This window comes from Leucobacter manosquensis (assembly GCF_018304845.1).
In the GTDB taxonomy this organism is placed as follows: Bacteria; Actinomycetota; Actinomycetes; order Actinomycetales; family Microbacteriaceae; genus Leucobacter; species Leucobacter alluvii.
The window spans coordinates 1-57,057 of record NZ_JAFEVO010000001.1 but is presented as its reverse complement, the minus strand read 5'-3'; the positions used below and the strand labels follow the sequence as shown (position 1 = coordinate 57,057).

Sequence of the window (57,057 nt, the reverse complement as noted above, 5' to 3'; positions counted from 1 at the left end):
CCCCATCATCGCGCAGAGTGCCCGTGTGGCGAACGGCTCGGCGAAGTGTGCGACGAAATCGACCTGCTCTCCGCGCTCGTCTCGCGCGATCATCTCGGAGATGAGTTCCTCGGCGATCGAGGCGAACGCCGGTTCGAGTCGTCGCGCCACCCCTGGCGAGAACGCAGGGTTGAGCAACCGGCGTATCCGGTCGTGCTCGGTGCCCTCGAGTACGAGGAGGTTCTTCTCCCACCACTCGTAGAAGACACCGGAGTGGACGCCGTGGTGATCGGGCCACTGAGCGCTGCCCTGATTCAGGCTCGGGTGCTTCAGCAGCTCCGTGACCTCCTGATACCGCAGCACTCCGAAACCGTAGTTCGTCCGGGCGTACCAGCTGCGCTCTCGAGCCGCGCGAACCGCTTCCGAGTTCATCGCGAAATCGGGAGCGGCGATGTCGAGGTAGGGCGCCTGCTCGGTTTCCAGCTGTGCGGTCATTCGTACTCCTTCGTCGAATTCGCTTCGCTGACGTGCGACGCAGCGAGTGCTAATAAGTTACTTATAAATGTTTTAATGCGCAAGCGACCGCGTGAAACTCTTGGCCCGTACTGCATCGTTCGACGTAAAACATTCTCTCGTCATCTTTTTTCAGATACACTTGCCGAACAGTTCTGACGAGCGCCGCAGCTCGCCATCCCGAAAGCGTGGAAAGGAGCCGCAATGACGCCGCAGCCGAACCCCCAGGTCGCGATCATCGGCAGTGGGCCAGCCGGGTGCTACCTGGCGCAGGCGCTGCACCGCGCCCTTCCCACCGCCGAGTTGACCATCTTCGACCGCACCGCAGCGCCGTACGGGCTCATCCGCTACGGCGTAGCCCCCGATCATCAGCACACGAAGGCGATCACGCGACAGTTCGATCGCCTGTTCCAGTCACCCGACGTGCACTTCGTCGGCGGCGTCGACGTCGACGTCGACGTCACGCTCGCCGAACTGCGCGAGCTGTACGACGTCGTGGTGCTCGCGACCGGCCTTCAGCGAGACCGTGCGCTCGATGCACCCGGGGCACAGCTCCAAGGCGTCGTCGCGGCCGGAGCGATCATCCGGTCGCTCAATGCGCACCCGAAGGTCGATCCCGAGGGCTTTCCCCGCCTCGGCAGCGATGTCGTCGTGATCGGGGCGGGCAACGTCGCACTCGACGTGGTGCGCTTCCTGGTCAAAGATCGCTCCGGATTCGTCGGCAGCGATGTGGACGACGCAGCGCTCGAGCAGTACCTCGCCGCGCCCGCGCAACGGATCACGGTGCTGAGCCGCGCCGCGGCAGCCGATTCCAAGGGCGACCCGCAGATGCTGCGCGAACTCGCGGCACTCCCGCGCGCCACGTACACCGTGACCGATTCGGCGACGACGACGAGTGCCGCGCCGCAGTCGCCGGATGATCGGACGCGCGCGGCGCGCCTCGCCTCCGTCGCTGCCCTCGACGAGCGCCGACGGGGCGCATTCCCCGGCCCCGCGGTCTCGTTCTGCTTCGGAGCTCGGCCGTCCCGCATCCTGGGCGACGAGCACGTGAGCGCGGTCGAGTACACGCTCGCGGGGCAGAACGTGACGGTGCCGGCCAGTGCGGTCATCACGGCCATCGGATTCGATCCTCACGCGGCACCCGGCGCAGCGAGCGATACGACCGCGGCCGGAATCATCGCTTCACTGCCACCGGACCTCGACTCCGGTCGGATCGCTCCAGCGCTCTACCGCACCGGCTGGGCGCAGCGCGGATCACGCGGTGCCATTCCGGAGAATCGTTCTTCGGCGAAGCTCGTCGCCGAGGAGATCGTGGCCGATCTCGCGGACGGCGCGCGGATCACTCGCAATCGCGCAAGCGGCGGATACCAGGCACTCGATGCCGGGCTTCGCGAGCGGGCCGTCGATTTCTCCCAGTGGCTCGCACTCGATGCCCACGAACGCCGAACCGCGCCCGAGGGCCGCGTGCGACGCAAAGTCGTATCGCACGAACAGATGATCGACATCGCGCGGCGCACCGCCCCCGCGAACCAACCCTGATTGAAAGGCACCCAGTGAAGTTCTCCATCCTCTACGGCACCGAATCCGGAAACTCCGAACTCATCGCGGAAGACCTCGGCGACCATCTGCGCACCGACCACGACGATGTCGTCGTGCAGGACCTGCAGCACATCGACCCGGCGGAGATCACGCCTGATCGCTTCTACCTGGTCGTGTGCTCGACGCACGGCTCCGGCGATCTGCCGAACTCGGCGGTTCCGTTCGCCCGGGCGTTCGACGAGAATCCGCCGGCACTCGCGGGCGTGCGATACGCGATGTTCGGCCTCGGCGATCTCTTCTACGAGGAGACGTACTCGCAGGGCAGCGAGCACCTGGATCGGCGCTTCACGGCCCAGGGCGCTGAACGCGTCGGACCGTACGGTCGCCATGACGCTTCTTCATGGGAGGTTCCGAGCGAAGCGGCACTCGAGTGGCTGCCGCAGGTGCTCGAGGCCGCTTCGGTGTCAGCCTAGATCCTCGCCCCGTCCGGGGTCGCGAGTCCGCTCGAGTCGCAGCCCCGGGGATCACCGTTCGCGCGGCCGCGCGCGCGAGCAACCAGTTCGCCGAAGATCGCGGCGCGGTCTTCCACATCCGCCTGCGGTTCCTCCGGGTGCCACTGCACCCCGATCGCCCAAGACGCCGTGCGGTGCTCCGTGCCCTCGACCAGGCCGTCCACGGCGCGCGCGCTCACCCGCAGCTGCGATGCGACACGGTCGACGGCCTGATGATGTCCATTGCGCACCGATATCTCCGTGCGCCCGAGAATCCCGGCGATCCTCGAATCAGGATCGAGGCGCACGGGCTCATCGACGAACAGCGGCGAGCCCTCAGCCCCGTGATGCGGCGAGAAATCCACGATGTCGGGGATGAGCGTTCCACCGAACGCGACGTTGAACAGCTGAGAGCCGCGACAGATCGCGAGCACCGGGAGATCCTGACGCACCGACTCCTGAATCAGATTCACGCAGTACTGATCGGCGCGCCTGTCGACTCCGTACTCGTTCGCGGGCGGCGGGCCAGGATAGTCGTAGCAGCGAACGTCCACGTCTCCGCCGCCGAGGAACACGACCCCGTCCGCACCGTCGAGCGCAGCGCCGACATCGATCAGCTCTTCCGCGGCCGAGTCCACCAGCGTTGGAACGCCGCCGGCCGCGCGCACGGCATCGAACGCGATTCTGGTGAACGACTCCTGCAGGTCATGAGCTGCGCGGTCCATGCCGGGGAACGTGAGCGACACCACCATTCTGATGTCGGGACGCAGAGCAGCGCCGTCGGGACCGGGATCCGGGTGGAGCTCGGAGAACGATCCCGGATCGACTCGCAAGTCGCGCATTCGGATTCCTTCGTTTCGCCACGGAACCGGGCGTCCGCTCTCGCGGGCGCCCGGATCCGTGTGTGCCGATGATGGTATTCGCGCGGACTCAGACGGCGGTGCTGATGCGAATGGGTCCGCTCGCGTCGCCCGCGGGCGCGTCGCCGCGCAGGTACGCGCGCGAGGCCAGCATGTAGATCCAGCCGACCCCGATGACGCCGACCGTGGTCAGGATGAGGAGGTAGTCCTCGGCCCAGCCGCCGCCCGTCGGTCGCGGCCACAGGATGTTCACGACGGCCGCGACGCCCCAGACGAGCGCGATGAGGTTGACCGGGTACGCCCAAGCGCCGAGTCGGAATCTTCCGGCCGGCTTCCACCCGAGCACTCGAGCTCGCAGCGCCGCGAACACCACCATCTGGAAGCCGATGTAGATGCCGACGGTGCCGAATCCGACCATTGCGGTCAGCGCATCTTCGAGCAGGAGGGAGAGCACGATCACGATGGCCGGGAAGAGCGCCGCGGCGATCAGGGCATTGCTCGGCACGTGGCGGCGTTCGTTGAACGTCGCCAGGAAGCGAGAGGCGGGAAGGAATCGGTCGCGTGCCATCGAGTAGATCAGGCGGCTGGCGGCCGCCTGCAGGCTCGTGATGCACGAGATGAAAGCGATCGCGATGACGAGCATGACGAGCGGGAAGATCGGGCCGAAGGCCTCGGTCAGCAGTGCGCCGATGGGATCAGCGACGGCACCCGACGCCACGGCGGCGAAGTCCGGCACCGCGAGCACGAGCGAGAAGGCGAGCAGGTTCGCCGCGAATCCCCCGATGTAGAGGGTGAGGCGCATCGCCTTCGGCACGCGGACGCCCGGGTTCTTCACCTCTTCGGCGACGTCGCCATTGGCTTCGAAGCCGTAGTAGGCAAACATGCCGATGAGTGCGGCCGCCGCGAATGCACCGAAGTACCCGCCCGGGGCTGTGTCGCCGATGCCTTGGTTGTCGAAGAGCACGCTCCAGTCGTGCTGACGCCCGAACAGCAGCAGGTACCCGCCGATGACCACGGCGCCGAGCATCTCGGCGACGAGGCCGACGGTCGCCGCCAGACTGAGCACTTTCGTGCCTGAGAAGTTCAGGAACGTCGCCACGACGAGGGTGCCGAGGGCGACCAGCACGGTGCCGCCGGCATCGAGCGTGGCGCCGAACACCGAGGCGACGAACGGAGCCGCGCCGTACGCGACCGCGGCGATGGTGCCGATCAAGGCGACGACGTAGATCCAGCCGTTCATCCACGCCCACTTCCGCCCCCAGAGTCGCCGGGACCAGGGGTAGACGCCTCCGGCCACCGGATAGTTGGAGACGACTTCGCCGAAGATGAGGGCGACGAAGAACTGTCCGACGAGAGCGATGACGAGCGCCCAGACCATCGGCGGCCCGGCTTGGCTCAACGAGATCGCGAACATCGAGTAGACGCCGGCGATCGGCGACAGGTAAGTGAACCCGAGGGAGACGTTTCCCCAGAAGCTCATCTCCCGTTTGAAGGTCGTGTCGTAGGTGTAGCCGAGCGACGCGAGGTGCGCGGCGTCCGCATCTTCTTCGACAACGGAATGGTGCTTTGACATGGTCGCTGGTACTCCTTCGTACGTCGACAGCAATCGCGCATCTCATCCCGAGACGCGTGACAAGAACCTACTCCTACATGTTTTATTCATCAAGTATGAACTTGCAAGTTTCTCAAGCATTCGCGAATATTCCACATATTCATTCATTGATAAATGAATTACTCGGGCGCGCTCGACTCGTGCGCGCGCCCCAGCAGCGGCGGCGGCGTGGCGGCTCACCGGCACTTCCGGAGCCCTCGTGGGAAGATGAGGGTCCGACCGTATGAACGGCGTGCGCACTGCGCCGCTCTGGACTCCGAGGAGCCCGCATGCCCACCCCTGACGCCGAGCACGAGCGCGATTCGTCGCTCGTCCCCCTCAAACGACCCCTGAGCCTTCGGGAGACGGTGCTGGAGCAATTGCGCACCGCGATCATCACCGGCCGCCTCGCAGAGGGCGAAGTGGTTTCGGCCCCAGCGCTCGGCGTCACCCTCGGCGTCTCGGCGACGCCGGTCCGCGAGGCGATGATGGACCTGGCCCGCGAGGGGCTGGTCGAAACCCTGAAAAACAAGGGATTCCGCGTCACCACGATGAGTGAGAGCGACCTCGACGACCTCGCGCAGATCCGACTCCTGCTCGAGCCGCCCGCCATGCGACTCATCGCCGGCCGCGTTCCCGAGGCGGATCTCCCCAAGCTCCGGAGTCTCGCCGACGCCTGCTTGGAGGCGACGGATCGCGGCGACCTCGAAGAATACCTTCGCTTCGACCGAGAGTTCCACGCGCTCGTGCTGAGCTATACCGGCAATGCCCAACTCGTGGAACTCGCCACTTCCCTGCGGCGCAGAACCCGCCTGTACGGCATCGGCACGCTCTCGCGCGAGGGGCGGCTGGCCGACTCCGCCAGAGAGCATCACGAACTCATCGACCTCCTCGCCACCGGCGATGGCGCCGGCGCCGAGCGCGTGCTCGCCCGGCACGTCGCTCACGCACGCACGCTGTGGGCGACGGGACGCGATCAGCCCTGATCCCGTTATTGGTCAGGTGCCCATTAGACTGGGGCGACGTCTTTTTTTCGCACACGAGGGAGTATCGATGACCACCTGGCGCATGCCGATCGAGGGACACGAGCAGGAGCGACTCTGGTTGGCCTGGCCGACCAGCGGGTACACCCTCGGAGACACCGAGGCCGAAGCCGAAGAGGCTCGCACGACCTGGGCGGCCGTCGCGAACGCCGCGAGCGAGCATGAGGCGGTGACGGTCGTCGTGAACCCGGGCGATGAGGCCGTTGCGGCCCGCTACCTCTCCTCCCAGGTCGAGCGCATCGTCGCACCCCTGAACGACGCTTGGATGCGCGACATCGGGCCGAGCTTCGTCATCGGAGACGATGGTCGGCTCGGCGCCGTGAACTTCGTCTTCAACGGCTGGGGCGGCCAGGAGTGGGCGCAGTGGGATCACGACCAGCACATCGGCCGCATCGTCGCGGAAGCAGCCGGCGCGGAACTCATCGACTCCGAGATGACGAACGAGGGCGGCGGCATTCAGGTCGACGGAACCGGCCGCGTGGTCATCACGAAAACCGTGCAGCTCGATCCCGGTCGCAACCCGGGTTGGACGCAGGAGCAGGTCGAAGCCGAACTGGAGCGCACGATCGGCGCGACCAGCGCGCTGTGGCTCCCCCGAGGTCTGACCCGGGATCACGACACCTTCGGCACGCGCGGCCACTCGGACATTCTCGCCGCATTCACGAGCCCCGATCTCCTGCTCATGCACCGACAGGATGCCGAGTCGCACCCCGACCACATCATCGCGCGCACGAACCGCGACGTGGCCGACCGCTATCGCGACGACACCTCGGCTGGCTTCGACATCATCGATCTCCCCGCACCGGAGACGCTGCAAGACGACGAAGGCTACGTCGACTACAGCTACATCAACCACGTCGTCATCAACGGCGCGGTGCTCGCCTGCGCATTCGATGATCCGGCCGATGATCGCGCCCTGGCGATTCTGCGCGAAGCCTACCCGGGACGCGAGGTGATCGGGCTCGACGCGCGCCCGCTCTTCGCTCGCGGCGGCGGCATCCACTGCATCACGCAGCAGCAGCCGAAGACGAAGACGAAGTAGTTCCGAAGGCGGTGCGGGATGGGGCGTCTAACGCATTCCCCCTCCCGCACGCCTCACGGCGCAGCCGTGCGCGAGTGCCCTCCCCCCGATTCGAGCAGCACCGCCTCCTCGCGAAGCGCATCGCGCACTGCGGTGAGCGCAGGGTGCCCGTGCGCCGAGGCGCGGGCCGCCGTGAACACCGTTCGTTCGGGGTCGTCGGCCAGGTCGACCAGACGCATGGCTCGTGAGGCCCCGGCATGCAGCAGGCCGGGAAGCAACGCCACCGCGTTTCCGGTCTCGATGAGACGCACGTGGGCCTGCATATCCGCCGTCTCGTATCGCACGTCGGGCTCGAAGCCCGCGCTGCGACAGGCCTGCAGCGCCCAGTGCCGCGATGCGGCTCCCTCGGGCTCGAGCACCCACGGCAGTGCGGCGGCATCGGCCAACCGCTCGACGTCGTCGAACGCGGCGACGCCGACGCCCGGCAGCGGCAGCCCCAGGCGAATGCGGTCCGTCACCAGCGGTTGCCGGTCGAGTCCGGGGAAACGCGGAGCGGCGTGCCCCGGGTACTGCTCGGCGATCACGAGATCGAAGCCGCGGGTCCAGGTCTCCTCGAGACCGGCCTCGGGTTCGTGCTGCACCATCTCGACCCGCAAACTGGGGTGCGTGTCGCGCAGCCGCCTGAGCACCTGGGGCATGAGCGCGAGCAGTGCGGTCTGGAACACCGCGACACGCACGGTGCCGCCGACCTCCGCGTGCGCGCGGTGCAGCGCGGCCTCCGCGCGCTCGAGCCCGGCGAGCAGTTCGTGCGTCTCGCCGACCAGCGCGTGAGCGGCCGGCGTGAGCTCGAGCGTCCGACCCGTCCTGCGCAGCAGCGGCACGCCGGCTTCACGCTCGAGCAGCGCCAGCTGCTGCGATATCGCAGAGGGGCTGTAGTTCAACGCCTCGGCCACCGCGGCGACGGTGCCCCGGGAGTCGAGCTCCCACAGCAGGCGCAGCCGTTTCATCTCGAGCACGGGCGCTCCTCGGAATCGGAAGTTGTGCTTCACACTATTCCACAGAAACCGTTGCTGTACTGCACGCTTCCCGCGCGGGAGACTGAACGGGACGAGCCCAGAGCGCCGCATCGACGCGACGCCGCGTCCCATTCCCCGTCCAGAGAGGCCGACCATGAGCACCGCCGACGACATTCGCCCCCAGGAACTCGCGGATGAGGCGATCTCGCTCGTGCGACGCTGGCTGGCGGAGGCCGCGGAGATCCCGACCGACGCAGCGGCAGCGCGCCTCGCAGGCGTGCTCCGCGACCCGAACGGGCTCGACTTCACGGTCGGATTCGTCGACGGCGTCGTGCGCCCGGAAGATCTCGCCGTCGCCGCGAAGAAACTGCGCGAGCTCGTGCCCATGACCCCCTCCTTCCTGCCCGCGCCGATGCGAGGAGCGATCGGCGCCGGCGGCGCACTCGCCGCCCCGCTCCCCGGCGTCGTGGTGCCGATCGCACGGCGCGTGCTGCGACAACTCGTGAGCCACCTGATCATCGATGCCAGCGACGCGAAGCTGGGGCCCGCGATCAGCAAGATCACCCGCGACGGCGTGCGACTGAACATGAATCTGCTCGGCGAGGCCATCCTCGGCCAGGGCGAGGCCGAACGTCGCCTGGCCGGCACGCATCGACTGCTCGCCCGCGACGACATCGACTACGTCTCGATCAAGGTCTCCGCGACCGTCTCGCCGCACAACCACTGGGCGTTCGACGAAGCGGTCGATCACATCGTGCAGCAGCTGCTCCCGCTCTTCGAACGCGCGGTTCTCGCTTCCCCGCAGAAGTTCATCAATCTCGACATGGAGGAGTACAAGGACCTCGATCTCACCCTTGCGGTCTTCACCCGCCTGCTCGACCGGCCCGAATTCGCGCACCTGGAGGCCGGCATCGTGCTGCAGGCGTACCTGCCCGATGCGCTGGGCGCGATGATGCGGCTGCAGCACTGGTCGGCCCAGCGCGTAGCGCGCGGCGGTGCTCCGATCAAGGTGCGCGTGGTCAAGGGTGCGAACCTCCCGATGGAACTCGTCGACGCCGCGATCCACGGCTGGCCGTCGGCGACCTGGCCGACGAAGCAGGCCTCGGATACGGGGTACAAGGCGGTGCTCGACTACGCACTCCACCCGGACCGCGTGCGCAACGTGCGCATCGGCGTCGCCGGCCACAACCTCTTCGACGTCGCACTCGCCTGGCTTCTCGCGCAACGTCGTGGCGCGACGGAGGGCATCGAGTTCGAGATGCTGCTGGGCATGGCGACGGGACAAGCCGAAGCCGTGCGACGTGAAGTGGGGCATCTGCTGCTCTACGTGCCGGTCGTGCACCCCGAGGAGTTCGACGTTGCCATCGCCTATCTCATCCGTCGTCTCGAGGAGGGAGCGAGCACCGAGAACTTCATGTCCGCCGTCTTCGAGCTGCACGACCGTGCCGAGTTGTTCGAGCGCGAACGAGAGCGCTTCTCGGCCTCGCTCGCAGATCTCGAGGCGATCACCGCAGACGGAGATCCGGAGCATTACCGGGTGCCGTCGCCGAATCGCACTCAAGATCGCGGAGCCGCGTCTGACGCACCCGTGCCCGAGCGCCTCGCCGATCCAGCGACCACCGCACGCATCGAGCAGCGAGTGGCTGCGGGCGCCGAGGGATTTCGCAATACACCAGACACCGACCCAGATCTCCCCGGCAATCGCGCCTGGGGTCGGTCGATCGCCGCACGTATGATCGACTCCGACCTGGGCTCGGCGACGGTCGCGGCTGCGCGCATCACCGACGCCGGCGCGCTCGACGCCGCGGTCGAACGCGGGCGCGCGGCGTCATCGGGGTGGCAAGCGCTCGGCGCCGACGAGCGGGCGCGGATCCTGCACCGCGCCGGCGAGGCGCTCGAGGCGCGACGCGGCGAACTGCTCGAAGTCATGGGCGCCGAGTGCGGCAAGACGCTCGACCAGGGCGATCCCGAGGTGTCGGAGGCCATCGACTTCGCGCACTACTACGCGGCGCTCGGTCAAGACCTCGAATACGTCGACGGCGCGCGATTCGTGCCGCAACGACTCGTCGCGGTGATTCCGCCGTGGAATTTTCCGGTGGCCATTCCCGCAGGAGGAGTGCTCGCCGCGCTCGCGTCGGGTGCGAGCGTCATCATCAAGCCTGCGGCGCAGTCCGCGCGCTCTGGCGCGGTGATGGTCGAAGCGCTCTGGGAGGCCGGAGTACCGCGCGATGTGCTGCAACTCCTGCAGTTCGGCGACCGCGAACTCGCATCCAGCTTCGTCTCCGACCCGCGCGTCGATCGGCTGATCCTGACCGGCGCGTACGAGACCGCCGAGACCTTCCGCGCCCTCCGCGAGGACCTCCCGATCCTGGCCGAGACGAGCGGCAAGAACGCCATCATCGTCACGCCGAACGCGGACCTCGATCTCGCCGCCCGCGACGTCGCCCAGTCGGCGTTCGGGCACGCCGGCCAGAAATGCTCGGCCGCCTCACTCGTCGTACTGGTCGGCTCCGTCGCGCGATCCCAGCGATTCCGCGGGCAGCTGCTCGATGCGGTGCGATCGCTGAAGGTCGGCACCCCCGATCGGCTCACCAGCCAGATGGGGCCGCTGATCGGCGCGCCGACGGGCAAACTGCTGCGCGGACTCACGGAACTCGGACCCGGCCAGCGCTGGGCCATCGAACCGAAGCCGATCCTCTCGGATCACCCGCTCGCCGTGGATCGACACGGCGACGCCAAGCTCTGGTCGCCCGGAGTGCGCGACGGGGTGCAGCGCGGCAGCGAATACCATCTCACCGAGTACTTCGGCCCGATCCTCGGCATCATGACCGCTGAGACGCTGGAGGAAGCGATCGACATCGTCAACGACATCGAGTACGGGCTGACGAGCGGACTCCACTCGCTCGACCGCGACGAGCTCGAACACTGGCTCGCCCGCATCGAGGCGGGCAACCTGTATGTCAATCGCGGCATCACCGGGGCCATCGTGCGGCGGCAGCCCTTCGGGGGCTGGAAGAAGTCGGCGATCGGTGCTGGCACGAAGGCCGGCGGCCCGAGCTACCTCTACGGCCTCGGCGACTGGGTCGATGCTGCGAGCACGGCACCGCTTCGCGCTCCGCTCCCGGCCGCGGCTCGCCTGGTCACCGCTGCCGAGCAGGCGGGAATCTGCGGCGCTGACCTCGCCTGGCTGCGAGCCGCACTCGGTTCGGACGCCGTGGCGTGGGAGCAGGAATTCGGCGCTCGCCGCGACGCGTCGGGCATCGGCGTCGAGCGCAATGTGCTGAGATATCTGCCGACCTCCGTCGTGATCCGCGCGGCCGCCGATGCGCAGCCCGCGCGGGTGCTGCGCGCGGTCGCCGCGGGAATCGGAGCCGGGGCGAAGCCGCAGCTCAGCACACCGGTCGCCCTCCCCGCCCCGATCGTCGCAGCGCTCGAAGCAGTGGGAGTGCGCATCGCCTTCGAGGACACCGCCGCTTGGAAGGCCCGCGTGGCCGCGCTCGCGGCGCGCCGGGGCCCGCATTCCGGCGCGCGGGTGCGCATCGTCGCCGAGGAGTCGCGAGCGGACGTCGTCCGCGAGGTCGCAGCCGCGGCTCAGGGCAAGCCCGACATCGCGGTCTACGGGGGGCCCGTCGTGGGCGCCGGGCGAGTCGAGATGCTGCCGCACCTCCGCGAACAGGCCGTGTCGATCACCGCGCACCGTTTCGGTACGCCCAGCCGGTTGAGCGAGGGGGTCATCTGATGCCGAACGGAATCGCGACGGCCGACTATCACACGGCCGGGGAGCCGTTTCGCATCGTTCACGCCGATGCACCGGTGCCGGACGGAGTGACGGTCGCCGACCGTCGCATCGCCGCGATGGCAGACGATGCGGGGGCCGACAGCGTGCGCGGGCTCCTCTGCCGGGAGCCCCGCGGCCATGCCGACATGTACGGAGGATTCGTCGTCCCGCCAGACCCGGCCGATCAGGATGCAGCGCACTTCGGCGTTCTCTTCTGGCATCAGGACGGCTTCTCGACCGCGTGCGGTCATGGATCCATCGCGCTGGGGGTCTGGGCGACCGATACCGGACTCGTGGAGAGCGATCCGGATGGCGTGACCGACGTGCGGATCGACGTTCCCTCGGGGCGTGTCGTGACCTCGGTCGAGCGTTCGGAGGGGCGTCTCGTCCGTGCGACGTTCCGCAACGTCGCGTCGCACGTCATCGCACGCGACGTCGAGATCTCGACCTCGCGAGGGCGCGTTCGAGTCGACCTCAGCTTCAGCGGGGCGATCTACGCGTCCGTGCGTGCGTCCGACGTCGGCCTGTCGGTCTCACCCGAGCACTACTCCTCCCTGATCGATTTCGGGCGAGAGGTCAAATGGGTGCTGAACGATGCCCCGGAGGCCCAGCACGCAGCCGATCATCGGCTGTCGGGCGTCTACGGAACGATCCTGTGGGACGACCTCGGCCACGGCGATGCCGGGCCGCGACAGCGAAACGTCACGGTGTTCGCCGACGGCGAGGTGGATCGTTCGCCGTGCGGTTCCGGGACGGGCGCGCGGGTCGCCTTACTCGCGGCGTCAGGCGAACTCGCCGCGGACGAAGTACTCGAGCACCGCTCCATCATCGACACCGCGTTCGAGGCGCGATGGGAACCGGCGATGGATCACCCCGAGGCCGTCATCCCGCTCGTATCGGGCACGGCGCATCGCACCGGTGAGCACCGCTTCTTCCTCGACTTCGACGACGACCTCGGTCGAGGCTTCGTGCTGCGCTGATCGCAGCTACGCGACTCTGCGACCCGCCTGCACCACCGCCGCCCGGGCGTCCGCCTCCCACAATGCCGCCGGTTCATGCAACGGATCGGCGGCGAGAAGGACCGCGTCGCCGTACGCTCCCGCCCGGAGGCGCCCGAGTGCCGGGTCCCCGATCAGCTCTGCGTTCACCTGAGTCATCGACCGAAGTGCGGCGGCAGCACCGCTTGCCGATACTTGGAGCCGCACGCCCTGCAGCTGGTCGTCCTCGAGGTCACCCATCAGATCGCTCCCGAACCCGACTCGAACTCCTGCGGCGAGCGCGAGTCGCACGGCTTCCTGCCCCTTCGAGAGTACCTCGGAGTTCTTTTCGAGCGAGGTCGCGTTGAGGCCGATCTCTGCACCGCGGCGGTCCATAGCATCATAGGCGGCGAGCGTCGGCACGAGGAACGCGCCGCACGTGGCCATGAGCTCCGCAGTCTGGAGGTCGATGAGATTTCCATGCTCGATCGATCGCACGCCGTTCTCGATCGAGTGCCGCACCGCCTCTGGAGAGTAAGCGTGAGCCGCGACATAGCTCCCGCGGCGGGTTGCCTCTTCGACGACCGCGCGGATCTCCTCCGCGGAGTACTGCGGCACGCGGATCGGATCCGACAGCGAGAACACGCCGCCCGAAGTCATGATCTTGATCGCGTGCGCACCCGTTCGGAGGCGCTCGCGGACTGCAACCCGGAGTGCGTCGACCCCGTCGACCACCTCGCACATGTGCCCGTGGGAAAAACAGACGTCGATGTGCGCAGCTCGGGGGTCGCCGTGGCCACCTGTCTGGCTGAGCGCGGCACCCGTGAAGTGATACCGGGGAGACGGGATGAGCCCGCGATCGATCGCTCTGGCGAGTCCGATGTCGCCCCCGGCGACGTCGCGGACGGTTGTGAACCCGCGTCGCAGAGCGCTCTCCAGCCGACGGGCGCCGTTGATCGCCGCGAAACTCAACGGTCCCCGCTCGTTCTCAAATCCGTCCATGCTCGTGGCGTACGCGTGGAAGTGCGCATCGATGAGCCCCGGCACAGCCCAGGTGCCCGAGCCGTCAAGCGTTTCGCGCGGCCCATCGGCTGCGCGTTCTTCGCTCACGAACCCGTCGACGATATCGATGTCCCGTTCATCGAAGCCGCGACCATTCCACACGCGTGCACCGATGATTGTCAGATTTCCCTGGCGCATGCGCGCCCCTTCCACTCGCTTGTTCGACTGCCTGGTGCTCGCTATCGGAGCAGTATCCGGGCCGCCGAGGCTCGGCGGCCCGGATACTGCTACGCGGAAACGGCCGCCCGGAGCGACGCCGTTTCAACGGCGTCGACCCTGAACTGCTCGGTGACCGCTACCCCGTAATCGCGCGTTGCGGATTCGTGGGACACGAATCCATTGCGTACGTCGTTAGCGACGGCCTCCGGGTCGCGTTCGAATGGGTTGCCGTACCCTCCTCCCCCGCCGGTCTCGTTGACGAGCACGTCATCGGCGTCGAGGTGGTTGTAACTGCCGCCCTGCACGACTTCGCGATCGGTGCCTGGGTTCAGCACTACCTGGTTCGGTTTGCCGGTGGCTCCCCCATCGATCGACCAGGGCTCGGTCTTGGTCTTGTACACCAGGCAGATACCGGTGGCGGGCGCCGTAAACCGATACGAGCGACTCACGCCCACACCTCCGCGGAAGCGGCCGGCACCCCCGGTATCGGCGCGGTAGCCGTAGTGCTCGATGATCATCGAAGACTTCGCCTCGAGCACTTCCACAGGGTTGTTTCGGCAACCCGGCTCCGACAGGTGCATGATGCCGTCCTCACCGTCGTGCGTCGCCGTTCCGCCAAAACCGACCGCCTCGTTCGTCGCCTCCTGCCATGGTTCGCCGGTTCGCGGATTCACACCGAGCCCCATCATCGAGCAGACGTCGCCGCCCGAGCACGCCGGCACCAGTTCCGGCATGCCCTGTGCGAGCGCCTTGAGAATCACTTCTCCGGCGAGCAGGCCCGTCCACAGGGTGAACGTCGGCATCGGCGGCACCGCGTGCATCACCGAGCCGGGCACCGTCACGACGCGCAACGGGGCGAAGTTGCCCGCGACGACGGGAGACTCGGGCGTAGTGAGCGACTTGAAGATCAAGCTCGACAGCGCCTCCGTCTGTCCTGGTGGGAGGTTGATCGGGCCCCGCACGTTCTCAGCGCTCCCCGTCCAATCGACGACCATCTCATCGTCCGTCACGGTAACGGTGCACTGCAGCTTGACGAGTTCGTCTTTCGTGATCCCGTCGTCGTCGACATAGTCGACCGCGCTCCACGTTCCTTTCGGCAGCTTCGCGAGGGCGAGGCGCGCCAGACGCTCCCCGTGCGCGTTGATGGTCTCCATGGCCTGAGTCAGCACCGCCACCCCGTACTTGCTCGCGAGCTCTTGCGTGCGCCGCACTCCAGTGACCACTGCGGAGACCTGCGCCTGGATATCGCCGATCGTGTGCTTGGGCATCCGGCTGTTGAAGCGAATCACGTTGAACACGTCGTCATTGCGCACCCCTCGGCGGTACAACTTCGAGGCCGGGAGCACCAGGCCCTCCTGCGAGCGGTCCGTGGAGTCGAGCACGTACCCCGGATCCTTCTGATTGAGATCGGTCACATGGACCCGGCACGAGGCGTACCCGATGAGCTTCCCCTCAGCGTGTATCGGCGCGAAGACGAGCGGATCGAGCGTGTGCGCGCTCGACCAGTACGGGTAGTTGATGATGAAGACGTCGCCCGGCTCCATCGCCTCTTCCCCGAGGAACTCGATCGAATGCTTGATGCCCGCGTCGTTGCCGCGCGTGAACACAGCGATTCCCGGCGCATCGGCAACGACGTCGCCGCGCACGTCGTGCAGCCCGATGCCGTAGTCGTGAATCTCGTACACGACGGTGTTGTACGCCGTGCGGCAGAGATTGCGGGCGATCTCCTCCGCAGCCGCGAGCAGTCCGTGCCTGATGATCTCGGTCGTGATCGCATCGGCCATGTCAGACCTCCTTCAGTTCGTTCTGGATCGAGATGACGAGTTCGCCGTACGCGCCGACCTCGAGTCGGTCTCCGGCATGGAGCACGGTCGTCGCGGTGTGCTCGGTGATGACCGCCGGGCCGTCGATGACGTCGCCCGCGAAGAGCTCCTCGCGAGCCACGAGCGCGTAGTCGCGGGTGCGGTCCCCCTCGAGCACGACCTCACGTACCCGCGTTCGCGGCCCGTCGCCGCTGCGCCGATCAATCTTCGGGATCTCAGGCTTGTCGACGACGCCGACAGCACCGAGACGCAGGGTCGTGGTCTCCACCGGGTCGTCCATCGTGTGCCCGTACTGCCGCAGATGCAGCCGATCGAACTCACCGCGAATCTCGACTCGAGGATCGGCGCTCCCGACGGGATAGTCGACGGTCACCGCGTGCTCCTGCCCGGAGTAGCGGACGGCGACGACGCGGTTGAAACGCATGCGATCCTCGGCGAATCCTTCTGCGGCGAGGGTGGCGCGCGCCTCCGCCTCCATTCCGGCGAACAGCGCATCGGCTGCTTCGGCGTCGAGCTCGTCGAGCGCCTGAATGCTCGTCCTCGAATAGTCATGCTGCACGTCGGCCATGAGCATACCGAGGGCCGAGAACGCTCCCTGACCGGGAGGCACGATCACCTCCGGTATTCCGAGCTCACGCGCCACGTCGACCGCGACGAGACCGCCCCCGCCGCCGAACGACAGCAACGCGAAATCCTGCGGGTCGTGACCGAGTTCGATGGTGATCGCTCGCACGGCGCCCATGATCTTGGTGTTCGAGATCTGCACCATGCCGCGCGCGAGCTGGGTCGGAGTCAGTTCGAGTTCGGCCGCGATCGGTGCCAGGGCCTCCAGCGCCCGCTCGCGATCGAGCGCGAGCTCGCCCCCGAGCGGGGTGTCGACGCCCAGGTAGCCGATCGCCAGGGCAGCATCGGTGAAGGTCGGTTCGGTACCTCCCCGACCGTACGCGGCCGGCCCCGGCATCGCACCGGCGCTCTTCGGCCCGACCTGCAGTGCGCCCGCCTCGTCGAGGTATCCGAGCGACCCCCCGCCCGCGCCGATGGTATGGATGTACAGGGACGGCGTGTTGATCGGCAGCCCTTCGAACTCGGCACCGTGGTAGAGCACGGGAGCGCCGTTCTGCACGAGCGAAGCATCGAGACTGGTCCCACCCATATCGATCGTGATGAGATTGGGCCGCCCGATGAGCTTCGAGAAGGCGGCCGCGCCGACGACGCCGCCGGCAGGACCCGAGAGAATGAGGTTGACCGGCTGCTCTCGCGCTGCCGACGCCGTCATAGCGCCTCCTCCGGAACGAGACATCAGGAACCGGCCGTCGAAACCCCGTTCATCGAGCTCTGATTCGAGAGCCCGGAGGTAACTGCGCATGATCGGCTTGATGTACGCATCGAGCACCGCGGTGCTCGTGCGCTCGTACTCGCGGTACTCCCGAGAGAGATCGTGCGACAGGGTGACCTCGACATCGGGGGCCTCCTCGGCCAGAATCTCGCGCATGCGAAGCTCGTGGTCCGGGTTGGCGTACGCGTGCAGGAACGCGACGGCCACGGCTTCGTATCGGCGCGCACCGATTTCACGCGCAACTCGCCTGGCGTCCTCTTCGTCAAGCGGTATCGCGATGGACCCGTCGAACATGCTGCGCTCCACCACCTCGAACGTGTCGTAACGCTCCAGCAATGGAGCCGGCTTTCGGTAGGCGATGTCGTACATGACTCGCCGATCGGTGCGCCCGAGCAGATAGACGTCCCGGAACCCAGCGGTGGCGACCGTGGCGATGCGGGCTCCCGTCCGGGTGAGCAGCGAGTTCAGTCCCAGCGTGCTGCCGTGGTTGAACGTCGACACCTCGCGGGTATCGGCGCCGGCCTTGTCGAATGCGGAGAGCACTCCGGAGGTGGGTTCACTCGGAGTCGTGGGAACCTTCTCGAACCTCAGCTCCCCGGTGCCGGGGTCGAGTTTCACGACATCGGTGAAGGTGCCGCCGACATCGACTGCGATGCGGATATGTGCTGTCATCTTGAGTCCTTCCAGGGTGGTGTGCGGGGTGACCCGGTGACATTCGGGCGCAACGATGCGTCCTGATGCTGCGAGATCCGGATATCAGGAGGCGCGCTGCACGCCGAATGCGGGGGGGGGGGGGATCGGTTCGGCTAGCGTTTTCCTCTGCCTGATGCGGCGAGGCCGACTGCCGCGAGGATGATGAATCCGGTGACCATGTCCTTGAGCTGCGGGTTCAAGTTGAGCAGGTCGAACCCGTTGCCGATCATCGCGATGAGGAACACGCCTGCGACCGACCTCCAGACCGCGCCGACGCCGCCGTAAATGCTCGTACCGCCGAGAATCACGGCAGCGATGGCGCTCAATTCAAGACCGGCGCCCGCGAGGGGTTGACCCGAGGCGATGCGGGAGACCCCGATCGCGGCCGCGGTTCCCGCCGCGAGGCCGCTGATCACGAAGACGATGATGCGGGTGCGGTCGACATGGATGCCGGAGAGTTCCGCGGCCTCAGCATTCCCGCCGACCGCGTAGACCCGCCGACCGAAGACCGTGCGCGACAGGAGGAACCACAGCGCCGCAACGACCGCGATCATCACTAATACGGCGACGAAAATACCGCCGACACGGTCGCGACCGAGTGCCGTGAAGCCCGGGGTCGTCACCGTGATGAGGCTTCCACCGGTGATCAGCACCGCAAGCGTCGTGAAGATCATCGATGACGCAAGCGTCGCCAAAAACGAGTGCACCCGGAGCCGGGTGATGACCACCCCGTTGAATGCTCCGAGCACCAACCCGACGAGCGGCGCCGCGAGCAACGCGATCCACACGTTCCCGATCGAGACCGCGAGCCAGGCGGCGAGCACCCCCGCGACGCTGTAGATCGCGCCGGTCGAGAGGTCGAAATTCCCTGAGATGATGACGAACGTGCCGGCGGCTGCGATGATGACGAGCGGCGCATTCTGGTTCAAGATGTTGACGATGTTGCCGAACGTGAAGAACGACGGCGAGAGGATCGCGAGCGCGATCAGCACTGCGGCCAGCAGCAGCAGCACCGCGTATTCGATCGCGAGTTCCTTCAGCGAGAACTGCTTTCGGGCGCGGGTGCGCGTCGCTGTGGTGTTGGCGGCTTCGCTCACGCTGCCGTCTCCTCTCGGGGGGTCACATTGAACAGTCGGTGGAGCACATCCTCGACAGTCGTGTGCTCCGGGATGATCTCGTCGAACGTGCGCCCTCCCGACACCAGGTAGGCGCGATGGGCGAGTTCCATGATCTCCTCGTGCTCGGAGGAGATCAGCAGCACCGCGATGCCCTCGGCGGCGAGTCGGGCTACGAGATCGTAAATGGTGCGTTTCGCACCGACGTCGACGCCTCGCGTTGGCTCATCCAGGATGACGACGCGGGGCTGCGCCGCGAGCGCCTTGCCGAGCAGGGCCTTCTGCTGGTTGCCGCCCGAGAACCACGAAACGGGGAGCTCGATGTCGGGTGGCCGCATCTGCAATGATTCGGCGAGGTCCTTCGCGACGTGCTTCTCGGAGCCCCGCGTGACGATCCCGTACCGCGTGCGCGCGCTCAGGCTCGACAGCGCGATGTTCTCGCGCACGGAGCGCTGCAGCACCAGGCCGTCTTTGTGTCGGTCCTCCGAGACGAGCACGAGCCCCGCTTCGATCGATTCCCGGGGTGACCGCCCCGTCCAATCCCGGCCTCCGAGCTCCACGCTGCCGCCCGCCGTCTTGTCGACGCCGAACACGGCGCGCAGGCATTCGGTTCGACCGCTGCCGACCAGGCCGAGAAGGCCGACGATCTCGCCGGGGCGCACATCGAAGCTCATCGCCGCGCCTCCCGTCTCGGTGCGCAGGTCCCGAACGCGCAGTACTGGAGGGATCGACGCGGGAGGCGCTGCACCGCGCTCGGGGAACGCCTGCTCGAGCTCCCTTCCGAGCATCGAGGTGACGATGTCGTGCTTGACCACGGTACTGGCTTGCACGCTCTCGATGCGACGGCCATCGCGCATGACCGTGATGCGGTCGGCGACTCCCAGCACGGAATCGAGGAAGTGGGAGACGTAGATCACGCCGCACCCGCGGTCGCGGAGCGCGCGCATCAGATTCTCCAACTGGGACATCTCATACGCGGTGAGCGAGGAGGTCGGCTCGTCCATGACGATGATCCGCGCGTTGCGCGCGAGAGCGCGGAGAATCTCGACCTTCTGCTGATCTGCGATCCGCAGATCCCGCACTCGCATCCGCGGATCGAGCCCGAAGCCGGTCTCGGCGTCGAGCGCGGCGAATCGCTCGTTCAGGTTGCGACGCTCGATTCCGAAGCGATGCTGCTCCGCTCCGAGAAAGACGTTCTGAGCGACCGTGAGGTCGGGCACGAGGGCGAGCTCCTGCGCGATCATGGCGACGCCTTGCTTCTGCGCAATGGCTGGGTTCCACTTGTCGATGACTGATCCGTTCACGACGACGGCGCCCGCGTCAGCGGCGTACACGCCGGCGATGATCTTGCCGAGCGTCGACTTCCCTGCGCCGTTCTCCCCGACGAACGCGTGGATCTCTCCGCCTCGGATCTCGAGCGAAACGTCGTCGAGCGCCTGGGTCGCGCCGAACCGCTTATCGACGCCCCGCAGCTCGAGGAGCACCTCCTGCGCGCGGTCGCGGGTCGCTTCAGCCATTCCACTCGCCCGTGTAATCGGGGGCTGCCTCGAGATCCTCGCGGGTCACGATCGGGCCCATGTCGACGATCGAATCCGCGTCGATGACGCTCTCGACCGTCTCGCCGCGCAGGGCGTTGACGGCCTGTTCGAGGGCCGCCGACCCCATTGACACCGGAAAATTGAGGAAGTCGTTCGTCCAGATACCATCGCGCACCGCTTGCACCGCTTCGACGGTGCCACCGCCTCCCGTCAGGAACACGGATGCCGGATCGATGCCCGCGTTCTCCAGCGCGATCTGCGCGCCCAGCGTCTGCTGATCGGCGTTGCTCAGAATTCCATTGATGTCCGAATTCGCCTGCAGCAGATTACTGACGGCGGTGAGCGACTGGTCGCGATCGTACGCGCCCTCAACGGTGCCGACGATCTCGATGTTGTCGTGCTGCTCGAGTACGCCTTTCCACGCGTCGACGCGCTCGATGTCGAGCGGCGAGTTCAAGAGGCCGGCGAGCAGGCCGATCTTGCACGGATCGATGTCGGCGCAGTAGTCGACGACGGTCTCAGCCTGCAGTTCAGCGCCGTTCGCCGGTGGGGAGGCGACGGTCGACACGACGCCTTCGACTTGGGGCTCCATCTCGTTGATGTCGGGACCGATGGGATTGAGCACGCTCACGACCGGAAGATCACTGCCGAGGGGAAATGCCGCATTGAGGGCGGGCCCGTCGTGCGGCACAACGACCACCGCATCGGCCTGACCGGTCGTCCCTGCATTCTGAAGCTGCGAGAGCTGCGTATTCGCGTCGAACTGACCGTCTTGTATCTTCGTGTCGATGGTGATGCCGAGTTCGTCGGACAGCTCGGCCGCGCGTTGCTCGATGCCCTCGTACACCGCCTGGTTGTAGCCGTTCTGCGAGGACGAGGCGAGGAACACGATCGAGTAGCTGTCGCTGCTCGCACCGGAGTCGGCGCTGCAGGCGACGAGGGACGCGCCGAGGGCGAGCACTCCGGCGCCGGCCACGATTCGGGAGAGGTGCATCATTGCAATCTGCTTTCTTCAGTGGGTCGGGTGGTAGGGGGCGGAAGAGGAACTACTCGTCCGTGAACGACTCGCTCCCGACGCCGTGATCGACGCGGTAGAGCTTCGCGACACCGACCTCGGCACCTTCCAGGAGTTCCGGGAGCTGCGGGACGCGCTTGCCGCGCTCGGGGTGATCGATCCACTCCTGATAGGCCGCTGCATCTGGCCAGAGGGCGCTGACGATGATCTCGCCACTGCCGTCGATCGCGACGGAGATCTCCGAGCAGATCGCTCGTGTGAGGTCCAGCGACTGCTGCAGAATCTCCTGCGCTCGGTAGAGGCGCACGATCTCTTCCGAGCGGCCGGTGCGGGGTTGCAGAGTGAGGATGCTTCGAATCATGTGGTGAACTCGTACTCCGTCGTCGTCGTTCATGGAGGAGGGGGCTCCTGATTTCCAGCGATAACCTACTCCGGCGGCGCGAGCAGAGATTGTGCATCATGCACAATCCAGACGGCGCGTAGAATGCAGAAATGCGAATTGGCATGGCGGCCACCGCCAATGGCACGACTGGAATCCTGATCGACGACCGGGGAAAGATCCACGAAGAGCGCGTCGAGCAGCGGGGAGCGGAACTTTCCGAGATGGTGTCCGACATTCTCCGGCGGTTGAAACGCCGGGCGGCGAGTCCCGGCACGAATCCGATTCCACAGGCGATCACCATCGATGTGAGCGACGCGCTCACACCGAACCGCTCTGCGTCATTCATCGTCGTCCGCATCGCCCCTCGGCCTCCGGTCGATGCGGGCCATGAACTCTCGGACTCCGCCGAGAACAGGTATCGCACGCGGATCGTCCATGTCTCAGGAGGACATACGATCCTCGGAGACGAACTCGTCCCGCTCGATACCGCCGCTCTGATACGGATCGCTCGTTCAGCCGGGCGGGCGCCCAACTACGTCATTTCGGGCGTCGGGTCGCTCGTGAACCCGTCCCACGAACAGACCGCCGGACGCATCCTCCTCGAGCACTCCGAGCCGGCGAGCATTGAGTTCTCTCATCGCTTCTCGAGCAGCGCCATCGCCGTACGCGAACGAACCGCCGTGCTCAACAGTGCACTCACTCCCGGAGCGGCAGCTCTCGGCACCTCACTGGTGCTCGCGGTTGAAGCTGCGGCGCCGTTGTCACGCCTCTACGTCACCACGAACGACGGCGGATCGACGACGATCGCGCAACTCTCAGAGGCGCCCATCCATGCACTGCACGCCGGGCGCTCAACGGAGCTCATCGGGGCCGCCGCACTGTGCGGCATCGACGATGGTGCTCTGATCGTCGATGACGGAACTGCGCCATTCTTCGGCGAGATCATCGATGGAGTTCCGACCGTCGTCCCCACGCACCGCGCCTCCGGTCCTGCGGTCTCCACCCAGGCCGCCAATGTGAGAGGTGTCACTGATATCGAGTTGCACGGTGGCGCCGACCGACCACTCCTCGTGACCCACGGCGCCGACGGACCGAGCCCACTCGGCCTCTCCGCCCACTCCCACGCGGACCACAGTCTTCGTGCACTCGGAGCAGCGTGCGCCCCGCTCTCCGAGTGGGCCAACCGCGTGGTCGATGTCAGCAACGCGACGGAGATGGAGCAGGCCCTCGCGAACGCCCGCGCCCGTGTGGAAGCGCGGCTCGTATCCCTCGGTGCAGTTCCCGCGAGCATCCGCATTCCCGAATCCAGAGTGATCGCGACGGCCTACCAGCATCCGCGCGTGGTGACCGTGCGGGTGCGCGGCATCGCCGGCGAGAGTACGGGCTCCATTCTGACGGGAGGTGCAGCGCGTGCGCCTCGATGAGCAGGATGTCTCCCACCTGCGCGCAGGCGCCCTCTTCCTCGGCTGCGCTGCCGACCACGACTGGTGCACCGAGCAGATGGATCGCACGATCGCGCACATGCGCTCGCACGAGACCGAGGCGGAACTCAGATCGGTGGAGACATTCGAGAACGACGATCTGATCATCGCACTCGGCTTCGTCAACAGCGGGCTCCCGCTCTCTGATCTCAGACCGGTCGGGGACGAATTCCTGACGAGCCTCGCACTCGTCGAGCGTGCGTTCGGACGAGAGGCCGCCGGCTTCATCCCGCTCGCGGCCGCGAACATCAACTCACTCGTTCCCGTCCTGACGTCGCTGCAGACCGGGCGACCCGTAGTGGACGCGGATCCGATGGGTCGCGTGTTCCCGTTGCTCTACCAATCGGTGTTCACATTGGAAGGCCTGTCTGCTGGACCGATCGGTGCAACGGGTCCGGCCGGGGATTCGGCATTGCTCGAGGTGTCGGACACTCGTCGGGCCGAGCGACTCGTGCGTGCACTGGCCGGAGAGTTCGGCGGATGGGCGGCGACCGCGCTGTACCCGATGACGGCAGGAACACTCGCCAGGGCCGGCATTCTGGGAAGCGTGTCACGGATGATACGCATCGGAGCGGTACTGCAAGCTGCACAGCCGACGGCGGCGAAGCACGCTGCGCTGAGACGAAGCGAGGGGGTGAGGCGCATCATCCGGGCACGGGTCGCAGATGTCGCTGGCCTGTCGCGTCCGGCTCCGCCCGGCCAGCCCGACATGCCGTCGAGCGTCGTCTTCATCGAGGAGACGAGCGGGCGCATCGTGCAGATGGAGATTCAGAACGAGTTGCTCATGGTCATGGTCGACGGCGCCGTCGTCGCGGTGATGCCCGACATCATCACGATGCTCAGGCCCGAGGACGCGAGTGTCGCGGGATTGGACGACCTCTGGGTCGGCAACACGCTCGACATCGTCGTTCTCCCCGGCGCACCGCAGTGGTACACGCCCGCCGGGATCGACCTCGTCGGACCGGACGCGCTGCACCTGTGGCTGCGGGCGCGAGGAGGAAGATAATGCGACCGAACTCGCACGGGCTCGTCGAGCTCCGCGACCTCGCAGAGTCTTCGGACTTCGAAGATCTCGTCACCCTGCACCTCGCCGACCCGCGCAGCCCGGTGCGCGAGCTCGCACTGGTCACCGACATCGAGGAGATGACGTCGGTGGGCCCGGACACGCTGATCATGTTGACTCAGGAGGTGGCGCGCGGCGGATGGATGATCTCGGCGGCACTCCGCTACGCCTGGGAACGCCGAGCCTGCGCCCTCATCGTGCCGCACCAGGCGTTCACCGGGAGTGTCATCGATCTGGCAGAGCGTCTGGGTGTCTCACTGTTCACCACCGACATCGACATCCGCACCCTGGCCATCAGAACGGCGATCCACGTCGGGGTCGCGCGAGCCGATTCTCTGGCTCGATTGCACCGCTTCGCGACGAGAGTCTCCCTCTCAGCTGACATTCCTGCAGCCCTGGCGACGATCTCTGCGGAGCTGGAGGGCGCTCGCGTCGCTGTCCGTCTGGACGGGGGCGCAGTCCGATTCAGCACACCGGCCGAGCCGCACCCTCATCCCGGGAGCACCCGGGTGTGCGTTCCGCTCTCATCCCGGCCCCGCCCCGACCACCTCGTCGCGGAGACGCAGGACCCCGAGCGGATGCGAGCCGAGCAGGTGCTCGCGGCGGCCTCGCCAACGATTCGCGCGCTTCTGGCTGAAGAGCGCTTGAGTGAAACCGAGGCCTCGCTGCCGACGCTCTCGGTCGCGGCCCTGACCGGTCTCATCACCCCCGGCGGCACGATCGACTCCGTCGGGAGTGACGTCGCGGCCGAGTTGGGATGGTCGATCGACGGCGATTATTTCGTGGTGTTCTTCGCCTCGTCGTCTCAGGGCCGGATGGGTGCTGCAGTGCGTCAATTGTGGAACGACGTGTTCGGGCAACTCCCGCTCGCACGGATCGAGGACGGTTGGTTCGGCTTCGTTCCGAGCTCGGATGAGCATTCGCGCAGTGGCTTCGTCGCTGAGCTCCGATCGCACAGGCTGCGCCTGCAGGCGTTCGACCTCGCCGCAGGCGTGTCAGACGTGCTGACGGACATCGAGCATGCGGCACGTGGGCTTCGCGAGGCGTCGCTTGCGGCACGTCTGGCCACGAACGATGCGCTCTCGGTTCCTGCGATCGTGGAGTTCTCAGAGATCACGGCGGAAATTCTCCCGCGGGTGCTGCCGGGTCCTCTCGCGGCGCAACTCGCCAGCACGTTGCTCCCCGACCTTCTCGCCGATCCCGCGACGGATGAGCTCGTCGAAGCTGTGCTGGCGTACTTGGATCACCGCGGCTCGGTCTCGTCTGCGGCCGAACGCCTCGGAGTCCATCGCAACACACTGCAGGCACGGTTGGCGCGCGCCCAGCAGACGGGCGTGTCGCTTTCGGATCCGCAGTCGGTACTGCCGATGCACCTGCTCCTCGCGGCCCTGAAGCGCACCCGGGGCCGCCCAGCGGACTGAGCCGCTTCCGCATGCAGGCCGATGATCCACCCATCGGCTCCACCCCCACCGGAAATCGCAGTTGACGGACCCGCCCCAGAGCGTGGTACCGTGTGCAATGTCACACTGCAGTGACTCGATCGCAGCCCGAAAGGACCCCCATGACCGAGCAGAAGCCCTGGCACGGCGTCATCGTCGCCACCGCACTCCCCTTCACGGACGACCTCTCGGTCGACTACGACGCCTATGCCGAGCATGTGGCCTGGCTGGCCGAGAACGGCTGCGACGGCGTCGCCCCGAACGGCTCCCTCGGGGAATATCAGAACCTCACCGAAGCCGAACGCGCGCAAGTCGTCAAGACCGCCGTCGAAGCAGCACCCGAGGGCTTCACCGTCATGGCCGGCGTCGGCGCCTACGGCGCCCTGCAATCGGCCCACTGGGCCGAGCAGGCCGCGGAGGCGGGCGCTCAGTGCGTGATGCTGCTCCCGCCGAACACTTACCGAGCCAACCACGAACAGGTGAAGCACCACTACGCCACGGTCGGCAAGGTCGGCCTGCCGATCGTCGGGTACAACAATCCGATCGACACCAAGGTCGACCTCGTGCCCGAACTCATCGCCGACATCCATGCCGCCGGCAACATGGTGGGCGTCAAGGAGTTCTCCGGCGACCCCCGCCGCATCTACGAGATCAAGGAGCTGGCCCCCGAGATCGACATCATCATCGGCACCGACGACACCGTGCTCGAAGTGGGGCTCGCCGGCGCCGTCGGCTGGGTGTCGGGGTACCCGAACGCGATTCCGCAGTCGTGCGTCGAGCTCTACCGACTCTGCACGTCGGGCGACTACGCAGACCTCGAGCGCGGCCAGCAGATCTATCGCGACCTGCACTCGCTGCTGCGCTGGGATTCGAAGACGCAGTTCGTCGAGGCGATTAAGCTGTCGATGGACATCGTGGGTCGCAAGGGCGGCGCGAGTCGCCCCCCGCGCCTCGCGCTTCCACAGGATGTCGCGGACCGGATCGTCGCCGATACCCGGGCCGCCATCGCCAAGGGCTACGACAGGTAGCTCGAGGCGGGCACGCAGTTCCAGGGGCAACGCGGCCTCGTTCACTGAAAGGGCGCACATGCGTACGAGTCACGTCTATCACGCCGTCGATTCGCATACCGAGGGCATGCCGACACGGGTCATCACCGGGGGCGTCGGCGTGCTGCCCGGTGACACGATGGCCGAGCGGCGCCTCTGGTTCATGGAGCATCGAGACGACGTGCGTCAGCTGCTCATGTTCGAGCCGCGCGGGCACGCGTCCATGAGCGGCGCGATTCTGCAGCCGCCCACGCGCCCCGACGCCGATTGGGGCGTGCTCTACATCGAGGTCTCCGGGTGCCTGCCGATGTGCGGGCACGGCACCATCGGTGTCGCGACCGTGCTCGTCGAGACGGGAATGGTCGACGTCACGGAGCCCACGACGACGATTCGGCTCGACACCCCGGCTGGTCTCGTCGTCGCAGAAGTGGCCGTCACCGACGGGCACGCCGACCACGTCACGATCACGAACGTGCCGTCGTTCGCCGAGCGCCTCGGCGCCATCGTGGCGGTGCCCGGCCTGGGCGCGGTCGGCTACGACCTCGCCTTCGGCGGCAACTTCTACGCCATCGTCGAGCTCGAACGGCTCGGCATCGAGTGGCATGAGGATCGCCGCAACCAGGGCGAGCTGCTCGCCGCAGGCCTGTCGATCATGGCTGCCATCAACGCGACAGACGAGCCCGTGCACCCCGAGCGCCCCGACATCCGCGGGGTGCACCACGTCTATCTGCAGGCACCCGGCTCGACGGCGCAGCACTCCCGCCACGCGATGGCGATCCACCCGGGCTGGTTCGACCGCTCCCCCTGCGGCACGGGAACGAGCGCCCGCATGGCGCAGCTGCACGCCCGCGGCGAGCTGCCGCTCGACACGGAGTTCATCAACGACTCCTACATCGGTTCCCGTTTCCACGGCACGCTCATCGCCGAGACCGAGGTCGGCGGTCGCCCCGCGGTCATCCCGACGATTCGAGGTCGCGCCTGGGTGACCGGCACCGCCCAGTACTTCCTCGACCCCAGCGACCCGTTCCCGAACGGCTTCCTCCTGTGAGCGGCGCATCGGCAGCGCTGCCCTACTTCACGGCTGCGGACATCACGCGGCTCCTGCCGATCCCCGACGCCATCGCGGCACTGCGCGCTGCGCTGCGCGACGACGTCGATCCCGAGCGCGACGCGCCGCGCCTGTTCAGCGAGTTTCCCGGAGGCGAATTCTTGCTGATGCCCGCCCAGGGAACCCGATTCAGCGGGTTGAAAGCCCTGACCGTGGCGCCTGAGAACCCCGCTCGCGGTCTCGCGAAGATTCAGGGGGTGTACATCGTGTACTCGTCAGACACCGCTGAGCCCCTCGCGATCCTCGAGGGAGCCTCCCTCACGGCGATCCGCACCCCCGCGGTCGCGCTGCTCGCGGTGCAGCATCTCGTGGCGATCGCGCCGCCCGGAGGTGAGCCCGCGCCTCATCCGCGCATCCTCGTGTTCGGCGCCGGAGTGCAGTCGTCAGCGCACATTCGGGCCGCCGCCACCGCGTTTCCCGACGCGACGTTCGACGTGGTCGGCCGCCGACCGGCGCGAGTGGATGCGATGATCGAAGCACTCTCGGGTGCGGGCGAGACCCGCGGAGTCTCCATCCGCAATCGCACCGGCAGCGCGGAGGCCGCGGTACCCGAGGCCGACATCATTCTGTGCACCACATCGACGAGCACGCCCCTGTTCGACGGCGCTCTGGTCGCCGAGCACGCCGTCGTCGCCGCGAACGGGACCCACGGCACGGACAAGCGCGAACTCGATGACGCGCTGATCGAACGCTCCGATCTGGTCGTCGAAGGCCGCGCGTCCGCGCAGCGGGAGAACGGAAATCTCACCGCCCTCGACGCAGAGGTGTGGGGCAGCGCCAGTGCGCCCGCCAACCTGCAGGATCTCGTCACCGGCGACATGCGGCGCACCCCCGGCCGCCCCGCCGTGTTCACCGGCGTCGGCATGGCTTGGGAGGACTTGATCTGCGCGTCTGCGGTGCTCGAATCCGCCGCCCGGAGGGACGCGGCGCCTCCACGGGCCGAGGGAGCGTCGTGATGCCGACGTCCGATCCCGCCGTCGCCGTTCGCTCGACGCCCGCCGTCGAGCGCGTCGCGCGACCCCGGTACCTCCGCGAGACGGTCCTCGAACGGCTGCGCACGGCGATCATCACCGGAGAGCTCGCCGAAGGCGCGCTCTTCTCAGCGCCGATGCTCGGGCAGGCACTCGGCGTGTCCGCCACTCCCGTGCGCGAGGCGATGATGGATCTCGCCCGTGAAGGCCTCGTGGAGACCGTGAAGAACAAGGGCTTTCGCATCACGCGCATGTCGGAAGACGACCTGGACGACCTGGCCCAGGTCAGACTGCTGCTGGAGCCCCCCGCGATGCACCTCGTCGCCGGTCGCGTCACCGACGTGGAGCGCACGGCACTCCGCGAGGTCGCCGGAGCGTGCGCAGCAGCGGCAGAACGCGAAGATCTGCAGCAGTACCTGCAGCTCGATCGCGCGTTCCATGCCCGACTGCTCTCCCTGACGGGGAATCAGCAGCTCGTCGCTCTCGCGACCGAGCTGCGTCTGCGCACCCGCATGTACGGGCTCATCGCCCTTGCACGGGACGGACGGCTCGCAGCCTCGGCGCAAGAGCATCACGATCTCGTCGAGCAGCTGCACCGAGGTGATGCGGACGCAGCCGAGCATCTGCTCCGTCAGCACATCGGTCATGCACGGGCGCTGTGGGCGACGGGGACGGAGAGCGACCCGAGCGCCGACGAACCGACGCGGAGGCGGGACACGTGACGCGGGGCCCATCCGACGTGCTCATCATCGGAGCGGGAATCATGGGGTGCGCCACGGCGTATTTCGCATCCCGAGCCGGCCTCTCGGTGACCGTGCTCGAACGGGAGCTCCCGGTCAGCGGTTCGACCTCCCGGTGCGAGGGCAACATCCTCGTGAGCGACAAGGAGCTCGGCCCCGAGCTCGAGCTCACCCACTACTCACTCGACATCTGGCGCGGCGAACTCGCCGAATTCGGGCGCTTCTGGGAGTTCGAGGCGAAAGGCGGCATCATCGTCGCTTCTCGCGAGTCCAGCCTGGCCTCGCTCGAGCGCTTCTCCGCCAGTCAGCGCGCGTTCGGGATCCGGTCGGAGCGTCTGGATCCCGGAGCACTGCGCGAGTACGAGCCGCTCGTGACCGATCGTGCGCTCGGAGCCGCGTACTACCCGGACGACTGTCAAGTGCAGCCGATCCTCGCGGCTTCCACCTTCCTCCGGCTCGCCCGCGGCCTCGGCGCCGAGCTGGTCACTCGCGCGCCGGTGACCGCGCTGCTGCGCGATGGCGACCGGGTCGTGGGTGCTCGAACCCCCAGGGGGGATTTCAGCGCGGCCCACATCGTGAACACGGCGGGCGCCTGGGCCGGCAGCATCGGCGACCTCGCAGGAGTGCGGGTGCCCGTGCTGCCACGACGGGGATTCGTTCTGGTCACCGAACCGCTGCCACCCCGCGTGCACCACAAGGTGTACGCCGCCGAATACGTCGACAACGTCGGAAGCGCGGACGCCGGCCTGCAGGCCTCACCCGTCGTCGAGGGCACGCCGGCGGGCACGATTCTGATCGGCTCGAGTCGGGAGCGCGTCGGGTTCGACCGGACCGTCAGCGTGCCGGCGCTGCGCTCCATCGCACGGAACGCGATCGAACTGTTCCCCTTCCTCGCAGGTACGCGCATGCTGCGGCACTATCACGGGTTCCGGCCCTACTGCCCCGATCACCTGCCCGTGATCGGCCCTGATCCTCGCGCGCCCGGCCTCTGGCACGCCGCAGGCCATGAGGGCGCCGGCATCGGACTCGCCGCTGGCACCGGAAAGCTCCTCGCCCAGGCGCTCTCCGGCGACGCTCCCGAGCTCTCCCTGCACCCCTTCCGCCCCGAACGCTTCGATGAGGAGGTGTCGGCATGACCCGGCGAGCCCGTCGCGCCGCAGCCCGCCCCGATCCCGCTCCCGAGGAAGCGGCCGGCGATGTCGTCGCCGCATTCGACGGTGCCCCGATCTCCGCGCCCCGCGGCGCGAGTATCGCTGCTGCCCTCATCTCCTCCGGCCGTACGTCGTGGCGCAGCACGCGCGACGGCGAGCGCCGGGGCATCTTCTGCGGCATCGGCGTGTGCTTCGATTGCCTGGTCGAGGTCGACGGGGAGTCGGGACAACGCGCCTGCATGATCCCCCTGCGCGCTGGCATGGACGTCCGCTCGGCCACCGGAGCATCGACTCCCGAATCGGGCGGAGAGGCACCCGCAGGGCTTGACGCCGCTCCGCCCGCTGACACGCGCACGGCCGGCGGAGGACACGCATGAGCGACCAGAGCGGACTCGCGGGAAGCGATCCGATCGCGCCACCGCTGCGCCGCACGGCATCGCAGCCGCACGCCGACGTCGTCGTCGTGGGAGCGGGACCCGCCGGGCTCGCTGCGGCTGCCACCGCGTCCGAGTCGGGGGCATCGGTCATCGTGATCGACAGTGCTGAGCAACCTGGAGGCCAATACTGGCGGCACCGCAGTGAGGCCGCCGGTGACGACGACGGCGCGCTGCATCACGGCTGGCAGGAGTACCTCGCGCTGCGCGCGCGGTTCGACGCTGGAATGGGTGCCGGGGCGATCCGCTACATTCCCGCGACGAGCGTGTGGATGGTGCAGCGGACGCCCCCGGCTTCGCCCGATGCGACGCCATGCTTCACGCTTCGGCTGGCTCCCTCGTACGGGCCGGGCGCGGGCGCCGCGACCACCGTTCGGGCGCGCACGCTCGTGCTCGCGACCGGAGGGTACGATCGGCAGATCCCGCTTCCCGGCTGGCACCTCCCGGGCGTCATGGCAGCCGGGGGCATACAAGCCTTCATCAAGCAGAACGGCGCCTTGCCGGGTTCCCGTTTCGTCATCGCAGGCACTGGCCCGTTCCTCCTGCCCGTCGCTTCGAACATCGCGCACTCGGGGGGCCGCGTCACGTCCGTCCTCGAATCATCGTCGCTCGTCGGCTGGCTCCCTCGAGCGCATCGCGCATTCGGCGTCCCCGCAAAGGGCGCCGAAGGGGCGGAGTACATCGCCACCTTCCTGCGTCGACGCATTCCGTATCGACGCCGCACGGTCATCACCGAGATTCTCGGAGACTCCCATGTGGAGGCCGTGCGCACCGCGCGGATCGGGCGGTCGGGGGAAGTAGAGCCGAAGAGCTCCCGCATCATCGAGGACGTCGACGCCGTCGGCCTGGGATGGGGCTTCACCCCGCAGCTCGAGCTTCCCGTGCAACTGGGGGCCCAGACGAGGCTCGACGCGGACGGCTCACTGGTGGCGGTCGTCGACCAGAACCAGCGATCCTCCGTGCCGGGGCTCTTCCTCGCGGGTGAACTGACCGGGGTCGGCGGCGCAGTGCTCGCGGTACTCGAAGGCACCGTCGCCGGCCGGGCGGCCGCCGCAGACGCAACCGGTGAGATCGGGAGCGCGACGACGGCGGAGCTTCGGGCGATGCGGCGTCAACGCTCGTTCGCGGAGGCGATGCATCTCGCGCATCCGGTACCCGAGGGCTGGGAGCAGCGCCTCCACACCGACACGATCGTCTGCCGATGCGAGGAAGTGCGCTACGGCGCCCTCTCCCACGCCCGCGAAGTGCTCTCGGGCGAGGACTCCCGCACGCAGAAGGGTGTGACGCGCGCCGGGATGGGCTGGTGCCAGGGTCGTGTCTGCGGATACGCAGTCACCTGCATCGCCGGAGCGCCCGCTCCCACTCGGGCGGGCGCACGGGATTCCGCCGCGTCTCTTGCACAGACGAATCACCGGCCGATCGCGCAACCGATCCCGCTCTCCGCACTCCTCGACGTCGAGGAGTGAGCGGGATCGGCCGCGCCCAGCGCTCCTAGGCCCCCAGGTACGCCTCGATCACTCTCGGGTCCGCGGCGAGTTCCGCCGCCGACCCCTGCATCGTCACGCGCCCTGATTCGAGCACGTAGCCCCGATGCGCGATCTTCAGAGCCGCCCGCGCGTTCTGCTCGACCAGGAGCACCGTCGTGCCCTGGGCGTTCACGCGCTGCACGATCTCCATGACCTGCTTCGCGATGAGCGGCGCCAATCCCATCGAGGGTTCGTCGAGCAGGAGGAGCTTCGGTCCGCCGACGAGTGCCCGCCCGAGCGCGAGCATCTGCTGCTCACCGCCGGAGAGCGTGCCGCCCTGCTGCCCGCGACGCTCGGCGAGCCTCGGCATGAGCTCGTAGGCCTCCTCCGCTCTCCGCGCGATGACCTTCTGGTCTTTCACGAGGTAGCCTCCGAGCAACAGGTTCTCGTGCACCGTCATCGTGGAGAAGATGCGCCGCCCCTCGGGAATGTGGAGCAGCCCGGCTCCGACCGCATCCCAAGGCTGCATGCGCAGGAGGTCGTGATCCCCCCAGCGCGCCCGGCCCGTCTTGGCGCGCACGAGACCGGAGATCATCGACAGGGTCGACGTCTTTCCGGCTCCGTTGTTCCCGAGGAGCGACACGATCTCTCCCTCGCGCACGGTCAGACTGAGGTCGCGCAGCGCGTGCACGCGGTGGTAGTACAGGTCGATGTTCTCGAGCACCAAGTCGCTCATGCGTCCTCCTCTTCGCCGAGATACGCGGCGATCACCGCGGGGTCTTGCTTGATCTGCTGCGGGGTGCCATCGGCGATCTCGGTGCCGTAGTTCAGCACGACGATCCGCTCAGAGACCTGCATCACGAGCCCCATGTCGTGCTCGATCAGCACGATGCTCACGCCGAGATCGCGAATCCTGCGGATCAGGTGCATCAGTTCGATCTTCTCGCTGTGGTTCAGGCCGGCGCCGGGCTCGTCGAGCAGCAGCAGCTTCGGCTGGGTCGCGAGCGCCCGCGCGATCTCGACGCGCCGCTGCTCGCCGTACGGCAGCTGGGTCACCAGCAACTCGTCGTCCGCACGAAAGCCCACGAAGTCGAGCCAGCCGCGCGCATCCTCTGCGCACTGCGCTTCGCTGCGGGTGTAGCGCGGCGTGTGCAGCATCGCGTCGAAGACGTTCTGACGCAGATGCGCGTGCATCGCGGTCTTCACGTTGTCGAGCACGCTCATCTCCTTGAAGAGCCGCACATTCTGGAAGGTACGAGCCATTCCGAGCTGCGTGACCGCCGACGGCTTGCGCCGCGCGATCGACTCTCCGTCGAAGACGACCGTGCCCCGGTCGGGCCGGTAGAAGCCCGAGATGCAGTTGAACGCGCTCGTCTTCCCCGCCCCGTTCGGCCCGATCACGGAGACGATCTCGCCCTCGTGCACGGAGAACGAGAGACCGTCCACGGCTTTGATCCCGCCGAACGATACCGCGAGGTCGGCGACTTCGAGCAGCACCCGCGCGGTTCCGCTCGGCCGAGCCCCTGGCTCGGTCAGCTGTGAGGTGTCGCTCATCGTCGTCCCTCCTCGTCATTCGGTGCTGTTGCAGGGTCGCTGGCGGGGCTGCCGGTCGTGTCACTCGCGTTCTCGACGACGCCCACCACGCCGACGCTCTCCGTCGGCGGCACCTCTGGAATCTGCCGCTTCTTCAAGAACGGGAGTACGGCGTTCGCCGGCCAGATGCCCCGCGGGCGGAAGATCATCGCGACGACGAGCAGCACGCCGAACAGGAGGAAGCGCCACTCGCTGAACTCGCGGAGGAACTCGGGGGCGAGCGAAACGAAGAGCGCCCCGATGATGACGCCGGGCGTCGAGCCCATCCCGCCCAGCACGACAGCCATCAGCACGAGCGCCGAGTAGAGGAATTCGAAGCTGTTCGGGGCGATCGCCGAGAGATGGCCGGCCATCAGCGTTCCGGCGAACCCGCCCCACACCGCGCCGATGATGTACGCGAGCAGCTTGGTCGCATACCCGTTGATCCCCATCGCCTCGCTCACGTCTTCGTCGTCTCGCACCGACTTCCACGCGCGGCCGAGCTTCCCTCTGCCGAGGCGCGAGACCGCCACAACGGCGACCCCGATGCCGACGAAGAGCACGAAGTAGTAGAACAGCACCTTGGCATTGAAATGGATCCCGAGGATGTCGAGGCCGTCGGAGAACGACCACCCGAAGAACGACCACGTCGGGATGCCGTGGATGCCGCTCGGGCCGCCCGTGATCTGCAGATTGTTGGCCGTGATCCGAATGATCTCACCGAACCCGAGCGTCACGATCGCGAGATAGTCGCTCCGCAGGCGCAGGGTCGGGCCCCCGATGATGACGCCGGCGAGGATGCAGGCGATCACCACGAACGGGATCGTCTCGAGCATCGAGAGCCCGAACTGCGTCGTGAGGATCCCGCTCGTGTAGGCGCCGACGGCCATGAACGCGATGTACCCGAGATCGAGGAGTCCCGCGTAGCCGACGACGACGTTCAATCCCATCGCGAGGACGATGTAGATGAAGGCCGAGGTGAGGATCGAGATGATGTACGGCGTCGCGGTGACGAACGGGAGGATCGCCGCCGCGGCGAAGAGCACGATCCCGAGCACCTTCATGAAGCGTTCGGGAGCGAGAAGCCCGCGGATGGCCGGCGGGCGTTCGAGCGTGGGTTTCGGCGCCTGCAGGCGCGGAGTCTTCGGTCGGGCCATGGTCATACCCTCTCCACGACGCGCTCGCCGAGAATGCCGGTCGGTTTGAATACGAGGAACAGGATGAGGAAGCCGAATGCGAAGACATCGCGCCACTGACCTCCGAGAAAATGAGTGCCGAAGGATTCGAGGAGCCCGAGCACGACGCCGCCGAGCATCGCGCCGTAGAGGTTCCCGATGCCGCCGATCACCGCCGCGGTGAACGCTTTGAGGCCGATGACGAACCCCATCAGGAAGTCGATGGTGCCGTAGTACGCGGCGGCCATCACCCCCGCGGCTCCCGCGAGCGCCGAACCGATGAAGAATGTGCGGGAGATGACTCGGTTCACGTTGACGCCCATGAGCAGGGACGCCTTCTGATCGAGGGCGATCGCGCGCATCGCGCGGCCCTCCCGCGAATGCATGACGTAGCGTTGCAGCAGGAACATGAGGATCGCGGCGACCAGCATCAAGACGAGCTGCGGCATGGTGATCCGCGCGCCGAGGACTTCGACGGGGGCGCCCTGGAGCCGGATCGGGAAGACGAGCGGGCTCGCCCCGAAGATCTGACGCACGGCGTACTCGAGGGTGAACGAGACGCCCACCGCCGTGATCAGTGCGGCCAGGCGCGGACTTGACCGCAGCGGACGGTAGGCGATGCGCTCGATGAGCACGCCGATTCCGCCGGTGAGCAGCATCGTGATGAGCAGCACGAGCAGCAGGATGGGGATCGAGCCGAGGCCGAACAGCCCCGTGAAACCGCCGAGCACCACGAACGCGAGGAACGAGCCGAGCATGTAGAGATCGCCGTGCGCGAAGTTCAGGAGTTTGATGATGCCGTAGACCATGCTGTAGCCGAGTGCGACGAGCGCGTAGAACGAGCCGACGAAGAGCCCGTTCCAGATGAGTTGGAACATGAATGCCTTCCCTGGGTTGCCGATGCGTGATGAGCCGGACGAACGGCGCACCGTCCGTCCGGCTGCTCATCGCTAGCCCTGCAGGTCGTCCTTCAGCACGAACGCGCCACCGTCACCGGTCGGCTCGACGATGACGAAGCCGCCTCCCTCTCGCGAGCCGTCGTCAGCGAACGTCAGGTCGCCGGTGAGCAACGGGAATCCCTCGAGCTCATCGAGCGCGGTCGTCACGGCTTCGAATTCGGTACCACCGGCCTCGGTGAAGGCCTCGGCCATCGTCTTCACCGCCTCATAGGTTTGAATCGAGTACGGCCCCGGAGCGGCCCCGCCCGACACCTCCTCGTAGTCGGCGATCCACGCGTCGCCGCCCTCGAGCATGTCGGGGGTCTTCGTGAACGTGCCCACCACGTTCTTGATGCTCTCGTCGCCGGCGATCGCGGCGAGCTGCGCGTCGACGGAGCCGTCGCCGACGAGGATCGGACCGTCGTAGCCTGCGCCGCGGAGCTGATTCACGAGCAGACCGCCGGCCTGGTAGTACCCGCTCCACACGATGAAATCGGGGTCCGCACCCAGCACGCTGTTCACGTTCGCCGAGAAGTCCTTCTCGTCAGGATTGACCGACTCCCGCTTCGCGATCTCGAACCCTTCGGCCTGCTCCTCGACGGAGTCGGCGAGGTCGACCGAGTAATCGGTATTGTCGTCGATCACTGCGACACGGGCGGCACCGACCGATTGGATGTACTCCACGGCTGCTTCGGCCTGCTGCGCGCCGGTCCCGTTGATCATGAAGGCGCCCTGTCCGACGAGCTGGTTCGAGTTCGCGGCGGGGATCACCATCGGCACCTGCGCGTCGGTGAAGACCGGGATCGTGGGCAGTGTCGCACCGGAGCAGTATCCGCCGACCGAGCCCTTCACTCCCGCGGTGACCAGCTTGTTGGCCGCTGCGACAGCCGCTGTCGGATCGCAGCCGTCGTCTTCGGTGACGAGCTCCAGATCACGACCATCGATGCCGCCATCCCCGTTGACCTCGTCGATCGCGAGCTGAGCCCCGAATTTCATGTAGTCGCCGAATGCGGCCTCCTGACCGGAGAACGGCGCGAGCATACCGATCTTGATCGGACCATCCTCGCTCCCGCCGTCGTCGCCGCTGCCGGCGAGACCGCCCGAGCAGCCGGAGAGCGCGAGCCCGAAGGCGAGCGTGAGAGCCCCGGTGGCGGCGAGCCGTGCTGATGCTGAACGTCGTGAAGACATCAAGACTTCCTTTCGTGGATACGTCATTGAATCGCTGAAAGTGCAGACGACGTCACCTTCGACGTCCTGTACAATTTTACATTGTATAGTCGGCGCCGATGCGGCACAGATCACGTTTCGAACACGATCGCTGATGCCCCTCCCGCACGGTAGACCGGTCATCGACTGTGCATGAGAGACGGCACGACTCGACGTCGCGCCTGAAAGAATGGCAGCGGTTCCCGCAAGCACTGATGCCCCGACAACGAAGGATCGATGCATGACTCACGAAGCGCTTTCTCCTGATCTTGAGGCCGTCGTCGCACGCGCCACCACCGCCGCACCCCACCTCGCCACCACCACCGCCACCCAACGAGCACGAGCCCTCGTCGCCATCGCCGACGCCCTCGAAACCGCATCACCCGACCTCGTACACATCGCACTCCGCGAGACCGGCCTCACCCAAGCCCGACTCACCGGCGAAGTCACCCGCACCGCCGTCCAACTCCGCCTCTTCGCCGACACCATCGTCGACGGCGGCTACCTCGACGCCCGCATCGACCCCGCAGACCCCGACTTCGCCCTCGGCCAACGCCCCGATATCCGCCGCACCCACATCCCCCTCGGCCCAGTCATCAACTTCTCCGCCTCCAACTTCCCCTTCGCGTTCTCCGTCATGGGCGGCGACTCCGCAGCGATCCTCGCAGCAGGATGCCCACTCATCGTGAAAGCCCACTCCAGCCACCCAGACCTCTCCGACGCCACCGCGGAAGTCGCCACACGCGCACTCACCCAAGCAGGCATGCCAGAAGGCACCTTCCAACTCATCCACGGCCGCGAAGCCGGAGTGCAGGTCTTGCAGGACCCCCGCATCAAAGCCGGATCCTTCACCGGCTCCATCCGCGTCGGCCGCATCCTCGCCGACATCGCCGCGAACCGGCCAGCACCCATCCCGTTCTTCGGAGAACTCGGCAGCGTCAACCCCGTCTTCATCACCGCCGACGCCATCACGGAACGCGCCGACGAGATCGCCACCGGCTACCTCGCCAGCGTCGCAGGCTCCGCCGGCCAGCTCTGCACCAAGCCCGGCTTCGCATTCATCCCCGCAGGCAGCGCACTCCCCCAGGCCATCACCCACAACGCGACCGACGTCCCCGAGCATCGCCTCCTCGACCCCCGCATCGCGAAATCCTACGACGAACGCCGCACCGCCGTACTGGGCACCGCCGGAGCGAACCCGCTGATCCCCGGCGGCATCCGCTTCGACGACGACGGACAGGGCTGGGCCACCCCCACCATCATCGCGATCAGCCTCGACGACTTCCGAACCGGACGCGACACCCTCCTCGAAGAATCCTTCGGCCCGCTCTCCATCCTCGTCGAAACCCCCACCGGCACCGACCTCGCAGCCCTCATGCCCGAGTTCTACGAAGGCAACCTCTCCGGCACCCTCCACATCAGCGAAGCCGAAGCCACCGGAGAAACCGACAACGCCCCCCAACTACGCGCCCTCATCGCCGCCCTCGCGAACCAAGTCGGCCGCGTCCTGTTCAACGGCTGGTCCACCGGCGTCGCCGTCACCCCCGCCCAACAGCACGGCGGCCCCTGGCCCGCGACAACGAACGACTCCTCCACCTCCGTCGGCACCGCAGCCATCACCCGCTTCCAACGACCCGTCGCCTACCAGAACGCACCCCAAGCACTCCTCCCCGAAGCACTCCAAGACACCAACCCGCTCGGCATCCCCCAACACATCAGCCCAGCAGGCCAATCACACCACTGGGGCACACGCTGGCACTAACCCCCACCGCAACCGACCCGAACGAACCCGAATCCACTGCGCGACGGGCGCAAACGGACCCGCCGGCACACAGCAAGACCCCCGAGAGGCTCAGCCTCCCGGGGGTCTTCGTTCATCGACGATCAGTGCTCCGGCGCAGCAGGGTCAGCTCGCGACGATGAGGCCCTCGGTCGCAGCGCGGGCGGCCTCGAAGCGCCGATGCACGTCGGGCCAGTTCACGAGCTCCCAGAAGGCTTTGACGTAGTCGGCGCGCACGTTGAGGTAGTCGAGGTAGTAGGCGTGCTCCCAGACGTCGAGCTGCAGCAGCGGGGTGACCCCGAGCGGGGCGTTGCCCTGCTGGTCGAACAGCTGGAAGATCACGAGGCGGGCGCCCACGCTGTCCCAGGCGAGCACGGCCCATCCGGATCCCTGCACGCCGAGCGCCGTCGCAGTGAAGTGCGCACGGAAGGCGTCGATCGACCCGAACGCGTCGACCAGTGCTGCGTCGAACTCGCCCTCGGGCGTCCCGCCGCCGTCGGGCGAGAGGTTCTGCCAGAACACCGAGTGGTTGATGTGGCCGCCGAGGTTGAACGCGAGGTCTTTCTCGAGCTTGTTCACGTTCGCGAGGTCGCCCGCGCTGCGCGCTGCGGCGAGCTGCTCGAGCGCGGTGTTCGCGCCCGTCACGTACGCCTGGTGATGCTTGGAATGGTGCAACTCCATGATCTTGCCGGAGATGTGCGGTTCGAGCGCCGCGTAGTCGTAGGGCAGCTCGGGAAGTGTGTAGTGAGTGGGCATGTCGTCTTCCTTTCGATGGGTCAGTGGTGGGGGTCGTGCGGGAGGGCGTGGAAACGGCGATCGAGATAGACGAGCGGGCGCCCCTGCGGGCCCGCCAGCACCTCGAGCACCTCTGCGATCACGACGGTCGACGAGCCGACGGCGACCGTTTGCAGGGTTCGGCAGCGCAGTGCGGCCCGCGCCGAGGCGAGGTGCGGCTCCCCGGTTTCCAGCGCCGACCACCCCTGCTCTGGGGTGAAACGCTCGGAGCCGCTGATCGCGAAGCTCTGCGCGAGGTCGGAGTGCTCGTCGTCGATGAGGTGCACGACGAAGGTGCGTGCGCCGAGGATCGCTCCTGCCGACCCGGTGGCCCTCGTGACCGAGAACATGATCGCAGCAGGGTCGACCGCGACCGAGGCCACGCTCGACGCCGTGAGCCCAACGGGGCCGTCGGGAGAGGAACCCGTGATGATCGCGACACCGGCCGGATGCGTGCGGAACGCGGCCTTGAGCGCTTCGCCGACCGGTGCGGGCTCGGGAGTCGTGGTCATCGGACGGCCTCCGTCAATGTCTGGTGCTGGGCATGGGAGAGCATCTCCGCGCGATCCGCGATCTTCGTCCGCTCGCGTCCGCGCTCGACTCCGGCGGCGCGCTCGGCGGAGTCGATGCGCAACCAGCCGTCGAGGTCCACGGCGCGGCCGAGCCGGGCGATCGGTTCCGCATCGTGCGAGACGGGCTCGGCCGCTGCGAGATCGGCGACGAGGTGACGAACGGTCTGCGCAGCATCCGACTTGGTCGATCCGATGAGCCCGACCGGCCCGCGCTTGATCCAGCCTGTGGCATATAACCGCGGGACCGGCTCCCCCACTGCATCGACGACTCGCCCCTCGGCGTGGGGAACGACTCCGAGATCCGCGTCGAACGGCATCCCGGGGACCGCGGTCGAGCGGTAGCCCACGGCCCGGTAGACCGCTCCCACGTCGTAGTGCAGCAGCTCGCCGGTTCCGACCATCCGACCCAGCTCGTCCGACGCGGTGCGCTCCATCTCGATACCGGTCACGCGGTCCGTGCCCAGGAGACGAACGGGGCGCTGACGCACATGCAGATGGATGCGGCGGGAGGCCGTTCGGCTCGCCGGCTCGAGCGCGGCCCATTCGGTCATGGTGCGCACGACGATGCGGCGCTGTGAGAACTGCGCCACCATTCGCTCGGCATGCTCGTCCAGGACGAGCTCCTCCGGGTCGACGATCACGTCGACATCGTCCTGCTCGGCGAGTTCGCGCAGTTCCATCGCGGAGAAGCGCACGTCGGCCGGGCCCCGCCGAGCAAACAGGTGCACATCGCGGAGCGGGTTGACTGCGAGCTGATCGAGCACGATATCCGGGGTGTCCGTGTGCATCAGCGCGCGGGAGTGCTTCGCGAGGATCCGGGTGACGTCGAGCGCGACGTTGCCCGCCCCGAGCACCGCGACAGACTCCGCCTCGAGCGGCCAGGTGCGCGCGGCGTCCGGGTGCCCGTCGTACCAGGAGACGAAGTCGGCGGCGCCGAAAGATCCCGGGAGGTCGATCCCGGGGATGTCGAGCTGGACGTCGAGGTCGGCGCCGGTCGCCACGATGACCCCGTCGTAGGCCGCCCGCAGTTCCTCGATCTCGACGTCGACGCCGATCTCGACGTTGCACTGCAGGCGAATGCGCGGGTTCACCAGCACGTCGTGCAGGGCATCGGTGATCTTGCGGATGCGCGGATGATCCGGGGCGACCCCGTACCGGACCAGCCCGTAGGGGGCCGGAAGCTTCTCGAACAGATCGATCGAGGCGGTCGGCGCGAGGTCGAGGAGGATGTCGGCGGCGTAGATCCCGGCCGGTCCCGCCCCGACGACGGCGATGCGCGGCTCTGCGACGGTCATGCGAACTCCCCCTGAGGTGGGAGTGCGGCGATGATCGGATGGTCGAAGGCGAGCATCCCCGTCTTGGCTGCGCCGCCCGGCGATCCGATCTCGTCGAAGAACTCGACATTCGCCGTGTAGAAGTCCTGCCATTCGTCGGGCAGATCGTCTTCGTAGTAGATGGCCTCGACCGGGCACACCGGTTCGCAAGCGCCGCAGTCAACGCACTCGTCGGGGTGGATGTACAACGATCGTTCGCCCTCGTAGATGCAGTCGACGGGGCACTCGTCGATACAGGCCCTGTCCTTCACATCGACGCACGGCAGGGCGATCACGTAAGTCATTGCTGGGTCCTCGCTCGGGTCACTCGGTCCTCGTTCGGGTCGTTGGGCCCGAAATCGGGCCACGTGACCACCGTAAAACCTGAAGTGCACTTGAGGTCAAGCCGAGGAGGGGCTTCCGTCTCGGGATGCACGTGCTTCATGCAGGGAATCCCGCGAGGAGCGGACCACATTGCCAAGACCGACCCGCACGAGCACGGATCCCCTGCGCGCCCGCGCCGTCGAACGCTCGAGCCAGCATCGGGCGCGCCCTACTGCTGCGCGGTGCTCTCCCCCGCCACCAGGGTATGACCGACATCGACGATCGTGGAGGATGACGGCTTCTGGCCCGACTCGATGCGTTCGAGGAGCACGCGCCCGGCCTCCTCTCCGATTCGGCGGCTCGGCACGAGCATCGTGGTGAGCGTGGGCACGAGATGCCGCCCCACGTCGAAGCCGCCGAAGCCCGTGATGCCGATTTCGGTGGGAACCGATATTCCGGAGCGCAGCGCCTCGAGCAGGGCTCCCGCGGCGAAGACGTCGCTCGAGAACATGATGACGTCGGCTTGCGGCAACTCAGTGCGCGCCTGGCGGAAGAGGTCGCGGCCGGCATCCATGCTGACGCCGGCCGTCCCAGAGTCGAGAATGCGCACCGGCACTTGCGGAAAGAGGCGCCGCATCCCGTCCTCGAAGGCCGCGCGACGTCGCAGTGCGCGAACGTCGCCCCCGCTGAATTGACCTGCGAGCACGGGGAAGCGGTACCCGAGCGAGTGGACGTGCTCGACGAGCGCACTCATCGCCGCGTAGTTCGAGAAGCCGACGACTGAGTCGACGGGGTGCTGCGTGAGCTCCCACGACTCGACCACGGGAACGCGGGCCGCGCTCAACAGCGTCTGCGCGCCGGGCGTATGCTCGGTGCCGACGAGCACGATGCCGTCCGGCCTGCGTCCGAGGAAGGCTCGGAGCATCTCCTCCTCCTGCTGCAGGCTGTACTCCGTCGTGCCGATGAAGAGGTGGTACCCGTGCGGGGCGAGCACGGTCTCGAGCCCCTGCACGGTCTCCGCGAAGACGGAGGCCGACACTGCGGGGATCAGCACGGCGATCGTTCGGCTGCGATTGGAGGCGAGGTTGCTCGCTGCCAGGTTCGGCACGTAACCGGTGGATCGGATCGACGCCTGCACGCGTTCGAGCGTGTCTTCGGAGACGACCCCCGGCTGGCGGATCGCGCGCGAGACGGTCTGCGGCGAGACGCCGGCGTGCTCCGCCACTTCGGCGAGTGTCACGCTCCGGGTGGACCGCCGACTCGACCGCTTTTCGCCATCAGGGTGCATCGCTTACCTCAGCAGTTCTCTCCTCGCCAGATTTCGCATGAGTGCCCCCACGCCGAACTCCCACGGAGCGCACGCTTCGCTGTGCGCGACCCGATTGACCAGTGTCCCCAGTGTAGGCGACGAGATGCGCACCACATCGCCGACATGGTGGGTGAAGCCGGCGCCGGCTTCACCCCGATCCGCCGTGGGAGCGAAGAGGGTGCCGAGGTACAGCGCTGCGCCATCGGGGTACTGGTGCTGCGGGCCTAGCAGTTGGCGCACCAGGTCCGCTGGGTCGCGGCTGATCTGCGTCATATCGGAGTGGGCTTCCAACGCGAATCCATCTGCGCCGTCCACTCTGAGCTGCACCTCGGCGCGGCGCACATCGTCGAGTGAGAATGAGGCGTCGAAGAGCCGGATGAACGGGCCGAGCGAACCGGAGGCGGTGTTGTCTTTCGCTTTGGGGAGCAGGAGGGCGCTGCGCCCCTCGACGTCTCTGAGGTTCAGGTCATTGCCGAGCGTCGCCCCCAGAATGCGGCCGGCGGGATCGATGATCAGCGCGATCTCGGGCTCGGGGTTGTTCCAGCTCGACGTCGAGAGCACGCCGATCTCGCTGCCGGTGCCGACGGAGGCGAGCACCGGGCACTTGGTGAAGATCTCGGCGTCAGCGCCGATGCCGACTTCGAGGTACTGGCTCCACAGCCCCTGCTCGATGAGGTAGTCCTTCAATTTCAGGGCTTCGTCGGAGCCCGGCTCGATCGCGCTGAGATCGCCGCCGATGACGTCGAGCACCTGAGCTCGCACGCGTGCCGCCTCGTCTGCGTTTCCCCGTGCACGCTCTTCGATGACCCGCTCGATCATCGAGACGGCGAAGGTCACACCGGCCGCTTTGACGCACTGCAGGTCGATCGGCGACAGGAACGTCACCTCGTCGATCTCGCTCTGCATCGTCGCCGAGAGAAGGCGGTCGGCGGATCCGAGCGACGCTCCCGCCGCGCGCCGCGCCGCCGCAGCTGGATCGGCTTCGAGCATGAGGTCGCTCACCGTCGCGAACGCATGCGAGAGGTCGTACACGTCGTCGGCGGTCACGAGCACGGGGCTGGGGCCGGAGACCGCGGGATCCCAGACGCGGCCGATGAGGGTCGCCGAGGCGTGGTCGCGCGGAAGGGTCTCGGCGAGGCTCGCCGGCCAGGAGCGGGTCAGCGGTGCGGTCGATGCGGTCGATGCGGTCATGATCAATCCTGTTCGTTCGGGTCTCGGTCAGCGTCCGCGGAAGACGCCGTCGCGGCGCTCGGCGAAGGCGCGGCGCCCCTCAGCCGCGTCCTCCGTGGCGAACGTGATGGCCTGGAGGTCGCGCTCGTAGGCCATCGCCTGGTCGTGCGGCAGGTTGTAGGCCGCCCTGATGTTCGCCTTCGCGGTCTCGACGGCGATCGGCGGTCGGGAGGCGATCGTCGATGCGAGTTCGCGAGCTCGCTCCATCAGACGCTCCCCCGGCACGACCTCGCTCACGATGCCCCAGCGCAAGGCGGTCGCGGCATCGATCATGTCCCCGGTCATCGTCATGACGGCGGCGTTACTCGGGCCTGCGGCCGCCGAGAGGAATGCGCTCATGCCGCCCCCGCCGATCCAGCCGAGCTTCACCTCCGGCGCTGCGAACTGCGCCGTCTCGGCCGCGATGCGGATATCGCAGATCAACGACGTCTCGAGCCCGCCCCCCAGGGCGTACCCGTTGATCGCCGCAATGATCGGCTTGCGCAGTTCGTGCAGCGCGTCGCAGTAGTCCATGCGATTTCGAAACTGCCACGGAGTCGCGTAGTCGTCGAGCGTGCGAATATCGCTGCCCGCGCAGAAGGCGCGGTCGCCGGAGCCGGTGAGGATCACGACGCGAACGCTCGGATCGTCGTTCGCCGCGTGCGCGATCCGCTCGAGGGTGCGCGACATGTCGGGCGTGACGGCGTTGAGCTTCTCGGGGCGCTGCAGGGTGACGGTGAGCACGAAGTCGTCGAGCGCGACCCCGACCTGATCGGTGGCGAAGTCGGTGATGGCGGTGATGGCGTTCATCGGTTCCCTTTCAGTGCGGCGGCGCGTGAATCACGAGCCAGTCTTCCGAGGCGCGCCAGAGCCTCGCGCGGTGCGAGTTCCCCCGAGAGGGCGCTGCGCACCAGCTCGGATCCGGCGAGTTGAGCGGCAGGGAAGCCTGCGTAGCGCGGGCGCACGCTCGCGGCCTCGATGGTGTCGCGAGTGCTCGAATAGAACGCCCCTGCGCGATCGTCCACCTCGCGATCCGCCCATGCCCCGGCGAGCGCCGGCTGCCCCTCGAACTCCGGAATCACTCGGCGCTGGGTGCTCGGAGCGACAAGCCACCTGAGGTACTCGCGCAGGCCATCGGTGACCTCGGCACGTCGGCTGACCGCGACGCCCGTGCCCCCGATCATCGACCCGATGGGACCGCCCCGCACCGCGCGAGGAGCGTCCCCGAACGCGACGGGCGCCTCGTTCCCGCGGCGCGAGTAATTGACGTACCCGTAGACGAGGGGCACGAAGGCGAGGGGATCATCGGAGCCGACGCGCTCGAGCAGACCGATCGGATTGATCCGGTCGTAGCCAGGAGCCGACCGCGCCTGCACCGCGCGGAGCACCTCGAGCGCATCGAGCGCCTCGCGATCCGGCACCCACGCCTCGCCCTCCTCATCGACGGGTGCAGCTCCGAGTGCCGCGACCACGGAGAAGAATGTGAGCAGCGCGTGCGGCCCGGAGAGGCTCAAGGCCACGGGAACGTCGGCTGCGAGGCGCTCCACGTCTTCCCAGGTCTCAGGAGCTGCGGCCACGAGACGGCTGTCGCGTGCGCTCACCTGTGTCGCAGCATCGATCGGAAGCGCCCAGGTGCCGCCATCGCCCCGATAGGAGCGCAGGGAGGGCCCGACGTAGCGTTCGGAGAACAGCGGATCGTCATCGCCCAGCACGGACTCGAGCGACTGCAGTGCTCCGTTGCGGAGTGCGTCGCCGATGTGCGGATGGTCGAGCACGATGAGGTCGTACTCCGCAGCGAGCTCATCGATCGGGTGCGCTTCGAACCCCTCGAGCGGCTGCGCATCCCAGGAGACATCGACACCGCGTTCGCGCCAGAGCACGGACGCCGCTTCGAGCCAGACCCGGCCCCTGGGGTGATCCCACGTGAGTCCGCGAAAGCCGGTCACGGCGTCTCCAGGGCCTCGTCGAGCTGTGCCACGACGCCGGATGAGACGAGGCGGTCGACGTCGGCGCTCGATACCCCGATGCCAGCGAGGATCTCGCGGCTGTGCTCACCGGTCTGCGGGGCACCGCGGGTGACCGAGGGAGGGGTGAGCGAGAACCGGTATGGGAAACCCGGGGTCTTCACGCGCCCTTCCGTGGGGTGCTCGTACTCCACGAAGGTGCCGTTGTGGGCGATCTGCGGATCGTTCACCAGGTCTTCGTACGAGTAGACCGGGCCGGCCCACACGCCTCGCTCGGCGAACAGGGTCAACCACTCCGCGCTCGTGCGTCGCTCCAGCGCCTGGGCGGTACGGGCGAAGAGTTCGTCGCGCATGCTCCACGCCGCGTGCTCGTCATCGAGGCCGCGCAGCGAGTCGTCGTCGAAGAGATCGGCGAGCACGTCGAGCGATGGGAACGCGAGCACGATGTACCCATCCTGCGTGCGGAAGGAGCCGTAGGGTGAGCGAATGTACACGTGCGCGTGCGGCTGCGCGGTGCGCTTCTGCGGCACGTTGCCGACGGTGTACACCGAGAGCTCCTGCATCTGCAGCGTCGTGATCGCGTCGAGCATGTTGACCGTGACGAGCTGCCCCTCGCCGGTGCGCTCCCGATGCAGCAGTGCCGCGAGCACGCCCTCGAACGCGGTCGAAGCCGTGACGGCGTCCGCGAGGTACTGTCCGGCGGCCTGCGGAGGCTGACCGACGGCCCCCGTCGAGAGCATGGCCCCCGACATCGCCTGCAGCAGCAGATCCTGACCCGGCCGGTCCCGGTACGGGCCGTCTTCGCCGTACCCCGAGATCGAGACGTAGACGATCGACGGGTTGATGGCGCGCAGGGACTCGTAGTCGACTCCGAGTCGCTTCGCGACTCCCGGGCGATAGTTCTGCAGGAAGACGTCGGCCTCTGCGACCAGCCGGTACAGCAGCTCGCGCCCTTCCTCGTTCTTCAGATTCAGTGCGAGCGAGCGCTTGTTGCGGTTGAGCGACAGGAACGACACGTTCACCTTGTTGCCCGTGACGCCGCCGGCCGGGGTGTGGCGCTGCCACTCCCCCGTCGTCGGTTCGACCTTGACGACGTCTGCCCCGAGATCGCCGAGGCGCTGGGCCGCGAACGGTCCTGCCATCGCGATCGAGCAGTCGAGCACGCGATAGCCGCTCAGCACACCTGATGGGGTGGTCATGCGGTTGCCTCTTTTCTGGAGATGGACTGCACGCGCGATCGCGCGGCAGCAGTGGCTTCTGGCCCGTCGAGCAGGGTGATCGATGTGCGATACGTCCGGGATTCGCCGTGCTCGAGCCAAATCATCGATCCATCTTCACGTGCGGCCGCCTCTCCGCTGACGTGATGCGTCGACGGTTCGAGGCCGACGCCGTACTGACCCTCGCGCAGGTTCTGCCACTCGAAGAAGTGCGGCATCGCCGAAGCGTCCCAGTCGATCTCGACGCCGAAATTCCCGTCGCTCCTGAGGAGTGCGACGCGATGCCTGCCGTCCTGGCCGGCCGAGAGCTCATGCTCCCAGACCTGCTCGACGAAGTGACGCTCGGGTGCGATGAGCCGATCGTGCGGGGCGCCCTGCTCGTCGACCGAGTCTGATTTCCAGACGTGGCGTTGGATGGCCCCGTGGAACTCGGAGCCCTCGTCGACCACCGGCCATCCGACGTTGATGTGGTAGAGGAACATGTGCGGAGTGCGCTCGAACCCGAGGTTCTCCACCTCGTCGTCGATGCGGAAGCCGCTGCCGAAGACATCGACCTCGATGGTGCGACGCAGCCGCAGGTGCTCGCCGAACGAGGTGGCCTGGACGACCTCTCCCCGAACGCGCAGCACCCCGCCGTTCTCCTGCCACTCCTCGTCGACGGAGAGGAGCCGTGCAGGCAGTGAGCTGAGGCGTCCATGCAGGCCGTGTCGCACGGTCTGCTTCGGCGGGTAGTGGTAGTGCGTCGCGTCGTATTCACCGCCGAACAGCGCGTGGTCGAGCCCGCCGCTGACGAGGAATCCGTCGAGTGTGCGGAGCCAGGCGAGGCCGTCCTCCGACTCGACCTCGTGCAGCGAGGGGTGGCGATATCCGTTGCCCGAGCGCCACGAGACCGGAACGCCCCGGTACCGCACGTCGCCGATGTCGAAGGCGCGGTCGGTGAGCACTTCGATCTCGAGTCCGTCGGCATTGCGGATCTGCAGGGAGCGCACACCGCGCTCCTGCCCGTTCGACCGCACCACCTCGCGAATCTCGGCGAACGCCGCGAGGTCTCCGGTGCGCCGCCGCAGGTGGCTCGTGGATTGCTGCACGGCGTCGCCGTACCAGTCTCGCGCGCTCATTCCATCACCCATCCGCCGTCGACGTTGATCGTCTGACCCGTCACGAACGAGGCGTCGTCGCCGACCAGGAATGAGACGACGGACGCCAGCTCCTCGTTGCGCCCGCGTCGTTTGATCGACTGCTTCTCGATCACCGTGCGGTTGTAGGTCTCCGGGTCGCCGTTGATCTCCTCCGCCTTCGTGGGGAAGGCGCCCGGCGAGACCGCGTTCACCCGCACGCCGGTCGGCCCGAGCTCGCGCGCGAGGGAACGGGTGAGGCCGACCGCCGCACCCTTCGTCGACACGTAGCTGACGAGGTGCTCCCAGCCGCCATGGAACGTGATCGAACCGATGCTCACGATCGAGCCCGTGCCGCGCGGCACCATCCGCCGTGCAGCGGCCTGAGACCCTGCGAAGTAGGCGATCTGGTTGACGCGCAGCACCTCCTCGTACTCGGCGAGCGGAATGTCGAGGAACGGGGTCGCCGGGTAGATCGCGGCGTTGTTGACCATCGCCTCGAGCGGCCCGAGCTCGCGCTCCACGCGCTCCACGGCTGCGTCGATCGCCGGGGTGTCGCGCAGATCGAGGTCGACGACGAGGTTCCGGATCCCGTGCTCGTCGAGCAGGGACGCCGTTTCGCGGAGCGTCTCTCCGTCGCGGCCGACGATGCCGACCGCGAAGCCGTCTTGTCCGAGCCTGAGGGCGATCGCGCGCCCGAGGGCGCCACCCGCTCCGGTCACCAGAGCGGAGCGGGTGGCGGATGCTGCAGGCGTCGTCATGCTCAGACGCCCTGCCGCTTCAGAACCTCGCGCAGGAACTCCTTCGCGCGGGGCACGTCGGATTCGTCGAGGTGCTCGATGATCAGCGGAATGTTCGGGTTGCGCTCCGACAGTCGGCGCACGTACAGGTCGTAGTCGAGCGAACCGAGGCCGGCGGCCGGAAGCTCGATCTCCCCGACGCCTCGGAAGGTGTGCGACGCAAGCGCGTCGTCGTCGCCGATGTCCGCGTGCTTCTCGCTCTTATCGCTGCCCGCGCGCTTCACGTCCTTGGCATGCGCGATGCGCACACGGTCGCCGAGCGTGTCGAAGACCTCGTTGAGCACCCCCGCTTGATCGTCGATGTTGGTGGCGTCGAAGTAGTTCGTCGGGTCCATCAGCAGCTCGAGCCCCGGATGATTGATGTCGTTGAACACCCGCGACGTTTCGCGCACCGATCCGACGACGTTGTTCACGTAGGTCTCGAGGAGGAAGGTCGCGCCGTGGTCCCACGCCTCCTGGGCGAGTTCGGTGAGCACTGCGCGCACCTGCTCGTACGCGTCCTCGCTGCGATTGTGCGGATCATGGTCCCACTCGCTCTCGGCGTTGAACGTGCCGGACTCGCTGATCACGTACGGCGTGCCGAAGTCGCGTGCGCTGCGGATGATCTCCTTGAGACGCTCGACGTTCGACCGGCGCTTGTCGAGATCGGGGTGCACGATGTTGGTGTAGCCGGAGATCGCGCAGATCGGTGCATCGTGGTCGCGGAACGTGTCCTGCACGCGCTTCGCCTTCTCCTTCGTGATCTGGCCGGATGACAGGTCGATGTCTTTGAAGTGGAGGTCGAGCTGCACGGCGTTCAGTCCCAGGTCCTGGATTTTCTTCGCAGTGGTCTCGAGGTCGTACGGGAAGTAGCCCGAGAAGATGCCGATCTGAATCATGGTGGAGGTGCTCCTTTGCGTTCCTTGGTGGGGTGTGTTGCGTGTCAGAGAGTGAATTCGTCGAGCCGCACCGCCCGGCGCTCGTCGAGCGACCGGTAGCCGGCTTCGATCAGCGCCATCGTGCGAACATTGTCGGCGACGGTCAGCGCCGGGGCGTCGCCGCTGTCGAGCGCGTGCTGCACCTGCTCCATGACGCCGATGAAGGCGTGCGGGAACCAGTGCGTCTCCCACTCCGGCGACACCCACTTCCCGTCGGTCTCGTGCGCTGATGCGAAACTGATCGTGGACGGCTCGCCGGTGGGCCAGCCGATCGTGCCGCGCGCGACTCCGGCGGTGCCTTCGACCCGCCAGGAGATGAAGAAGTCGGAGTCGTAACCCGTTTGACGCGGCCCGCCCCAGACATCCTCGCGGGAGACGGCGAGCACTCCGTTGTCGAATCGCAGCGTCGAGGCGACGATTCCGTCGGTGTGCGCGAACTCGGTGCGCGGGTCGGGTCGACCGGCCGTGTAGATCTCGGTCGGCTCGCCGAAGAGGTACCGCAGTGCGTCGAGATGGTGCACGCTCATATTGGCGAGCGTCAGGCGGTCGTACTCGGCGAGGAATGTCTGCCAGTGCGGCACGGCGTGCATGTCGATGGCCGCGAAGACCGGTTCGCCGAGCGCACCGCGATCGAGCAGTTGTTTCAGCGATCGGATCGACTGGTCGTAGCGCATGTTCTGATTCACGGAGAGGATCTTCCCCGCTGCGGCGGCCTCGTCGCGGAGCGCGATCGCTTCGTCCAGTGAGAGAGCGAGCGGTTTCTGGGCGAGGATGGCGCGCACGTGCGGCTGTGCGAGAGCGAGGCGGATGAGCTCGGGTTGCGTGTCCGGCGGAAAGGCGATGTCGACGATTTCGATGCGAGGATCGAGAATCAGGTCGCTCGGCGAGTCGTGCACCGTTTCGATGCCGTATCGCTCGGCCACGGCCGTGGCGTTCGCGCGGGTGCGGGACGCGATGGCGACGACGGGGAACCCGGCGATCCGGTACGCCTCGAGATGCTGATCCGCCATGATCGCCCCTGCTCCGATTGCTCCGATCGCGTGGGATCGCGAGCGGATCCGCGCGTCGGGTTCGAGGCCGAACGACTCCGCCGTCTGCTCTGTCACCGCTGATGTCATCTGCACTTCCTCCTTGAAGTTCGCGCCGTTGGGCGCCGCGGCCATCATGTCACATTTGTTATGTTAGCGCTCTTGGCAGCGCTGCCATTTTGATGTTAGTGTCACCACGCAGCGCTCGTCAACACGTTCTCGAAACCACGCGGAAACGTCCCCGGCATCGAAGCCCCAGGCGGCGCAGCACCTCGCAGTTTGATTTCAAAGGAGAAAGCATGCAGCACTCACGCACCATCGCACGCGGCATCGGCATCGCGGCGATTGCGGCACTCTCGGTCAGCCTCGCGGCCTGCAGCTCGGCACCCGCCGAGGGCGGCGGCAGCGCCGCCGAGGACGGGTCCGACGACGGAACGTTCGTCATCGGGTTCCAGCAACCACTCGGCGGCCAGGCCTGGCGCGAAACCGGGCTCGCAGCGATGCAAGCGCTCGCCGCTCGGGACTACGGCGACAAGGTCGAACTCAAGATCGTGCGCACGAACGACAACGACGCCGCGCAGCAGAACGCGGCGATCCAGAACCTGATCGCCGAGGGCGTCGACGCGATTCTCTTCGATCCGGCCTCGGCCACCGGTGCCGACGCAGCGATCTCCCAGGCGAAAGCCGCGGGCATTCCGGTCTTCGCCAACGGCGGCCCCTACGACAACGAGTACGTCTACACGGTATCCACCGACTGGGCGAGCGCCGGTAAGACCGGTGCGGAATGGCTGGTCTCGCAGCTCGGAGACAACAAGGAGGTCGTCGTGCTCGAGGGCGTCGCCGGCGTGCCGCTCAACGACACATCGATGCCCACCGTCACGGAGGTGCTCGAGGAGGGCGGCGCCACCATCGTCGCCGAGGGCGCGAACGGCTGGAATGAGGCGGACGCGCAGCAGACGATGGCGCAGATCCTCCAGTCCCACCCGGACGTCGGGGGCGTGTACTCGTTCCTGACCGGCGGTCAGGGCGTACCCGCTGCCTTCGCCGACGCCAATATCGATTTCGTGCCCGTCGTGGGCGGCTCGGGCTACAACGGAGAGGCCTGCACCCTCGTCGACAACGCCGAAGCCGGGCTCAGCGGAAACATGGTGTTCGGGCACCCCGCGATCTACGCGAAGGGACTCGAACAGGCCGTGCTGCTGCTGGAAGGCGAGGAGATCGAGCAGGAGCAGTACTTCCCGCCGGCCGAGATCACCACCGAGAACGCGGAGGAGTTCTGCCAGCCGGATATGCCGGACAACTTCCAACTCGGGTACGACTTCCCCGGTCTCGATATCACGCTCGAAGAGTACCTCGAGTTCGCGAAGCAGTAATCGGTCGAAAGGGCGGGAGCATCAGCATGTCCCAGCACACGGGTACGGTCGGCGCCGCAGACGCAGCGCCGACCGACCGTTCTGCGCCACTCGTCGTGGCGCAGAACCTCAATAAGAACTACGGCCCCGTACAGGCGGTGGTGGGCGTCGACTTCACCTGCCACGCCGGAGAGGTGCACGCACTCGTCGGGGAGAACGGAGCAGGGAAGAGCACGGTCTCGAAGATGCTCTCCGGCGCGGTCGTCCCGTCGAGTGGTTCCATCACCATCGACGGACGCCCCCTGCAGGGCGGCAGCATCGCCCGCGCCCGGAGCCTGGGCATCGCGTGCGCGTACCAGGAGATCGCGCTCGTACCGGAGTGGACCGTGGCCGAGAATCTCGCCCTCCCCGAGGTGGGCACGGCGCGCGTCTACTCCCCCGCGAAGGCTCTGCGTCGGGCGAAAGAGATCCTGGAGCAGCTGCATCTCCCCCACATCGACCCGCACGCCCGGCTCGGCACCCTGCTCCTCGCCGATCGCCAACTCGTCGAGATCGCCCGGGCGATCGCGGCGCAACCCAAGCTGCTGATCCTCGACGAGGCGTCGAGCGCCCTGACGCCCCCCGGCGTCGAGTGGCTCTTCGACCGCATCCGCGAGGTCACAGCCGGCGGCAGCGCGGTCATCTACGTGACCCATCGCCTGCAGGAGCTCCAGGTGATCGCGGACCGCGGTACGGTGCTGCGCGACGGCGCCCCGGTCGGGACGTTCACCCGCGGCGCGTGGGACGAGGATCAGCTCATCTCGATGATGGCCGGGCGCGCCACTCAGAAGCAGTTCCCTCCCGCACCCGTCGTCTCCGCAGACGCCCCCGTAGCCCTCGAAGTGCGCAACCTGCAGTCCCCACGCCTCACCGATGTCTCCCTCCGCGTCCGTGCCGGTGAGATCCTCGGCATCGGCGGCTTGCAGGGCCAGGGCCAGACCGAACTCCTGCGGGCCCTGTTCGGCGCCGTGCCCGCCACGGCCGATACCTGGGAGATCGGGGGATCGCCGGTCGGCGCCCTCAACCCGCGACGCGCGGTCAAAGCGGGCATCGGCTACGTTCCCGAGGACCGCAAAACGGAGGGCCTCGCACTCGAACTCGGTGTCGGCGAGAACCTCTTCGCTCCGTGGCTCAGGCTCTTCGGCGCTGGCGGTGCACCGCAGCTGCGCAAGGAGCGCGGCTGGATCGACGGCGTGCTCTCAGCGCTCAGCGTGCGCACCCGCGGACCGCAGGAGTCGGCCGGCGCGCTCTCGGGCGGCAACCAGCAGAAACTCGTCTTCGGCAGATGGATGGATCGCGGACGCCGCGTGCTCATTCTGCACGATCCCACGCGCGGCATCGACGTGCGGGCGAAACAGGAGCTCTACCGCGCCATGGTCGCGCTCGCCGAGCAGGGCGTCGGCATCGTCTGGTTCTCCAGCGAGGTCGAGGAGCTCGTGCACATGTGCAACCGCGTCGCCGTGCTCTACCGCGGCGGCGTGGTGCAGGAACTCGTAGGAACGGACATCACCGCTGACGCCGTCGTCGGCGCCGCGGTGGGAATGGCGGCACACTCATGACCACCGGCACCATCTTCGCTCCGGTCGCACGGCGCACCGCGCTCCCGATCTGGATCCAGCGATCGATCCACGAGGGCGCGGCCCCGCCCGTCGTCGCCTTCGTCCTCTTCATCGCCGTCTACCTCGCCGTGAACCCGAGCCTGCTCACGCGATTCCAGCTGCAGTCAGCGGCCAACCTCGTCGTTCCGCTCGCGATCGCAGCGCTCGCGCAGCTCATGATCGTACTCATCGGCGGCATCGACATCTCCATCGGAGCGGTCATCAGCCTGTGCAACGTGGTCTTCGCGACGAGTCTCGCCGGGCTCCCCGGCCCCGTGGCACTGATCGTCGCCGTCCTCGTCGGAGCCGCGTGCGGCGTCTTCAACGGCCTCCTCGTCGCGTTCGGCGGACTTCCGGCGATCGCGGTGACGCTCGCGAGCACCTTCATCATCGGCGCGATCGCGCGCACCATCCTCGATCGCCCGGGAGGGGCGCTCAGCGAGACGATCTTCAACGTGACGAGCGGAGAGGCGCTGCCATTCCTGCCGATGGCGATCGTCTGGCTGGTCATCGTCGGAGTCGCCGTCTGGTTCGTGCTGCAGCGGACCGCCTTCGGCCGCCAGATCTACGGCGTCGGATCAAACCGCGACGCCGTGCAGGCCGCCGGCATCAACTCGCGGCTCGCGATCCTCGGCGCATTCGTCCTGTCGGGGGTGCTCGCCTCGATCGCTGCAGTGCTGCTCGCCGGGTCGACGGTGACCGGTGACCCGCGCAGCGGCGATCCGTACCTCCTCACGTCGATTGCAGCCGTAGCGCTGTCGGGTGCCAGCTTCGCAGGCGGACGGGGCTCCGTGCTCGGCACCATCGCCGCCGCGATCATCCTCGGCCTCGTCGGAAACCTGCTCTTCTTCGCCGGCATCAACTCGTACTGGCAGTACATCATCAACGCGCTCATCATCTTCGCGGTCGTGGCGATCCCCGTACTCGTCCGCATCATCAGCACGCGAAAGTCGCTCGCGCAGGGAGGCCACCATGACTGAGACGCTCACCGACGCATCCTCCACGGCTGCCAGAGGGCAGGCGACCAGTGCGCTGAAGCGGGTCCCGACGAGCGCATGGGTCTTCGCGGCGTTCATCGCCCTGTTCCTGCTCAGCGGTCTGATCCGCCCGAGCCTGCTGACGCTCGACGGGCTGATCACGACGGTCACCTTCGCATCCATCCTCGCGATCGCCTCATTCGGGCAGACGATCGCGGTGATCCAGGGCGGCATCGACCTCTCAGTGCCCAACACGATCGCGTTCGCCGCGCTCTCGTTCCTCACCTGGAATGCGAGCCTCGGCCCGGTTCTCGCGCTCATCGCGTCGCTCGCGGCGTCCGCAGTGATCGGATTCATCAACGGCTTCGTGATCGCACGGATCGGCCTCACGCCGATCGTGACCACGATCGCGATGAACGGTCTGCTCTTCGGCGTGCTGCTGTTGAACTTCAGCCTCTCGGAGCTCACGAACGTTCCCGAATTCCTGAAGTCGATCACTGCCGAGAAGATCCCGTTCCTCGGCTCCTCCATCGCGGCGGTGGTGCCGCTCGCGCTCGTGCTCATGCTCGTGCTGCACGCGCTGCTGCGCTGGACCGGATGGGGGCGCGCGCTCTTCCTCGTCGGCTCGTCCGAGGCCACCGCGAACCTCGCCGGGCAACCCGTCGCCCGCATCCGCATCACCGGGTACATGCTGAGCAGCGTGCTCGCCGGATTCGCCGGCATCGCGATCGTCGGCTTCTACAACCAGGCCGAAACGATGATGGGTGCGCCCTATCTCCTGAGCTCGGTCGCGGCCGTCGTCGTCGGCGGCGCCTCGATCTTCGGCGGCCGCGGTTCCGTGCTCGGCACGCTGGCAGGCGCCCTCGTCCTCGGCCAGGTCTCGACGCTCGTGGTCGTCTTCAACCTCGGCGTCGCCGTGCAAGACATGGTCTACGGGGCGATCATCCTGCTCGTCGTCGCCCTGTACGGCCGATCGCATTCCCGCTGAGCGCCGGCCGGGGCAGCGCGGCAATCCAGCCGACGCCCCCGGTCGACACCTCTCCCACCC

50 protein-coding genes (1 of these 50 only partly in view) are annotated in these 57,057 nt (G+C 67.5%); 21 read left to right on the top strand and 29 right to left on the bottom strand.

Annotated elements, in window-relative coordinates; translation table 11 throughout:
* On the bottom strand, positions 1-474 hold the start of the coding sequence (locus JSQ98_RS00250) for a cytochrome P450 (protein ID WP_211647824.1). Its footprint begins 750 nt before the window's first position; the window shows 474 of its 1,224 coding nt (coding positions 1-474); the start codon lies at positions 472-474; its stop codon lies off the left edge, out of view.
* A gap of 222 nt (positions 475-696) precedes the next feature.
* Between JSQ98_RS00250 and JSQ98_RS00245 the strand changes: the two genes are divergently transcribed.
* Both JSQ98_RS00245 and JSQ98_RS00240 read left to right on the top strand, forming a co-directional pair.
* A complete protein-coding gene (locus JSQ98_RS00245; protein WP_211647822.1) occupies positions 697-2,031 on the top strand; it encodes an FAD-dependent oxidoreductase in 1,335 nt (444 codons plus the stop codon).
* Between the two features lie 14 nt (positions 2,032-2,045).
* Complete coding sequence (locus JSQ98_RS00240; RefSeq protein ID WP_211647821.1) at positions 2,046-2,504, top strand: flavodoxin domain-containing protein; 459 nt, start codon at positions 2,046-2,048, stop codon at positions 2,502-2,504.
* On the opposite strand, the gene JSQ98_RS00235 is transcribed toward JSQ98_RS00240, so the two are convergent.
* Positions 2,501-3,364, bottom strand: coding sequence for a gamma-glutamyl-gamma-aminobutyrate hydrolase family protein (locus tag JSQ98_RS00235; RefSeq protein ID WP_211647820.1), 864 nt, complete (start codon positions 3,362-3,364; stop codon positions 2,501-2,503). The two genes, JSQ98_RS00240 and JSQ98_RS00235, sit on opposite strands and share 4 nt — an antisense overlap.
* An 88-nt stretch (positions 3,365-3,452) precedes the next feature.
* Positions 3,453-4,955, bottom strand: coding sequence for an APC family permease (locus JSQ98_RS00230; protein ID WP_200329680.1), 1,503 nt, complete (start codon positions 4,953-4,955; stop codon positions 3,453-3,455).
* 308 nt (positions 4,956-5,263) lie between these two features.
* On the opposite strand from JSQ98_RS00230, the gene JSQ98_RS00225 reads away from it, so the two are divergent.
* Both JSQ98_RS00225 and JSQ98_RS00220 read left to right on the top strand, forming a co-directional pair.
* The gene (locus JSQ98_RS00225) at positions 5,264-5,959 is read left to right on the top strand and encodes a GntR family transcriptional regulator (RefSeq protein WP_211647819.1); all 696 of its coding nucleotides are present in this window, start codon (positions 5,264-5,266) and stop codon (positions 5,957-5,959) included.
* A gap of 67 nt (positions 5,960-6,026) precedes the next feature.
* Positions 6,027-7,058 (top strand): agmatine deiminase family protein, encoded by a 1,032-nt coding sequence (locus JSQ98_RS00220; protein ID WP_211647818.1) that lies wholly within the window; start codon positions 6,027-6,029, stop codon positions 7,056-7,058.
* A 53-nt stretch (positions 7,059-7,111) separates the two neighbouring features.
* Here JSQ98_RS00220 and JSQ98_RS00215 read toward each other — a convergent pair whose 3' ends face one another.
* Positions 7,112-8,053: a LysR family transcriptional regulator gene (locus tag JSQ98_RS00215; RefSeq protein WP_211647817.1), complete on the bottom strand. Its 942-nt coding sequence runs from the start codon at positions 8,051-8,053 to the stop codon at positions 7,112-7,114.
* A gap of 154 nt (positions 8,054-8,207) precedes the next feature.
* Here JSQ98_RS00215 and JSQ98_RS00210 point away from each other — a divergent pair, with 154 nt between their 5' ends.
* Complete coding sequence (locus JSQ98_RS00210) at positions 8,208-11,792, top strand: proline dehydrogenase family protein (RefSeq protein WP_211647816.1); 3,585 nt, start codon at positions 8,208-8,210, stop codon at positions 11,790-11,792.
* Entirely contained in the window at positions 11,792-12,811 is a 1,020-nt protein-coding gene (locus JSQ98_RS00205; RefSeq protein WP_211647814.1) for a proline racemase family protein, read from the top strand. The genes JSQ98_RS00210 and JSQ98_RS00205 overlap by 1 nt, the downstream gene beginning before the upstream one ends.
* A 6-nt stretch (positions 12,812-12,817) precedes the next feature.
* On the opposite strand, the gene JSQ98_RS00200 is transcribed toward JSQ98_RS00205, so the two are convergent.
* From JSQ98_RS00200 to JSQ98_RS00170, 7 genes are all read right to left on the bottom strand, one after another.
* Complete coding sequence (locus JSQ98_RS00200) at positions 12,818-14,008, bottom strand: metal-dependent hydrolase family protein (RefSeq protein WP_211647813.1); 1,191 nt, start codon at positions 14,006-14,008, stop codon at positions 12,818-12,820.
* Positions 14,009-14,097: 89 nt separating this feature from the next.
* Positions 14,098-15,813, bottom strand: a complete 1,716-nt coding sequence (locus tag JSQ98_RS00195) for a hydantoinase B/oxoprolinase family protein (RefSeq protein ID WP_211647812.1) — start codon at positions 15,811-15,813, stop codon at positions 14,098-14,100.
* Position 15,814: 1 nt separating this feature from the next.
* A complete protein-coding gene (locus tag JSQ98_RS00190; RefSeq protein ID WP_211647811.1) occupies positions 15,815-17,860 on the bottom strand; it encodes a hydantoinase/oxoprolinase family protein in 2,046 nt (681 codons plus the stop codon).
* Positions 17,861-17,994: 134 nt separating this feature from the next.
* Positions 17,995-18,978, bottom strand: coding sequence for an ABC transporter permease (locus tag JSQ98_RS00185; RefSeq protein WP_211647810.1), 984 nt, complete (start codon positions 18,976-18,978; stop codon positions 17,995-17,997).
* Positions 18,975-20,513, bottom strand: a complete 1,539-nt coding sequence (locus JSQ98_RS00180; RefSeq protein WP_211647809.1) for a sugar ABC transporter ATP-binding protein — start codon at positions 20,511-20,513, stop codon at positions 18,975-18,977. Before JSQ98_RS00180 ends, JSQ98_RS00185 begins: the two co-directional genes overlap by 4 nt.
* Positions 20,506-21,531 carry a sugar ABC transporter substrate-binding protein gene (locus tag JSQ98_RS00175; protein ID WP_211647808.1) on the bottom strand — a complete coding sequence of 342 codons (1,026 nt, stop codon included), beginning with the start codon at positions 21,529-21,531 and terminating at the stop codon, positions 20,506-20,508. Before JSQ98_RS00175 ends, JSQ98_RS00180 begins: the two co-directional genes overlap by 8 nt.
* 49 nt (positions 21,532-21,580) lie before the next feature.
* Positions 21,581-21,910, bottom strand: coding sequence for a hypothetical protein (locus tag JSQ98_RS00170; RefSeq protein WP_200329700.1), 330 nt, complete (start codon positions 21,908-21,910; stop codon positions 21,581-21,583).
* A gap of 131 nt (positions 21,911-22,041) precedes the next feature.
* Here JSQ98_RS00170 and JSQ98_RS00165 point away from each other — a divergent pair, with 131 nt between their 5' ends.
* The 10 genes from JSQ98_RS00165 to JSQ98_RS00120 all read left to right on the top strand — a co-directional run bounded on the left by JSQ98_RS00165 (position 22,042) and on the right by JSQ98_RS00120 (position 32,830).
* A complete protein-coding gene (locus tag JSQ98_RS00165; RefSeq protein WP_211647807.1) occupies positions 22,042-23,355 on the top strand; it encodes a hydantoinase/oxoprolinase family protein in 1,314 nt (437 codons plus the stop codon).
* Positions 23,342-24,418 (top strand): S-methyl thiohydantoin desulfurase domain-containing protein, encoded by a 1,077-nt coding sequence (locus tag JSQ98_RS00160; RefSeq protein WP_200329704.1) that lies wholly within the window; start codon positions 23,342-23,344, stop codon positions 24,416-24,418. Before JSQ98_RS00165 ends, JSQ98_RS00160 begins: the two co-directional genes overlap by 14 nt.
* Positions 24,418-25,896: a PucR family transcriptional regulator gene (locus tag JSQ98_RS00155; RefSeq protein WP_211647805.1), complete on the top strand. Its 1,479-nt coding sequence runs from the start codon at positions 24,418-24,420 to the stop codon at positions 25,894-25,896. Before JSQ98_RS00160 ends, JSQ98_RS00155 begins: the two co-directional genes overlap by 1 nt.
* A gap of 140 nt (positions 25,897-26,036) precedes the next feature.
* Positions 26,037-26,942, top strand: a complete 906-nt coding sequence (locus JSQ98_RS00150) for a dihydrodipicolinate synthase family protein (RefSeq protein ID WP_090147568.1) — start codon at positions 26,037-26,039, stop codon at positions 26,940-26,942.
* A 58-nt stretch (positions 26,943-27,000) separates the two neighbouring features.
* Positions 27,001-28,008 (top strand): proline racemase family protein, encoded by a 1,008-nt coding sequence (locus JSQ98_RS00145; protein ID WP_211647804.1) that lies wholly within the window; start codon positions 27,001-27,003, stop codon positions 28,006-28,008.
* Positions 28,005-29,024 (top strand): ornithine cyclodeaminase family protein, encoded by a 1,020-nt coding sequence (locus tag JSQ98_RS00140; protein WP_211647802.1) that lies wholly within the window; start codon positions 28,005-28,007, stop codon positions 29,022-29,024. Before JSQ98_RS00145 ends, JSQ98_RS00140 begins: the two co-directional genes overlap by 4 nt.
* The gene (locus JSQ98_RS00135) at positions 29,024-29,761 is read left to right on the top strand and encodes a GntR family transcriptional regulator (RefSeq protein WP_211647800.1); all 738 of its coding nucleotides are present in this window, start codon (positions 29,024-29,026) and stop codon (positions 29,759-29,761) included. Before JSQ98_RS00140 ends, JSQ98_RS00135 begins: the two co-directional genes overlap by 1 nt.
* Entirely contained in the window at positions 29,758-30,915 is a 1,158-nt protein-coding gene (locus tag JSQ98_RS00130) for an NAD(P)/FAD-dependent oxidoreductase (protein WP_211647798.1), read from the top strand. Before JSQ98_RS00135 ends, JSQ98_RS00130 begins: the two co-directional genes overlap by 4 nt.
* On the top strand, positions 30,912-31,307 hold the full coding sequence (locus JSQ98_RS00125) for a (2Fe-2S)-binding protein (protein WP_090147555.1): 396 nt from the start codon (positions 30,912-30,914) through the stop codon (positions 31,305-31,307). Before JSQ98_RS00130 ends, JSQ98_RS00125 begins: the two co-directional genes overlap by 4 nt.
* Positions 31,304-32,830: an NAD(P)/FAD-dependent oxidoreductase gene (locus JSQ98_RS00120; protein ID WP_211647796.1), complete on the top strand. Its 1,527-nt coding sequence runs from the start codon at positions 31,304-31,306 to the stop codon at positions 32,828-32,830. The genes JSQ98_RS00125 and JSQ98_RS00120 overlap by 4 nt, the downstream gene beginning before the upstream one ends.
* Before the next feature lie 25 nt (positions 32,831-32,855).
* Here JSQ98_RS00120 and JSQ98_RS00115 read toward each other — a convergent pair whose 3' ends face one another.
* From JSQ98_RS00115 to JSQ98_RS00095, 5 genes are all read right to left on the bottom strand, one after another.
* Positions 32,856-33,566, bottom strand: a complete 711-nt coding sequence (locus JSQ98_RS00115) for an ABC transporter ATP-binding protein (RefSeq protein WP_090147553.1) — start codon at positions 33,564-33,566, stop codon at positions 32,856-32,858.
* A complete protein-coding gene (locus JSQ98_RS00110) occupies positions 33,563-34,384 on the bottom strand; it encodes an ABC transporter ATP-binding protein (protein ID WP_090147551.1) in 822 nt (273 codons plus the stop codon). Before JSQ98_RS00110 ends, JSQ98_RS00115 begins: the two co-directional genes overlap by 4 nt.
* Complete coding sequence (locus JSQ98_RS00105; protein WP_211647794.1) at positions 34,381-35,565, bottom strand: branched-chain amino acid ABC transporter permease; 1,185 nt, start codon at positions 35,563-35,565, stop codon at positions 34,381-34,383. The genes JSQ98_RS00110 and JSQ98_RS00105 overlap by 4 nt, the downstream gene beginning before the upstream one ends.
* A complete protein-coding gene (locus tag JSQ98_RS00100; protein ID WP_090147548.1) occupies positions 35,562-36,455 on the bottom strand; it encodes a branched-chain amino acid ABC transporter permease in 894 nt (297 codons plus the stop codon). Before JSQ98_RS00100 ends, JSQ98_RS00105 begins: the two co-directional genes overlap by 4 nt.
* Positions 36,456-36,527: 72 nt before the next feature.
* Positions 36,528-37,703, bottom strand: a complete 1,176-nt coding sequence (locus JSQ98_RS00095) for a branched-chain amino acid ABC transporter substrate-binding protein (protein WP_211647793.1) — start codon at positions 37,701-37,703, stop codon at positions 36,528-36,530.
* Positions 37,704-37,962: 259 nt separating this feature from the next.
* On the opposite strand from JSQ98_RS00095, the gene JSQ98_RS00090 reads away from it, so the two are divergent.
* Positions 37,963-39,483 (top strand): aldehyde dehydrogenase (NADP(+)), encoded by a 1,521-nt coding sequence (locus JSQ98_RS00090; protein ID WP_211647792.1) that lies wholly within the window; start codon positions 37,963-37,965, stop codon positions 39,481-39,483.
* Between the two features lie 144 nt (positions 39,484-39,627).
* Here the strand turns inward: JSQ98_RS00090 and JSQ98_RS00085 are convergent, their stop codons facing one another.
* The 13 genes from JSQ98_RS00085 to JSQ98_RS00025 all read right to left on the bottom strand — a co-directional run bounded on the left by JSQ98_RS00085 (position 39,628) and on the right by JSQ98_RS00025 (position 52,181).
* Positions 39,628-40,257 carry a superoxide dismutase gene (locus tag JSQ98_RS00085; protein ID WP_211647791.1) on the bottom strand — a complete coding sequence of 210 codons (630 nt, stop codon included), beginning with the start codon at positions 40,255-40,257 and terminating at the stop codon, positions 39,628-39,630.
* A gap of 20 nt (positions 40,258-40,277) precedes the next feature.
* Complete coding sequence (locus JSQ98_RS00080) at positions 40,278-40,787, bottom strand: flavin reductase family protein (protein ID WP_200329726.1); 510 nt, start codon at positions 40,785-40,787, stop codon at positions 40,278-40,280.
* Positions 40,784-42,142, bottom strand: coding sequence for an FAD-dependent oxidoreductase (locus tag JSQ98_RS00075; RefSeq protein ID WP_211647790.1), 1,359 nt, complete (start codon positions 42,140-42,142; stop codon positions 40,784-40,786). The genes JSQ98_RS00080 and JSQ98_RS00075 overlap by 4 nt, the downstream gene beginning before the upstream one ends.
* The gene (gene fdxA / locus JSQ98_RS00070) at positions 42,139-42,465 is read right to left on the bottom strand and encodes a ferredoxin (protein WP_090147528.1); all 327 of its coding nucleotides are present in this window, start codon (positions 42,463-42,465) and stop codon (positions 42,139-42,141) included. Before fdxA ends, JSQ98_RS00075 begins: the two co-directional genes overlap by 4 nt.
* 248 nt (positions 42,466-42,713) lie before the next feature.
* A complete protein-coding gene (locus JSQ98_RS00065) occupies positions 42,714-43,724 on the bottom strand; it encodes a LacI family DNA-binding transcriptional regulator (RefSeq protein WP_211647789.1) in 1,011 nt (336 codons plus the stop codon).
* Between the two features lie 51 nt (positions 43,725-43,775).
* Positions 43,776-44,984 (bottom strand): fumarylacetoacetate hydrolase family protein, encoded by a 1,209-nt coding sequence (locus JSQ98_RS00060; RefSeq protein WP_249290651.1) that lies wholly within the window; start codon positions 44,982-44,984, stop codon positions 43,776-43,778.
* A gap of 27 nt (positions 44,985-45,011) precedes the next feature.
* A complete protein-coding gene (locus JSQ98_RS00055) occupies positions 45,012-45,812 on the bottom strand; it encodes an enoyl-CoA hydratase/isomerase family protein (protein ID WP_211647788.1) in 801 nt (266 codons plus the stop codon).
* Positions 45,809-46,948: an extracellular solute-binding protein gene (locus tag JSQ98_RS00050; RefSeq protein ID WP_090147520.1), complete on the bottom strand. Its 1,140-nt coding sequence runs from the start codon at positions 46,946-46,948 to the stop codon at positions 45,809-45,811. The genes JSQ98_RS00055 and JSQ98_RS00050 overlap by 4 nt, the downstream gene beginning before the upstream one ends.
* A complete protein-coding gene (locus tag JSQ98_RS00045; protein WP_090147517.1) occupies positions 46,945-48,165 on the bottom strand; it encodes a CaiB/BaiF CoA transferase family protein in 1,221 nt (406 codons plus the stop codon). Before JSQ98_RS00045 ends, JSQ98_RS00050 begins: the two co-directional genes overlap by 4 nt.
* Complete coding sequence (locus JSQ98_RS00040) at positions 48,162-49,301, bottom strand: aldose 1-epimerase family protein (RefSeq protein ID WP_211647786.1); 1,140 nt, start codon at positions 49,299-49,301, stop codon at positions 48,162-48,164. The genes JSQ98_RS00045 and JSQ98_RS00040 overlap by 4 nt, the downstream gene beginning before the upstream one ends.
* Complete coding sequence (locus JSQ98_RS00035) at positions 49,298-50,059, bottom strand: SDR family NAD(P)-dependent oxidoreductase (RefSeq protein WP_090147512.1); 762 nt, start codon at positions 50,057-50,059, stop codon at positions 49,298-49,300. Before JSQ98_RS00035 ends, JSQ98_RS00040 begins: the two co-directional genes overlap by 4 nt.
* 2 nt (positions 50,060-50,061) lie before the next feature.
* Positions 50,062-50,976 (bottom strand): sugar phosphate isomerase/epimerase family protein, encoded by a 915-nt coding sequence (locus JSQ98_RS00030; RefSeq protein WP_211647784.1) that lies wholly within the window; start codon positions 50,974-50,976, stop codon positions 50,062-50,064.
* Between the two features lie 44 nt (positions 50,977-51,020).
* Positions 51,021-52,181 (bottom strand): Gfo/Idh/MocA family protein, encoded by a 1,161-nt coding sequence (locus tag JSQ98_RS00025; protein WP_211647782.1) that lies wholly within the window; start codon positions 52,179-52,181, stop codon positions 51,021-51,023.
* Between the two features lie 161 nt (positions 52,182-52,342).
* Here JSQ98_RS00025 and JSQ98_RS00020 point away from each other — a divergent pair, with 161 nt between their 5' ends.
* The 4 genes from JSQ98_RS00020 to JSQ98_RS00005 are packed head-to-tail and all read left to right on the top strand — an operon-like array spanning position 52,343 to position 56,997.
* Positions 52,343-53,416 (top strand): substrate-binding domain-containing protein, encoded by a 1,074-nt coding sequence (locus tag JSQ98_RS00020; RefSeq protein WP_200329745.1) that lies wholly within the window; start codon positions 52,343-52,345, stop codon positions 53,414-53,416.
* A 26-nt stretch (positions 53,417-53,442) separates the two neighbouring features.
* Positions 53,443-54,993: a sugar ABC transporter ATP-binding protein gene (locus tag JSQ98_RS00015; protein WP_211647780.1), complete on the top strand. Its 1,551-nt coding sequence runs from the start codon at positions 53,443-53,445 to the stop codon at positions 54,991-54,993.
* On the top strand, positions 54,990-56,012 hold the full coding sequence (locus JSQ98_RS00010; protein WP_211647778.1) for an ABC transporter permease: 1,023 nt from the start codon (positions 54,990-54,992) through the stop codon (positions 56,010-56,012). Before JSQ98_RS00015 ends, JSQ98_RS00010 begins: the two co-directional genes overlap by 4 nt.
* Positions 56,005-56,997, top strand: coding sequence for an ABC transporter permease (locus tag JSQ98_RS00005; protein WP_200329751.1), 993 nt, complete (start codon positions 56,005-56,007; stop codon positions 56,995-56,997). The genes JSQ98_RS00010 and JSQ98_RS00005 overlap by 8 nt, the downstream gene beginning before the upstream one ends.
* Positions 56,998-57,057 lie beyond the last annotated feature (60 nt).

Excerpts from the sequence above, each read along its gene's own strand:
- JSQ98_RS00245 (WP_211647822.1), top strand. The coding sequence starts at position 697 with ATGACGCCGCAGCCGAACCCCCAGGTCGCGATCATCGGCAGTGGGCCA.
- JSQ98_RS00235 (WP_211647820.1), bottom strand. The coding sequence starts at position 3,364 with ATGCGCGACTTGCGAGTCGATCCGGGATCGTTCTCCGAGCTCCACCCG.
- JSQ98_RS00230 (WP_200329680.1), bottom strand. The coding sequence starts at position 4,955 with ATGTCAAAGCACCATTCCGTTGTCGAAGAAGATGCGGACGCCGCGCAC.
- JSQ98_RS00225 (WP_211647819.1), top strand. The coding sequence starts at position 5,264 with ATGCCCACCCCTGACGCCGAGCACGAGCGCGATTCGTCGCTCGTCCCC.
- JSQ98_RS00220 (WP_211647818.1), top strand. The coding sequence starts at position 6,027 with ATGACCACCTGGCGCATGCCGATCGAGGGACACGAGCAGGAGCGACTC.
- JSQ98_RS00210 (WP_211647816.1), top strand. The coding sequence starts at position 8,208 with ATGAGCACCGCCGACGACATTCGCCCCCAGGAACTCGCGGATGAGGCG.
- JSQ98_RS00205 (WP_211647814.1), top strand. The coding sequence starts at position 11,792 with ATGCCGAACGGAATCGCGACGGCCGACTATCACACGGCCGGGGAGCCG.
- JSQ98_RS00200 (WP_211647813.1), bottom strand. The coding sequence starts at position 14,008 with ATGCGCCAGGGAAATCTGACAATCATCGGTGCACGCGTGTGGAATGGT.
- JSQ98_RS00195 (WP_211647812.1), bottom strand. The coding sequence starts at position 15,813 with ATGGCCGATGCGATCACGACCGAGATCATCAGGCACGGACTGCTCGCG.
- JSQ98_RS00190 (WP_211647811.1), bottom strand. The coding sequence starts at position 17,860 with ATGACAGCACATATCCGCATCGCAGTCGATGTCGGCGGCACCTTCACC.
- JSQ98_RS00180 (WP_211647809.1), bottom strand. The coding sequence starts at position 20,513 with ATGGCTGAAGCGACCCGCGACCGCGCGCAGGAGGTGCTCCTCGAGCTG.
- JSQ98_RS00175 (WP_211647808.1), bottom strand. The coding sequence starts at position 21,531 with ATGATGCACCTCTCCCGAATCGTGGCCGGCGCCGGAGTGCTCGCCCTC.
- JSQ98_RS00170 (WP_200329700.1), bottom strand. The coding sequence starts at position 21,910 with ATGATTCGAAGCATCCTCACTCTGCAACCCCGCACCGGCCGCTCGGAA.
- JSQ98_RS00165 (WP_211647807.1), top strand. The coding sequence starts at position 22,042 with ATGCGAATTGGCATGGCGGCCACCGCCAATGGCACGACTGGAATCCTG.
- JSQ98_RS00155 (WP_211647805.1), top strand. The coding sequence starts at position 24,418 with ATGCGACCGAACTCGCACGGGCTCGTCGAGCTCCGCGACCTCGCAGAG.
- JSQ98_RS00150 (WP_090147568.1), top strand. The coding sequence starts at position 26,037 with ATGACCGAGCAGAAGCCCTGGCACGGCGTCATCGTCGCCACCGCACTC.
- JSQ98_RS00145 (WP_211647804.1), top strand. The coding sequence starts at position 27,001 with ATGCGTACGAGTCACGTCTATCACGCCGTCGATTCGCATACCGAGGGC.
- JSQ98_RS00135 (WP_211647800.1), top strand. The coding sequence starts at position 29,024 with ATGCCGACGTCCGATCCCGCCGTCGCCGTTCGCTCGACGCCCGCCGTC.
- JSQ98_RS00125 (WP_090147555.1), top strand. The coding sequence starts at position 30,912 with ATGACCCGGCGAGCCCGTCGCGCCGCAGCCCGCCCCGATCCCGCTCCC.
- JSQ98_RS00120 (WP_211647796.1), top strand. The coding sequence starts at position 31,304 with ATGAGCGACCAGAGCGGACTCGCGGGAAGCGATCCGATCGCGCCACCG.
- JSQ98_RS00115 (WP_090147553.1), bottom strand. The coding sequence starts at position 33,566 with ATGAGCGACTTGGTGCTCGAGAACATCGACCTGTACTACCACCGCGTG.
- JSQ98_RS00110 (WP_090147551.1), bottom strand. The coding sequence starts at position 34,384 with ATGAGCGACACCTCACAGCTGACCGAGCCAGGGGCTCGGCCGAGCGGA.
- JSQ98_RS00105 (WP_211647794.1), bottom strand. The coding sequence starts at position 35,565 with ATGACCATGGCCCGACCGAAGACTCCGCGCCTGCAGGCGCCGAAACCC.
- JSQ98_RS00100 (WP_090147548.1), bottom strand. The coding sequence starts at position 36,455 with ATGTTCCAACTCATCTGGAACGGGCTCTTCGTCGGCTCGTTCTACGCG.
- JSQ98_RS00095 (WP_211647793.1), bottom strand. The coding sequence starts at position 37,703 with ATGTCTTCACGACGTTCAGCATCAGCACGGCTCGCCGCCACCGGGGCT.
- JSQ98_RS00090 (WP_211647792.1), top strand. The coding sequence starts at position 37,963 with ATGACTCACGAAGCGCTTTCTCCTGATCTTGAGGCCGTCGTCGCACGC.
- JSQ98_RS00085 (WP_211647791.1), bottom strand. The coding sequence starts at position 40,257 with ATGCCCACTCACTACACACTTCCCGAGCTGCCCTACGACTACGCGGCG.
- JSQ98_RS00080 (WP_200329726.1), bottom strand. The coding sequence starts at position 40,787 with ATGACCACGACTCCCGAGCCCGCACCGGTCGGCGAAGCGCTCAAGGCC.
- JSQ98_RS00075 (WP_211647790.1), bottom strand. The coding sequence starts at position 42,142 with ATGACCGTCGCAGAGCCGCGCATCGCCGTCGTCGGGGCGGGACCGGCC.
- fdxA (WP_090147528.1), bottom strand. The coding sequence starts at position 42,465 with ATGACTTACGTGATCGCCCTGCCGTGCGTCGATGTGAAGGACAGGGCC.
- JSQ98_RS00060 (WP_249290651.1), bottom strand. The coding sequence starts at position 44,984 with ATGACCGCATCGACCGCATCGACCGCACCGCTGACCCGCTCCTGGCCG.
- JSQ98_RS00055 (WP_211647788.1), bottom strand. The coding sequence starts at position 45,812 with ATGAACGCCATCACCGCCATCACCGACTTCGCCACCGATCAGGTCGGG.
- JSQ98_RS00045 (WP_090147517.1), bottom strand. The coding sequence starts at position 48,165 with ATGACCACCCCATCAGGTGTGCTGAGCGGCTATCGCGTGCTCGACTGC.
- JSQ98_RS00040 (WP_211647786.1), bottom strand. The coding sequence starts at position 49,301 with ATGAGCGCGCGAGACTGGTACGGCGACGCCGTGCAGCAATCCACGAGC.
- JSQ98_RS00035 (WP_090147512.1), bottom strand. The coding sequence starts at position 50,059 with ATGACGACGCCTGCAGCATCCGCCACCCGCTCCGCTCTGGTGACCGGA.
- JSQ98_RS00030 (WP_211647784.1), bottom strand. The coding sequence starts at position 50,976 with ATGATTCAGATCGGCATCTTCTCGGGCTACTTCCCGTACGACCTCGAG.
- JSQ98_RS00025 (WP_211647782.1), bottom strand. The coding sequence starts at position 52,181 with ATGATGGCCGCGGCGCCCAACGGCGCGAACTTCAAGGAGGAAGTGCAG.
- JSQ98_RS00020 (WP_200329745.1), top strand. The coding sequence starts at position 52,343 with ATGCAGCACTCACGCACCATCGCACGCGGCATCGGCATCGCGGCGATT.
- JSQ98_RS00015 (WP_211647780.1), top strand. The coding sequence starts at position 53,443 with ATGTCCCAGCACACGGGTACGGTCGGCGCCGCAGACGCAGCGCCGACC.
- JSQ98_RS00010 (WP_211647778.1), top strand. The coding sequence starts at position 54,990 with ATGACCACCGGCACCATCTTCGCTCCGGTCGCACGGCGCACCGCGCTC.
- JSQ98_RS00005 (WP_200329751.1), top strand. The coding sequence starts at position 56,005 with ATGACTGAGACGCTCACCGACGCATCCTCCACGGCTGCCAGAGGGCAG.